Origin of the sequence: Streptomyces armeniacus, assembly GCF_003355155.1 — a bacterium.
Lineage (GTDB): Bacteria > Actinomycetota > Actinomycetes > Streptomycetales > Streptomycetaceae > Streptomyces > Streptomyces armeniacus.
This window is the reverse complement of the sequence record NZ_CP031320.1, coordinates 7,420,967-7,470,253: the sequence shown is the minus strand read 5'-3', so window position 1 is coordinate 7,470,253 and position 49,287 is coordinate 7,420,967. Positions and strand designations below refer to the sequence as shown.

Below are 49,287 nucleotides of genomic sequence, written 5' to 3'. Positions count from 1 at the left end.
AAAAAAAAAAACAAAACCAACCCTAAGCTTTCAAGCCGACAGCGGTCCGCCCGTACCCCGTACGCGCCCGCCCCGCCGCCCACCCAGCCGGTGCAGCTCCGCACCCCGCTCCCCGAGTACGGCCCGGCCGACGACAGCACGCTCATCCGCCGCAATCTGGAGGAGATCGAGCCCGTCGCCGACTCCGCCACCGCGTACTTCTACGCCCTGCTCTTCGTCCAGCACCCGCAGCTGCGCGAGCTGTTCCCCGTCTCGATGGACACCCAGCGCGACCGCATCTTCCGCGCGCTGCTGACCGCCGCGCGGCTGAGCGACGACCCGGACGTGCTGACCGAGTACCTGTCCGGGCTGGGCCGCGGCCACCGCAAGTACGGGACGCAGCCCGAGCACTACCCCGCCGTCGGCGAGTGCCTGATCGCCGCGCTCACCCAGTACTGCACGCTGACCTGGAGCGACGAGTCCGAGGCGGCGTGGGTACGGGTGTACACCACCATCTCGCAGATCATGATCGACGCGGCGGCCGAGGACGAGAAGCGCGCCCCCGCCTGGTGGAACGCCGAGATCGTCGCGCACGAGATGCGCACCCCCGGCATCGCGGTGCTGACCGTGCGCCCGGACCAGCCGTACCCGTTCCGCGCGGGCCAGTACACCAGCATCGAGACGCCGTGGTGGCCGCGCGTGTGGCGGCACTACTCGTTTGCGTCGGCGCCCCGCTCCGACGGGCTGCTCAGCTTCCACGTCAAGGCCGTGCCTGCGGGCTGGGTCTCCAACGCGCTGGTGCACCGCGCCCGCCCCGGCGACACGGTGCGGCTCGGGCCGCCGAGCGGCTCGATGACCGTCGACCACAGCACCGACACCGGGCTGCTCTGCCTCGGCGGCGGCACCGGCATCGCGCCGATCAAGGCGCTCGTCGAGGATGTCGCGGAGCACGGCCGGTCCCGCCCCGTCGAGGTGTTCTACGGCGCCCGCAGCGACCACGACCTGTACGACCTGCACACCATGCTGCGGCTCGGCGACCGGCACCCGTGGCTGTCCGTACGGCCCGTCGTCTCGGACGTCCCGCTGCACGGCCCCGGCTACGGGCCCGGGCAGCCGGGCGGCTCCGCACCACTGGAGGGGCAACTGCCGGATGTGATACGGCAGTACGGGCCATGGAGCGCGTACGACGGCTACCTGTCCGGACCGCCGGGGATGATCCGCAGCGCCGTCGACGCGCTGAGAGGCGCGGGCATCCCGGCCCACCGCATACGGCACGATTCGATCGACGAACTGGTCGCCGCCGCGCAGTAGAGCGGCGGACGAGAGCACGCAGCACCCGTACAACACAACACGCGTACCGCAGCACGCAGTTCGCAGCACGCAGGGCACCGCAGTGGAGCGCACCGCATTACATCGTCGCAATCGAGTGCCGCGAGGATGACCGGACGCGAAGCGCCACGGAGCCGCGCACACGGGCGGCCCCGGCCTGGGGAAGCAGAAGGAGACAGCGCAGGTGGCAGACGCCGAGGCAGCCGAGGCACAGTACGAGCACACCAGGGTGGCCGAGACCGTGGCCCGCCCCGGCAGTGACGGTGAGCACGGGCTGCAGCAGCGGCTCGGCACCACCACGCGTGCCGACCGCTTCTACGACGAGCAGGTCCTGGACCATCTCAACGAGCGGATGCGGGAGTTCACGCACCAGCAGGAGATGTTCTTCCTCTCCACCGCCGACCGGCACGGCGAGTGCGACAGCAGCCTCCGCGCCGGGCCGCCGGGCTTCCTGCGCGTGCTCGACGAACGCACCCTCGTCTACCCCGAGTACCGGGGCAACGGCGTGCACGCCAGCCTCGGAAACATCCAGGAGAACCCCCATCTGGGCATCCTGATGGTCGACTTCATCCGCGCCCGTATCGGCCTGCACGTCAACGGCACCGCCGAACTGGTCGAGGACGAGGAGATGCGCGCGCTCTACCCCGACCTGCCGCACGACCCGATGCCCGGACGGCGCGCGCAGCTGTGGGTACGCGTCGGGGTCGAGGAGGCGTACATCCACTGCGCCAAGCACATACCCCACCTGCAGAAGGCGCCGAAGCGGCCCGCGCGCGAGTGGGGCACCGACGACTACAAGCGGAAGGGCGGCGACTTCTTCGGCGCCGCGCGGGACGCGCGCGAGCGCGGGCCCGTGGAACGGCCGCCGCGCGAGCACGACGCGGCGGCGGTGGCGGCGGAGGCCGCTGCCGCGGGGGCACCGCCCGTTCCTGCGGCACCGGCGGCACCGCCCGTTCCTGCGGTGCCTGCTCAACGTCCCGCCGAGCCCGCCGTGTCGGCCCAGCCGCAGCCGCAGTCGGAGCCGGTGGCGGGCTCGCAGCCGCTCCCGCAAGGGCTGACGGTGCCGCCCGTGCCGCCCCTTCCGCCGCTCCCGCCACTGCCGTCACTCGACGGGTCGGACGCGCCGGGCGTACCGGAGCAGGTGATGTGGCGCGAGGAGGCCGAACGCGCCCTCGCCGAGGCGGAACGGCGCGCCCGCGCGGCCCAGCAGAGCGAGCCGGCGGCCCCGTTCCAGGGGTGGTTCGGCTGACGGTCGGCCGTACGCGGCGCCGCGCGGCGCGTGGGGCCCGTGCCGCGGCGAGCCGGCCGAGGCCGGCCGCGGGTCCGGCCGAGGTCAGCCGAGGTCGGGCGCGAGCAGGGCCAGTACGCCCTCGATGTTCGCGTCCAGATACGCCCGCAGCGACGGCGGCACCACCTCCACCGAGGCGATGCCCGCACGGCTGAACGGGATGCGCACGATCTCGTACTCCCCGCTCGGTTCGTCCACTTCCGGCCCGTGCCGCCGCGAGGTGTCCATCGAGGCGAGCCGGCAGACGAAGAAGTGCTGCACCTTCACGCCGCCCCGTACGTCTCCGCCGTCCCCGTCGTCCCCGTCGTCCCCGCCGTCTCCACCGGCCGGTTCGGGCACGGTGTCGACGAACGCGGGCACGACATCCGTCACCTTCGCCCCCAGCTCCTCGTCCACCTCGCGGTGCAGCGCGTCCACGACGGTCGTGTCCACGTCCGGTTCGACGCCGCCGCCCGGCGTGATCCAGTACGGGTCGAGGCCGGGCTTGGTGCGCTTGATGACGATCATGTCGGGGCCGTCGAGGAGGATGGCGCGGGCGGTGCGCTTGACCACGGGACGCTCAGGAGCCATGGGGGAGATGTGGCCCGCGCCGGGCCCGGCGAAACACGCGGCCGCGTACGCCGCCCCCGCTACCGCCGTTCCCTGCCTGTCGGACTGCCCTGTCGGACTGCCCCGTCGGACTGCCCCGCCCCGCGTGCGTGGCGGCGCGTCACCAGTCCGTCGCGGCGCGCAGCAGGCGTTCGTGCGTGCGCGCGATGTGCGGCAGCGCGAGCGTGCCCGCCCGTACCGACAGGAAGTACGTACGCAGCGGCGGCACCGGCGGGTCCAGCAGGGCGACCAGCCGCCCGTCGACCAGGGCGGCGCACAGGTAGCGCGGCAGCACCGCGATACCGGCGCCCGCGAGCACCGACTCCAGCACGGCCCGCAGGTCGGGCACGACGACGGAGGCCGACTGCGTGACGGGGGTGTCGAAGACGGCGGTCCAGTAGCGGCTCATCAGCGGCATGCTCTCGTGCACGTCCAGAGCCGGTACGCGCGCCAGCGCCGCCGCCCCCCTCGCCCGTAACTGCGCCGCCCCGCCGCCCAGCCGGGCGGCCCAGCGGGGCGCGCCGACGAGGACCAGTTCCTCGTCGCACAGTGGTGTCGCGGCGAGCAGTTCGCCGCGCGGGCGGGCGGTGCTGAGCGCGATGTCGCAGCGGCCGGCGGCCAGGCCCGCGAGGTTCTCCTCGGTGTCCCCGAATACCGTACGCACCCCCAGCCCCTCCGCCACGAGCGGCGCCAGCGCGGGCAGCACCCGCAGCGACAGGAACTCCGGCGGCCCGGCGAGGTGCACCGTACGGCCCTCGGCCTGCTCGTCGATCCCGCTCTCCGTGATCTCCGTCAGGGCGTCGAGATGCGGGGCGACCTTGCGGGCCAGCTCCTCGCCGACGGTCGTGGGCGTGACGCCGCGCGCCTGGCGGAGGAAGAGCGGCCTGGCCAACTGCCGCTCCAGTGTCCGTATCTGCCCGGTGACGGTGGGCTGCGACAGCCCCAGCAGCGCCCCGGCCCGCGTGAACGATCCGGCCCTGTGCACCGCGAGGAACGTACGCAGGAGGTCCAGGTCCACGTCATCTCCAGGTTGCCCGGGGTGGTTCGCGGGTGCATTGCGTGGTGCTTCGCTGGCGCTGCCGAAGCGATAAATATATCGATAGGTACAAGTCGACACAGTGATTGGACACTGACTCAGGGCCAACTAGCCTTGTCACCACGGTTCTTGGCCTACGGAGCCGTGGGCGGTTCGAGGCACGAGGGGGGAGCCTCGAGCCGCCCCTCGCAGCTCAGCCCGTCCGGCGTTTGAGGACGGCCCGGAGCGGTCACCGGCCCGCCGGTGGGCCCACTTCGCGCGGCCCAGCGCAGCGCCATCGTGGCCGAGGGCCGTCCTCAATCGCCGGACGGGCTTGATTTGGCTCGGGTAGGCCGTCCGCAAAACGCCGGACGGCCTTGATGCGCGCGCCCGTTCGCCCGCAGCGGAGTGGTCGTCCGGTGCTGGCCGTGGCCCCGAGGAAGGGGGCACGGTAAAGGCATGGTGGCCATTTCCGTACAGGCGGAGCCGCGGGACGCCGCGTCGTGGAGCGTGCTCGCGCGCCGCTGCGAGGCGGCCGGGTTCGACGGGCTGCTGGTGGCCGACCACCCCGGCACCGCCGCGTCCCCGTACGTCGCGCTGGCCGCGGCCGCCGCCGTCACCGAGCGGCTCCAGCTCGGCGCGTACGTCTCGCACGCCGGCCTCCGCGAGCCGCTGCTGCTCGCGAGCGACGTCGCAACGCTCGACGTCGTATCCGGCGGCCGGGCGCGGCTGGCGCTCGGGGCCGGACACACCCCGGTGGAGTGGGAGATGCTCGGTTCGGTGCGGCCCGATGTCGCGGGCCGCGTACGGCGGTTCACCGCCGTGGCCGAGGCGTGCCGGGCGCTGCTCGCGGGGGAGGAGGTGACCGCCGACGGGCCCGAGGTGTACGCGCGGGCGGCGCGGCTGGAGGCTCCGCGGCCGGTGCGGCAGCCGGTGCCGTTCACCTTCGGCGGCGGCAACTCCGTGCTCCTGGAGTGGGCCGGGCGGCATGCCGACGTGGTGGCGCTGAGCGGCCTCGGCCGTACGCTCGCCGACGGGCACAGCCACGAAGTCCGCTGGCGCGGCGCCGACATCGACCGTCAGACGGAGCTGATCGAGCGCGGCGCGAAGGCCGCCGGCCGCGGCACGCCGCCCGCACGTGAGGCGCTCGTACAGCACGTGGAGATCACCGATGACGCCGAGGCGGCGGCCCGCCGCTTCGCCGAACGGGCGGGCTGCGCGGACGCCGACGTGCTGGCGTCGCCGTACGTCTGGCTCGGTACGGAGCGCGAGATCACCGCGGCCGTGGCGGACGCCGAACGCCGTTGGGGCATCACCGCCTACGTCGTACGCGACCAGGCCCTCGACGCGGCGGAGGCCCTCGTCCCGCTGCTGCGCGCGGAAACTCCGGCGCGTCCGCCCGGCCTCCACGGCTAGCCTGGCCGCCATGACAGCCGTCCAGACGATCCACGACGTCCCCGTCCTGGTCTGCGCCCCCGAGGGCGCGACCCTCAGCCGCGAGCAGGACGCCCTCGACCTGATCGGCGACGCCGGTTACCAGGGCGCCCAGTGGATCGCCGTCCCCGCCGCGCGCTTCGACGAGGCGTTCTTCCGGCTGGACACGCGGGTGGCGGGGGACATGATCCAGAAGTTCGCCCAGTACGGCATGGGGCTCGCCGTCCTCGGGGACATCTCCCGGCACACGGAGGGCAGTTCGGCGCTGCGGGACTTCGTACGGGAGTCCAACCGCGGGCGGCAGACGTGGTTCCTGGCCGACGTGGACGCGCTGGGGGAACGGCTCGGGCAGCACACCGCGTAGCCAGTCAGCCAGTCAGCCAGTCAGCCAGCGGGCCCGCTGGCTAGCGGGCGCCCCGCCCGTACGACTCCCGCAGCACCGCCCGTATTCGCGAGGGCGGTGACGCGACGGCGCGGCGCAGGCGGTCCGTGAAGTGGCCGTGGCTCGCGTACCCGAGGGAGGTGCCCAGCCGCGCCAGGTCGTCGGCGCCGTCGGCGAGTGCGCGCAGGGCGGCGGCCGTACGCAGCCGCTCGCGGTACGCGTGCAGGGTCATGCCGTGCACCGCGCGGAAGGCCCGCGCCAGGTGGTACGGCGAGCAGTCGGCCGCCGCGGCGGCGGCGTCGAGCAGGCGCGGTATCGGCTCGGCGTAGTGCGCGGCGAGGAACGCGGCGGCCGCGTCGGCGACCCGCCGCCGGGACGCGGGCACCGGGCCGGACGCGGGCACCGTGCCGCCGCCCCGCGCGCCGAGCTCCGCGAGATGCAGCACCGCCAACTCCCGTACGGCGTGCGGCTCACCGCGCCGCCCCTCCGCGGCGGCGCGGAACAGCACGGTCCGCCACAGGTCACGCGAGTCGAGCCGCAGCCGCTCCCCGCGCCCGTACGGCCGCAGGCCCGCTGGCACGTTCTCCGCCCACTCCGCCCATTCCGCCCACGCGTCGGCGGACAGGGCGATCACCACGCACTCGTCACCGCCTGCCGCAGGATGGCCGAAGCGGTACGGCTCGTCCGCCTCCAGCACGAGCCCGGAACCCGGCCCCAGCACATACGAGGCCCCGCGGCCGGCGCACGAGAACACCCCGTTCACCGGCAGCACGACCCGCCGCAGCGCGCCGGTCTCGGGCGGCGCGGGCGGGTGGCCGCCGTCGGCCGGGGCGCGGCAGCGCACGGAGGTCACCCGGACACCGTCCACGTCGGCCAGCGTCCGGGTCACGAGGGCTGATGCCGGACACCGGGTCACGTATGCACGCTAACCCCCGCCTCTGACATCGCGGCCCGGCCCGCGCCCCGATCGTTCCGCCCCGGCCCGCGCCCCGGTCACCCGGTCCCGGTCACGCCGCCCCGCCTACTCCTCCGCGATCACCGACTCGTAGTGCACCGACCGCTCGTCGAACCGCGCCAGCAGCGCCCTCGCCGCCTCCGGCACCACCGACCGAGCCGGGTCACCGCCCGTGAACTCGGCCACCGCCTCCATGCCGTCGAACGCCATGACCGTCACGAACTCCACCTCGCCCCCGTCCGTCCGCCGCCGCCAGCACTCCAGGCCGCGCAGCCCGGCGAGGCCGCGCGCCCGGATGCCGGGGAAGATCCGTTCGCGCAGCAGCCGCTCGTACGCGTCGGCCTGCGCCGCCGCCGTCCACCCGTGCCAGACCCGCCGTATCATCGCGCCCTCTCCTCGTAGGTGTCGGCCCGTCGGCCCCGCCTGCCCCGTCGGCCGCGCTCCGTACCGCGATGCTGCGCCCGCCCCGCCGCCCGCGCTTCCACGATCCTGCGCGCGCCGAAATTGCCGCGCACGGCGGCGTACGGGCGCCTACGGTCTGGGGGCGTGGAGATCCGTGCCGTGCCCTACGACCACCCCGACGCCGTGAAGCTGAGCGACCAGGTGCAAGCCGAGTACGTCGCCCGCTACGGCTCCGACGACATGACCCCGCTGCACCCCTCGCACTTCGCGCCGCCACAGGGGCTGTTCCTCGTCGCGTACGAGGACGGCACGCCCGTCGCCTCGGGCGGCTGGCGCGCACAGGAGGCGAACGACGAGGGGTACGAGGACGGCGACGCCGAGATCAAGCGCATGTACGTCGTCCCGGCGGCGCGCGGACGCGGCCTGGCCCGCCGCATCCTGGCGGCGCTGGAAGACAGCGCGCGGGAGGCGGGCCGCGTACGGACGGTCCTGGAGACCGGCACCCCGCTGCCGGAGGCGGTCAGCCTCTACGCCTCCAGCGGCTACGTCCCGGCGCCCAACTTCGGCCTGTACCGCGACACTCCGGAGAGCCGCTGCTTCCAGAAGCGGCTGTGACGCCCGTTCCCCGTGCTTTCAGCGCTACGTACGGAGGATCCCCGCCTGCCGCGCGGCGGTGATCCAGCTCGGGAACTCGGACAGCAGACGGTCGTAAAGCCCCTGGTCGGGAACCGTGCTGATGTCGTCCACGGCGAAGAACCCCACGTTGTCCACGCGTCGGCCCGGCAGGGTGTCGAAGCGCTCGAGCACGCCGTAGTTGGACTGCCCGAGCCCCACGAACTGCCAGAACACCGGCTCCTCCACCGCTTCGCGCAGCTCGCGCTCGATCTCCGCGTTGCGGTAGACGCCGCCGTCGGAGAAGAACAGCACGAGGGTGGGGGCGGCGGCCGGGTTCTCGCGTACGTAGGTACGGACTTCGGCGATCACCTTCTGCTCCTCGTTCTGGATGCCGACGTCCCGCATGTCGACCTGGCCGGGCTCCAGGGACTTCTTCGCCTTCTTGCGGCGGAAGAGGGCCAGCTGCCCGATCCGCACGTGCAGCCGCAGCCACTCGGGGAGTTCGCCCAGCCGCAGGTCAGGCAGGCGCGCCGGGTTCGAGGCGAACGTCCACGCCTGCATCTCCCCGTCGTCGTCCAACTGCGCGGCCACCGCCGCCATCCGCTCCACCACGTCGGCCACGACGCCCTTGGAGTAGAGCATGGACATGGACCCGGAGGCGTCGAGGACGAGGATGACGCGCGCGGTGGTGCCGGCGGCGCCGTGCTTCCGGAGGCTGACGGCCACCTGCTCCTTGCGCAGGGACAGGCGCTTGCGCATGTCCACGGGCAGCCGGTCCTCGCCCGCGGCGGCGGGCTGGGCGGGCGCGGGCGCCGCCGGTACGGGCGCGGGCGGTGCGGGCGCCGCCGGGACGGGCGCGGGCGCGGCAGGCGGTACGGGCGCGGGTGGCGCTACGGGTTCCGGTGCCGGTACGGGCGCCGCTGCCGGCGCGGCAGCCCCCTCCGGCTCCTCGTCCACGCTGATGCCGAAGTCGGTGGCCAGCCCGGCGAGCCCGGACGCGTACCCCTGCCCGACCGCGCGGAACTTCCACCGCCCCTGCCGCAGATACAGCTCACCGCCGACGAACGCGGTCTCCGTCCCGGCCTCCATGTCGAACCGCGCCAGCTCGGCGCCCGTAGCGGCGTCCAGCACCCGGAGGCTCAGACCGGGCACCTGCCCGAACGTTCCGCCGTCCGCCGACGCGCACAGCACGACCCGTTCGACGGCCGGTTCCAGCGAGGCCAGCGCCACCTCGACGGTGTCGGTGACGGCACCGCCGGCGGTCTGCTTGCCCAGGTGCGTCACGGCGTTGGAGACGTGCCGCGGCTGGTTGTAGAACACGAAGTCGCCGTCGTCCCGCACGCGCCCGGCCGCGGTGAGCAGCAGCGCGGAGGCGTCGACGTCGGGCACACCCGGTCCCTGGGACCAGACGAGCTCGACGCGCACCGCGGGCGCGTCGACGGGAAGGTTGGCACCCTTGCTGAGCGATCTGGCCGTCATGCCCACAGTCTGCCGACCCGAACGCGCATTCCCAAAGTTTTCCCCGGATACCGAGTCCGCCAGCCAGGCCCGGACCGGTTGTCAGTGGCGGCTCGTAGCATTCGCGCATGGTCCAGGTATCCGTCACGCCCGACTGCGGGAACGCCCCCAAGAAGCTGGTGCTGCGCGACTACGTGACAGCGCTGATGACCCATGACACGGACGCGGTGCTCTCGGCGGTCTCCGACGACGTCGAATGGGAGCTCGTCGGCCGGCAGACGTTCCGGGGGAGAGCGGACTTCGCCGCCGCGCTGGACACGGCTCTCGGCGACCGGGCCGCGACGCTGCGCCTGGACACGGTTCTCACGCACGGCGACGAGGGATCGGTGAGCAGCACCGTCGAGTTCGCCGACGACCGCCGGCTGCGCTGCTGCGACGTCTTCAAGTTCAGCGGCCACGGCAAGAACGCGAAGATCAGACGCATCACGTCGTACTGGATCGGGACCTGACCCACGCGAACGTCCGCGCCGGGCACAGAGGCTGAGCACGCGCGGCCGAGTGTCCCGGCATCCGCGCCGGGACACTCGGCCGCCGGCGGATCAGTCAGCGACCGGGAGGTACACGCGGCCGCCCGCGTCCGCGAACTCGCGCGACTTGGCCAGCATCCCCTCCCTGACCTCCTCCTCCGTGAGCGTTCCGCCCTCGTCGGAGCCGAACTGCTCGTTGATGTCGTGGCTGATCTTCATCGAGCAGAACTTCGGCCCGCACATCGAGCAGAAGTGCGCCGTCTTCGCGGGCTCCGCGGGCAGCGTCTCGTCGTGGAAGGCGCGGGCCGTGTCCGGGTCGAGGGCCAGGTTGAACTGGTCCTCCCAGCGGAACTCGAAGCGCGCGTCCGACAGCGCGTCGTCCCAGTCCTGTGCGCCCGGGTGGCCCTTGGCGAGGTCCGCCGCGTGGGCCGCGATCTTGTACGTGATGACGCCCGTCTTCACGTCGTCCCGGTCCGGCAGCCCCAGGTGCTCCTTGGGCGTGACGTAGCAGAGCATCGCCGTGCCCCACCAGCCGATCATCGCGGCGCCGATGCCCGAGGTGATGTGGTCGTACGCGGGGGCGATGTCCGTGGTGAGGGGGCCGAGGGTGTAGAACGGCGCCTCCTCGCAGATCTCCTGCTGGAGGTCGACGTTCTCCTTGATCTTGTGCATCGGGACGTGCCCCGGGCCCTCGATCATGGTCTGTACGTCACGGGACTTGGCGATCCGGTTGAGCTCGCCCAGCGTGCGCAGCTCCGCGAACTGCGCCTCGTCGTTGGCGTCCGCGATCGACCCCGGGCGTAGGCCGTCGCCGAGCGAGAACGTGACGTCGTACGCGCGCAGGATGTCGCACAGCTCCTCGAAGTGCGTGTAGAGGAAGCTCTCCTGATGGTGGGCCAGGCACCAGGCCGCCATGATCGAGCCGCCGCGCGAGACGATGCCGGTCTTGCGGCGCGCGGTCAGCGGTACGTAGCGCAGCAGGACGCCGGCGTGCACCGTGACGTAGTCCACGCCCTGTTCGCACTGCTCGATGACGGTGTCCTTGTAGACCTCCCAGCTGAGGTCCTCGGCCTTGCCGTCGACCTTCTCGAGCGCCTGGTACAGCGGCACCGTGCCGATGGGGACGGGGGAGTTGCGCAGCACCCACTCGCGGGTGGTGTGGATGTTGCGGCCGGTGGAGAGGTCCATGACCGTGTCGGTGCCCCAGCGGGTCGCCCAGGTCATCTTCTCGACCTCCTCCTCGATGGAGGAGGTGACGGCGGAGTTGCCGATGTTGGCGTTGACCTTCACCAGGAAGTTCTTGCCGATGATCATCGGCTCGGTCTCCGGGTGGTTGACGTTGGCGGGGAGGACGGCGCGGCCGGCGGCGATCTCGTCGCGTACGAACTCGGGCGTACGGTTCTCGCGGACCGCCACGTACTCCATCTCCGGGGTGATCTCCCCCCGCTTCGCGTACGCGAGTTGCGTGACCGCTGCGCCTTCTCCCTGCGGGCCGGTACGCGCCCGGCGCGGCTGGCGCGGACGGCCGGGGAAGACCGCGTCCAGGTTCTTCAGGCCGCCGCGCGGCGACGTGTGCTTGAGCCCGTCGTCCTCGGGCCGCAGCGCGCGGCCCGCGTACTCCTCGGTGTCGCCCCTGGCGACGATCCAGTTCTCCCGCAGCGGCGCCAGGCCGCGGCGGACGTCGGTGTCGATGTGCGGATCGGTGTACGGGCCGGACGTGTCGTACAGCGTCACGTCCTTGCCGTTGGTGAGGTGCACGCGGCGGACGGGCACCCGGATGTCCGGGCGCGATCCGCTCACGTAGCCTTTGTGCCAGCCCGGCTTGCGCGGTTCTGATCCGTTTTCAGGCGTGCGTGCATCCTGCATGGCCATGAGACCCACTCCCTACGCCGGCATTACCCGGTAACAGGTTCGGCGGTCGACGCAGCAACTTCAGCGCCCTCTCAGCCCCGTGCTCGGAGCTCCCGCGATGTGCAAATCGGGCACCACGGTACGGCACAGGTGTGGTGCTGGCCAGAGGTCCTGGACGGGGTTGGGATGATCCTGTTCCTTATACCCATCTGCACCTCCTTATCCACATCTGGATGTAGGGCGGGGTGGTTGCCGTGTCCTTGTACAAAACATATCCGATGTACTGCTGTGGCCACGACCACGGACCAGGCGTATACAGGCCCGAACCCGCCCCGCCCGTGCGAGGCCGCGTGCGCGAAGCGCAGCAGCGCGTCGGCGTACGGCGTCATCGACCCGCTGACGTCCAGCAGCAGCACCACCCGGCGCGGCTTGTGCGCCGGTGCCCGGCGCCGGAGCCGTACCAACTCGCCGCCGCCCCGCAGCAGTTCGCGCACCGTACGGCGCGGGTCGACGGCGCCGCGCCGGGCGGGCAGGCGGCGCGGCGTACGGCGCTGTTCGCCGGGGAGCGCGAAGGCGTTCAGCAGGCGGTGCAGGGCGGCGCGTTCGGCGGCGGTCAGTTCGGCGATGTCGCGGTGCCGCAGTACCTCGGTGCTGCTCGCCAGCGCGGCCTGCGGCGGGCCCGTTTCGGCGTCCTCCGTGCCGGGTGGCGCCGCCGGTTCGGGTCCGGCGGCGATCCGCAGCGTACGGGGCGCGGGCGCGGGTCGCGGCGTACGGTGCCGGGGCCGCGGCCCGGGGGCGAAGTACGCGTCGAAGACCCGGTCGTAGCGCTCCAGGTCGTCTGCGTCGCCGCACAGGGTGAGCCGCCCCGCCCAGTACAGGTCCTGCCGCCGCGCCGGGTCGAGCACGTCGAGGGCGTCCAGGAAGGTCTGTACGCGGTCCGGGCCCGCGTCCACTCCGGCGGCGCGCAGCGCGCGGGCGAAGCCGACGAGCACGGTCACGGCATCGGCCGGCTCCGCCCGTACGTGGGAGACGGCAGGCACGGCGCTCACGCTCCCCGTACGTCCAGGAGCGCGGACAGGTCCAGCGCCCGTACGCGCTCCGCGTCCTCGCGGTACTTCAGCACCGAGCCGAGCGTCACCGTGGCCAGCTCCGCGTCCAGCGCGGTCGCGCCCAGCGCGTCCAGGGCCTCGGCCCAGTCCAGCGTCTCCGCGACGCCGGGCGGCTTCAGCAGGTCCTCGTCGCGCAGGCGCTGCACGACGGCGGTGACCTGGGTGGCCAGCCGCTCGCTCACCTGCGGCCTGCGGCGCCGTACGATCGCCAGCTCGCGCGCGAAGTCCGGGTGGTCGAACCAGTGGTAGAGGCAGCGGCGCTTCAGCGCGTCGTGCACCTCGCGGGTGCGGTTGGAGGTGAGCACGACCACGGGCGGCGTCTCGGCGCGGAGGGTGCCCAGTTCGGGGATGGTCACCGCGTGCTCGGACAGCAGCTCCAGCAGGAATGCCTCGAACTCGTCGTCCGCCCGGTCCACTTCGTCCACCAGCAGCACGGACGGCTGCGTCTCCAGCGCGCGCAGCAGCGGGCGGGCGATCAGGAAGCGGCGGCCGTACAGCTCGTTCTCCAGCTGCTCCGCGTCGGTGACCCCGGCGGCCTCGGCGGCGCGCAGGTGGAGCAGCTGGCGGGGGAAGTCCCAGTCGTAGAGGGCCTGGGAGGCGTCGATGCCCTCGTAGCACTGGAGCCGGATGAGCGGTGCGTCGAGCACCTCGGCGAGGGCGGCGGCGAGCGCGGTCTTGCCGACGCCCGCGTCGCCCTCGCAGAAGACGGGGCGGTGCAGGGTGAGGGCGAGGTAGCAGGCGGTGGCGAGGCCGTCGTCCACCAGATAGCCGGTCTCCTCCAGGCGTTCGCGCAGCGCCTGCGGGCCGCCGGCCGCCGCGCGCGCGGCGGCGCTCGTACGGTCACCGCCCGCGCCCACCGCCGTACGCGCGCCCGGACCCGCCGCCGTACGCGCGCCCGCGCCCGCTCCCGTACGCGCCCCCGCCTCGCCGTCGCCCGGCATCGCCTCCTCCGGCACCGCCTCGCCTTCGTTCACCGCGGTCAGGGCGTCCCGGCCGCGGCCAGTACGGCCCGGCGGGTGAGCACCCGCGCGAGGTGCGTGCGGTACTCCGCCGACGCCGACACGTCCGACGTGGGCCGCGCACCCTCCGCCGCCGAAGCGGTCGCCCGCCCGACGGCGCCCGGTACGGCCTCCGCACCGGCCAGCGCCGCTTCCGCCGCCTCCGCCCGCAGCGGGGTCGGGCCCATGTTGGTCAGCCCGATACGGGCCTCCGCGATGTGCCCGTCCTCCCTGCGCACGGCGGCGGACACACCGACGACCGCCCACGCCTGCGCGGACAGCTGGAACTTCTCGTAGTGCGTGCCCCAGCCCTCCAGCTTCGGCACCCGCACCTCCACCAGGAGTTCGTCGGGTTCCAGCGCGGTCTGGAGGTAGTCGCTGAAGAAGTCGCGCGCCGGGATCGTACGGCGTCCGCGCGGCCCCGCCGCCGTCAGTTCGCCGTCGAGCGCCAGCACGACGGCGGGCAGGTCGCCCGCCGGGTCGGCGTGTGCCAGGGACCCGCCGAGGGTCCCCCGGTGGCGTACGGCGGGGTCGGCGACCGTACGGGTGGCCTGCGCGAGCAGGGCGGCGTGACGCCGCACGAGCGGGTCGTGCACCACGTCGTGGTGGGTGGTCATGGCGCCGATGACGAGCGCGTTGCCGTCCTCGCGTACGCCGCGCAGTTCGGGCAGTCGGCCCGCGTCCACGACGAGTTCGGGGAAGGCGAGCCGCAGCCGCAGCATCGGGAGCAGGCTCTGGCCCCCGGCCAGCACCTTCGCCTCGTCGCCGGCGTCGGCCAGTGCGCGGACCGCCTCGTCGACGGTGCCGGGTCGTACGTAGTCGAACGCGGCCGGGATCATGCCGCACCGCCCTTCGCCGAGCCTGTCGTCTGTGCCGTGCCAGCCGTGTCAGCCGTGTCTGCTCCGGAACCGGCCGCCTGTGCTGAGCCCGCTGCCTGTGCCTCCCGTACTGCCCGCCACACCCGTTCCGGTGTGCAGGGCATCCGTACCTCCGTGACGCCCAGCGGCCGGAGCGCGTCCACGATCGCGTTGACCACGGCGGGTGTGGAGGCGATGGTGCCCGCCTCCCCGACGCCCTTGACGCCCAGCGGGTTCGAGGTGGCGGGGGTCTCGGTGCGGTCGGTGACGAAGTCCGGCAGGTCGGGCGCGGACGGCACCAGGTAGTCGGCGAGGGTGCCGGAGACGGGGTTGCCGTCGGCGTCGTACACGGCCTCCTCGTACAGCGCCTGCGCGATGCCCTGCGCCAGCCCGCCGTGCACCTGGCCCTCGACGATCACCGGGTTGATGACCTTGCCGACGTCGTCCACGCACACGTACGACCGGATGCTCACCCGCCCCGTCTCGGTGTCGACCTCGACGGCGCACAGGTGGGTGCCGTGCGGGTACGAGAAGTTCTCCGGGTCGATGACGTGCTCGGCGTTGATCGTCGGCTCCATGCCGTCCGGCAGGTCGTGCGACGAGAACGTCTCGAACGCCACCTCCTGGATCGTCTTCCGCGCCTCCGGCGAGCCCCGCACCGTGAACGCGCCGCCCGCGAACTCCAGGTCCTCCTCGCTCGCTTCAAGCAGATGCGCGGCGACCCTGCGGGCCTTCTCCACCACCTTGCCCGCCGCGTGGTGCACCGCGACGCCGCCCACCACGAGCGAACGCGAGCCGTACGTGTCCATGCCCTGCGGCGCGACCTTCGTGTCGCCGTGCAGCACCTCGACGTCCTCGAACGGCACGCCCAGCACGTCCGCCGCGATCTGGCTCCAGGACGTCACGTGGCCCTGGCCGTGCGGGCTGGTGCCGGTGATGACCTCGACCTTGCCGGTCGGCAGCATGCGGATGGTGGCGGCCTCCCAGCCGCCCGCCGCGTACCGCAGGTCGCGCAGCACCCGGCTGGGCGCCAGGCCGCACATCTCGGTGTACGTGGAGACGCCGATGCCGAGCCGTACGGGATCGCCCGACTCGTGCCGGGCCTGCTGCTCGTCGCGCAGGTCGTCGTAGCCGAAGAGGCCGAGCGCCTTCTCGGTGGCCGACTCGTAGTCGCCGCTGTCGTACGTGAGCCCCGCGATGCTCGTGTACGGGAACTCCTCGCGCCGGATCCAGTTCCGGCGGCGCAGCTCCACGGGGTCGATGCGCAGCTCGGCGGCCAGCTCATCCATGACGCGCTCGATGGCGAACGTCGCCTCGGGGCGGCCCGCGCCGCGGTACGCGTCCGTCGGCGTCTTGGTGGTGAACACGCCGGTGCACTCGAAGGAGTAGGCGTCCATCTTGTAGATCGCCGGGAACATGAAGGCCCCCAGGATCGGGATGCCGGGCGTGACGAGCATCAGATACGCGCCCATGTCCGCGAGCAGGTCGACCTTGAGGCCGAGCAGCTTGCCGTCACGGTCGGCCGCGATCTCGATGTCCTGGATCTGCCCGCGGCCGTGGTGGGTGGCCTGCGCGCCCTCGGAGCGGGTCTCGGTCCACTTGACGGGGCGGCCCAGCCGCTTGGCGACGACCAGCGCGAGCGCCTCCTCCCCGTACACCTGGAGCTTGCTGCCGAAGCCGCCGCCCACGTCGGGGGCGACGACGCGCAGCTTCTGCTCGGGGATGCCGGTGATCATGGCGAGCATCGTCTTGAGGATGTGCGGGATCTGCGTCGCCGAGTACACCGTGTACTCGCCGGCCGCCGCCAGCGGCGTGACGACCACCGCGCGCGGCTCCATCGCGGAGGGGATCAGCCGCTGGTGGTGGAAGCGGCGGCGTACGACGACGTCGGCGCGTGCCTTCGCCGCGTCCCAGTCGCCGTTGGCCAGCGGCCAGGTGTAGCAGCGGTTGGTGCCCTTGTCGGAGTGGACGAGGGGGGCGCCGTCGGCGAGCGCGTCCTCCAGGTCGAGTACGGGTGACAGCGGCGTGTAGTCCACGTCCACCGCCTCCAGCGCGTCCGCCGCGGCGTACCGGTCGCGGGCGACGACGACGGCGACCGGGTCGCCCACGTACCGCACCTCGTCCACGGCGAGCGGCGGGTGGTCGGGCAGCACGATGTCCTCGGTGACCGGCCAGGCGCACGGCAGCGAACCCAGCTCGTCGGCGAGGTCGCGACCGCTGAACGCGGCGATCACCCCTGGCCGTTCGAGTGCGGGCGACACGTCGACGCGGTCGATACGGGCGTGCGCCATCGGGCTGCGCAACAGCGCGAGGTGGAGCATGCCGGGCATGGCGATGTTGTCGGTCCAGTTGGTCTGGCCGGTGACCAGGCGGGCGTCCTCGCGGCGCGCGCGGGAGCGGCCGACCTCGTGTGTGTCGCGTGCGTCGCCGGGTGCCATCTCCTCGGTGGTCATACGGACGCCTCCTGCCCGCTCGGCGCGGCGCTGCCGGACGCCGGTGCGCCCGGCGGGCCACCGTCCGGTGAGCCTTCCGGTGAGCCCGCGGCCTTGCCGGGCTCCGGCGCGCCCGCCTGCCGCTCCATCTCGGCGGAGGCGGCGAGCACGGCGCGCACGATGTTCTGGTAGCCGGTGCAGCGGCAGAGGTTGCCCTCCAGCCCCTCCCTGACCTCGTCCGGGGTGGGGTGCGCGTTCTCCCGCAGCAGGTCGCGGGCGGCCATGATCATGCCGGGGGTGCAGTACCCGCACTGGAGCGCGTGCTGCTGGTGGAACGCCTTCTGCAGCGGGTGCCACTCCTCGCCGTCGGCCAGCCCCTGGACGGTGGTGACGTCCCCGCCGTCGGCCTGGACGGTGAGCACGGAGCAGCTCTTGACGCTCTCCCCGTCGACGTCGACCGTGCACGCCCCGCAGTTCCCGGTGTCGCACCCGACGGGCGTACCGGTCACCCCCAGCCGGTCCCGCAGGTAGTGCACGAGGAGCAGCCGCGGCTCCACCTCGTCCTCGTACGTCGTGCCGTCCACCGTGATCGAGACGCGTGTCATGAGCCCTCCCTGGGCCGTACGAGGTGTACGCGGCATGCGAGAGAACGCCGGGGCGCAGGGGTACGCCTCGGATTCATGTGATATCCGCCACTTTAGGTCTCAGGGAGGGGAGACGCGACCGTTCGTACGGCACATGTGCGAACCCGCGGCGGCGGCCCTCGTCAGCGGGTCGCGCGCCGCATCGGCCGACCGCGCGTCCGACAGGTGGGAGCGGACCAGGACGTCCATCCGCTCCTCGCCCTGCCGGACGCCGGTGACAGGCGGCAGCGGCGCTACGGCTTGTAGACGGCGTCGCTGCCGTACAGCTCCTTCGTGAAGCTCGACACGTCGTCCTGCCGGTTCGAGCCGTCCAGGTTGTAGGTGAGGAACACGCCGTAGCCCTCGCTCTTGGTGCGCTGGGCGAGCTCCGTCACCGTGCCCGTGTCCGTGGCGCCGATGTGGACGGCCGCCGGGGACAGCTGCGACTTGGGCAGCGAGATGCCGGGAACGGCCCACGTGCCGTAGTACGGGTTCCAGGAGTAGTCGAACTTCGTGGACAGGTCCACGCCGTCGTACGACAGCCGGTCCGCCGACGGGCCGATGTCGTACAGCGAGATGAGCTCGTCCGGCATGTTGTCGCGCAGCGCGGTGACCAGGTGGACGAACGAGCTGTCGTTGGGCTGGCCGGTGCCGTTCTCCCCGTACGCGGCGTACTCGTCGTCGAAGTCGATGCCGTCCAGGCCGTACCTCTCGACGGCATCGGACAGCTCCTTGGCGAACGCCGAAGCCGCCTCTTTGGAGGGGAAGTTGGCGAAGCCCGCGCCCTGGTGGTTGCCCAGGACCGACAGCATCACCTTGATGCCCTGGTCCTGCAGCGGCCGGATCTGGTTGGCCGCGTCGTCGAGGACCTTCTGCACGTTCTCGTTGAAGTGCAGGTACGCGGACTGCTTCGCGGTGTCGTAGTTGATGTTGGCGGCGAAGATGATCGCGACGTCGAACACGTTGCTGCCGTCACCGGCCAGCGTGTACTTGCCGACGTTCAGCATGCTGTGGTTGTTCACCTCGACGTACGCCACCGTGGTCGGCCCTTCCTTCCTGGGCGCCGCCTCGGGGTCCTCTGCGGGCGTGGCCGCCGGGCTGTCGGCCGCCGCGGCACCCGCCGCGACCGCCGCCGCGGCCGGGACGGCGAGCATGGCCGTCAGGGCTCTGCGTCGGCTGATGGTAAAAGCCATGAACGTGCTCCTGTCGGTGGGGGGTGCGTTGAACGCGCAAGAGACGCTAGCGCTATGCAGTTTGCACGAAGGCCGCCGCCGGCGGGCGCTGTTCGGTGCGGTGCGGTGCGGTGCGGCAGGGCTCCCGTTCTGCCGCCTTCCGTTCGCGTACGCGCCGCACCGGCGGCGGGTGTTGCGGGTACGTGGGTCTGTGCCGGGGCTGTTCACTCACCCCGGGCGAAGAGGCGTGGGGCCTCCTGCATGAACTGGCTGATCTCCTCTTCCGTGAACCGCAGCGCGGGCAGGTCGGGCCGCTTGCTGTCGCGGAGGGCCCAGCCGCCGTTGCTCAGTGCGGCCACCTCCACACAGATCTCCGTCTGGCTGGCACACGGCCTGACCCAGGTTGCTCCGGTCAGGTCCTCGCCGTACAGGTCTCCGTACAGATCCTTCATGGTGGTGCCTTTCCGTGTTGCTTCGCAGAGTCCGGGATCGCGTCCGGCTGGTCATGCCGGTCCCGGTGCCCGTGCGTTGGCACGTGGCTTGTGCCCACTCTGAGAAGATTCGGAGCGGCGGGGTTCCGTTCCGGACACGAAATCCCCTCCGCCGGGGTCGAGTTGTGCGTGAACTCACACGTACTTCACGACCGGAAGGACGCGGAAACCCCCGTCGGTACCTCCATCGTGGCCCCGGGTGGCAGACTCGAAACGATGGGTGACTTCGGGCCGGGGCGCGACCGCTGGGGCGGCGGGGCCGTCGAGCGGCGCTTCATGCGCGCCATCCGCTGGGTGGCGGTCGGCTGGTTCACGTACCCGTGGGTCGCCATCGACCTGAGCGGAGCGGGATGGAGCGACGGCCGCGTGGTCCTCGGCTCGCTGACGGCGGGCGTGGCCGTGGCGACGGCCGTCGAACTGGGGCTGAACGCCCGCGCCAAGCGGAAAGACGTGGCCCGCCACGCGCGCTGAGTGCGTACGGCGGGCCACCACGTACGGCTGTCAGGCAGCCGTCTCCCGTACGAAGGCGGCGAACGCCTCGATGGAGACGGTGAGGTGCGGGCCGCCGGGGTTCTTGGAGTCGCGGATGGCGACGGCGGCGGACAGCTCGGCGATCTCTACGCAGTCCCCGTTGTCATTGGTGCTGTAGCTGGACTTGCGCCAGGCGGCGGCGCCGAGCGTGGCGCACTCGACGCACGCGCCGTTGTCGTTCGTGCTGTAACTCGACTTACGCCAACGGGAATTGGCCTGTCTCGGGATGTGGGTCATAGCGTTCCTCCAGCACGCGGGCGATCAGCCGAGCCGAGTCCTCGATGGAGAGGGCGGCGGCCCGCAGCAGATCGTATCGGAGCGATACGTCTGCAAATTCCTCCGGATTGGCCGTGGGTTGAGCACCGTAGCCATCGCTGTAGAGGATGCCTGGCTGGTCCTTGAAGGAATAGAGACGAAAGCCGCCATCCACTCCCGTGTGCGCTCCCACTTCCCACGGAAGCACCTGGATCTGTACGTGCCGGGTGTCCACATAGCTCAACAGGCGGGTCAGTTGCTCGTGCATGACCTCAGCGCCGCCGATCTCCTGGTGCAGCACCGCCTCGCTGAGCACCAGCCAGTACATCGGGGGCTCTTCACTGGTCAGCACTTGCTGCCGCGCCATCCACGCCTCGATCCGCGTGTCCAGATTCTCGCGGTCCAGAACTCCGAGCACCGCCCGCGCGTACGCCTGCGTCTGGAGCAGCCCGTGCACCAGTTGCGGCTGGAACGCGTAGATCCCCGTCGCGGACGACTCCAGCTCGGCGATCTGCCGGTGCTTGTACGGCAACCGGCTCCGTTTCAGCAGGGGCCACATGCGCATCAGCGCGCCCTCCGCCCCCAGGGCATCGTCGGCGCGGCGGATGAAGTCCTCGGTCGGGTGCCTGACAGCCGTCTCGATCTGGCTGATGAGGGCCCCTGTGCAGTAGAGCTGCGCGCCGAGCTGATCGCACGTGAGCGATGCCGCGTTGCGCCTGAGCCGCAGCTCGGCGCCGAAGTAGTGGAGGGGCGAGGCCCCGGAGTCGAGTCGCTTGATGTTGGCCACGGGGCCCCCTGAGAAACGGGTAACGGGCAACGCGCGGCACAGCGCCCGCAGTTGCCTCTGACGACATCACCCAGGGTATGCGAACCGTTACAGTTCCGGGAGGGAATCCTGGTCAGATCCCATCAGTCGAAGTACGACTCCAGCGTGCCGCGCCGCCGCAGGTCGACGGTCGCGCAGTGGAACGAGCCGCCGAACGGCGCGTAGTGCAGGAGATCGCACGGGATCGGCTCGAAGCCCCAGCGTTCGAGGGCGCGCAGCATCCCCGTGTGGTGCCGCTCCGCGATCACGCGCTTCTCGTCGAGCATGAGGACGTTCATGCTCAGCCATTTCCCGCACATGGAAGTGAGCTTGAGCAGGCGCTCGTCGATCGGATTCGGCTCGGGGGCGGTCAGGATGTCCCACGAGCGGAGTACGTCGGGCAGCCGGTCGGGGTCGACGTACTCGGGATTGATCAGCACCTTGCCCGGCGCGAGCAGGACGAACGTCGTGTCGATGTGCATGGGGCGGCGGCAACTGCTCTCGATCTCGTGGATGCGGTAGCCGGGGCCGAGGTGGCGGCGCAGCCAGTCGATGCCCATGCCGTTGGTGACGTTGCTGCGCGTGACGAACAGGTCCCGGCCCGCGCGCGTGAAGTCGGCCGCGTCGAATACGGGCTCGAACTCGGTGAGGATGTGGCGCATCGACTCGCCGGGCTCGGGGACACGGAATTCCTCGTCGAAGAGTTCGTCGGTGAGCTGCGGTTTCGGGGCAGCGGTCCAGCGGGCTCCGCGCCGGAAGCAGTCCTTGAGGATCTCGCGGTAGGAGTGCGTCTCGAAGTAGCGGCAGGGCCACGCCATGGGCGTCTCGATGATCTCGTCGCCGACGACGAGGAGGCTGTCGCGCGGGCAGGTGTTGCAGAAGCCGCGGGAGGACCAGTCGGGGGTGGCGTAGCGGCGGCTGTGGTCGACCGCGTCCGGGCGCCGTACGGTGACGCCGAGGGACTCCAGGAGGGCGATGAACCCGTCCAGCTCCTCCTGCGCCCGCTCGATCATCACCCGCGGGTACTGGAAGCCGCCCGCCAGCCCTTGCAGGCGCGCCGCCCAGGGCGGGATGTTGCAGGCGACGACGGGGTGGTCGGAGGGGATCGTGGCGCCTTCTAGGCGCCCGACGATGATCTCCTCCAGCGGGTCCCACTCGTTGTGTGAACTGACCGGCGAAACAGGGAGCTCTGCTGCCACCATGCGCACCGCTCTCGCTCGCAGACGTACCGGATCGATAGGCGATCAATTCCGGCCATTTTACCCGGGAAGGCCGTGACGGCATCGCGTTGAACCAGCCGGGGAGCTCAGATCATGCGCCGCAGGGCGGTCTCCACGGCGTCGATCAGCGGATCGCCTTCGCTCCGCGGGTGGCGCGCGAGAGCGAACTCGACGTCCGGCAGTGCGGGGAGCGCGTCCGGGTCGTGGCAGGCCATGGCCGGTTCGATGTTCGTGGGGAGGAGCGCCGCGACGCCGAGTCCGGCCCGTACGGCGGCGAGGACACCGACCAGGCTGTTGCTTTCGAAGGCCACCCGCCAGGGCCGCCCGGCCCGTTCCATCGCCTCCAGCACCGACGTACGCCACGCGCACGCGTCCGAGAACAGCACCACCGGGAGCGGATCGGCGGTCACGTCGACGCCTTTGCCGAGCGCCCAGACCAGCGGGCGGCGTACGGTCCAGCGCGGCGTACCGGGGACGTACGGCGCCTCGTCGAGCACGAGCTGGACGCGGCCCGCGTCGTACGCCTCCCGCATCTCGGCGTTGGAGCAGCTGAGCACCTCCAGGGTCGCGCCGGGATGCAGCAGGGCGAGATCGGCGAGGGCCTGCGGCAGCTGGGACGCGGCGAGGTCTTCGAGCAGGCCGACGCCGCAGCGGCCGGTGAGCACGCGACCGGTCGCGGAGAGGGCCTGTGCGGAGAGGGAGAGGATGCGTTCGGCGTACGGCAGCAGCTCCTCCCCCGCACGGGTGAGCGAGACGCCGGCCGGCGACCGGTACAGCAGCGGACGGCCGACGGCGCTCTCCAGCTTGCGCACCTGCTGGCTCAGCGCGGGCTGGGTCTGTCCGAGCGTGGCCGCGGCACGGCTGATGCTGCCCGCCCGTACGACGGTGACGAAGGACCGCAGGAGCGCGGTCTCGAGATCCCTGGCCATAACAGTCGATTATGCCAGCCCCAGCAAATTAACCACTACCTATGGGTGCGCGGGCTGCTCTAGCGTCACGCGGGTGACCAGCTACCTGACCGGATACCGACAGGTCCTCGCCCTGCCGGGGATGGCATCGCTGCTGGGCGTCTCGATGCTCGCCCGTACCGCGATCACGGCCGACGTGATGGCGCTGACGATGTACGTCGTCCTGGGCCTGGACATGAGCTACGCGGCGGCCGGAGGCGTCGCGGCGGCGCTGACCGCCGGACTGGCCCTGGGCGGGCCGCTGCTGGGCCGTCTGATCGACCGGCGGGGCCTCCGTACGGTGCTGCTGGGGACCGTCGCCGTACAGGTCGTGTTCTGGCTGAGCGTGCCGGTCCTGCCGTACGGGACGCTGCTGGGCGCCGCCTTCGCGGCGGGCCTGCTGATGGTGCCCGCCCAGCCGGTGACCCGGCAGGCGATCGCCGCGATGACGACGGCGGGGCAGCGGCGTGCCGCGTTCGCGCTGGAGTCGGTGCAGGGCGAACTGTCGTACATGGTGGGCCCGGCGGTGGTGATCCTGGGCGCCGCGAAGATGTCCCCGGACGTGGTGGCGTGGGGCGTGGGCGCCGCAATCGTGGTCGGCGGGGTCGGGATCGCCGTGCTCAACCCGCCGCTGCGGGGCGAGGACGAGGCGGCCGCGGGGGCCACCGTACGGCCGCCGCGCCGGAGTTGGCTGGGCCACCGCATGATCGCCGTACTGGCGATGGGGTTCGGTACGACGACGCTGCTCAGCGGCGTGGACCTCGCGATCGTCGCCACGCTGGAAGAGGCGGGTCAGGTGTCCTGGGCGGCCGTCGTCGTCGCCGTGTTCGGCGTGACCTCCGTGGCGGGCGGGCTGATGTACGGGGTGCTGCCGCGGCCGTTCCCCACGTGGCTGCTGCTCGGCCTGCTCGGGCTGGTGACCGTGCCGGCGGGACTGGCCCACGACTGGCCCTGGCTGTGCGTGGCCGTCATCGGCACGGGGCTGCTCACCGCGCCGACGCTGTCGGCGGTGGCCGACGCGGTGAGCAGGCTGGCACCGGCGAGCGTGCGGGGCGAGGCCACCGGGCTCCAGTCCTCGGCGCAGAGCGCGGGGTTCGCGCTCGGGTCGCCGATGGTGGGGGTGGCGATCGACGCGTCCGTACCCTGGCCCTTATACACATTTGACGGCGCCGGCGAAGGCTGAGGTTGAAGACTCGGGTGTCGCCGCACGATTACGAAAAGAAACGAGCTGTAGAGGACCCGCCACCCGTCCCGAACGCCCGCCCGGAGGGCACATGCGCGTCGCGCTCTTCATCACCTGCTTCAACGACACGCTCTTCCCCGGCACCGGCCGGGCCGTGGTGACGCTGCTCGAACGGCTCGGCTGCCAGGTCGAGTTCCCGCCCGACCAGACCTGCTGCGGGCAGATGCACTTCAACACCGGCTACCAGCGCGAGTGCGTGCCCCTCGTCCGCCGCTTCACCGACGTCTTCGCCGGCTACGACGCCGTGGTGAGCCCCTCCGGCTCGTGCTCGGCGATGGTCCGCGACCACCACGCCCGGGTCGCCGAGGTCGCCGGGGACGACGGGCTGGCGGCGGCCGTACGGGAGCTGCCGCGGGTGTACGAGCTGTCCGAGTTCCTCGTGGACGTGCTCCGGGTGACCGATGTCGGGGCGTACTTCCCGCACCGCGTCACGTACCACCCGACCTGCCACTCGCTGCGCATGCTGCGCGTCGGCGACAAGCCGCTGAGCCTCCTGCGCGCGGTGCGCGGCCTCGAACTGGCCGAACTGCCCGCCGCCGACCAGTGCTGCGGCTTCGGCGGCACGTTCGCGCTCAAGAACGCGGACACCTCGATGGCGATGTGCGCCGACAAGGTGCGGCACGTGCGGGACACCGGCGCCGAAGTGCTGTGCGCGGGCGACAACTCCTGTCTGATGCACATCGGCGGCATGCTGTCCCGGCTGCGTACGGGCGTCCGTACGCTCCACCTGGCCGAGATCCTCGCCGCGACCGAGGAGGCACCACTGAAACTCCAGCCGGGTCCGCAGCCGGGTCTGCAGCCGGGTCCGCAGCCGGGTCCGCATCCGCGACCGCATCCGCGGGCGCCCGAGCGCCGGGAGGCGAAGCCCGCATGAGCGCCCGCACACGCGGTACGGGGAGCACCACCGACCTCGGCATGCCCGCCTTCCCCGCCGCCGCCCGCACCGCCCTCGGCGACAGCCAGCTGCGCCGCAACCTCGCCCACGCCACCGGCACCATCCGCGGCAAACGGGCCGCGGTGGTCGGCGAGGTGGACGACTGGGAGGAGCTGCGCGAGGCCGGCCGCGCCCTCAAGGCACGCACGCTGCGCCACCTCGACCACTACCTCACGCTCGTGGAGGAGCGCGTCACCGCCGCCGGCGGCCAGGTGCACTGGGCGCGGGACGGCGTGGAGGCGGGCCGTATCGTCACCGGGCTCGTACGGGGCACCGGCGCGCGGGAGGTCGTCAAGGTCAAGTCGATGGCCACGCAGGAGATCGGGCTGAACGAGACCCTCGCCGAGGCGGGCATCGCCGCGTACGAGACCGACCTCGCCGAGCTCATCGTGCAGCTCGGCGACGACCAGCCCTCGCACATCCTCGTCCCCGCCATCCACCGCAACCGCGCCGAGATCCGGGAGATCTTCGCGCGCGAGATGGGCGCGTACGGCACCCCCGCCCCCGACGATCTGACCGACGACCCGCGCCGGCTGGCGGAGGCGGCCAGGCTGCACCTGCGGGAGAAGTTCCTGCGCCCGAAGGTCGGCATCTCGGGCGCCAACTTCCTGGTGGCGGAGACGGGTACGGCCGTCGTCGTCGAGTCGGAGGGCAACGGGCGGATGTGCCTGAGCCTGCCCGAGACGCTGATCTCCGTCGTCGGCATCGAGAAGGTGGTGCCCAGCTGGCAGGACCTCGAGGTGTTCCTGCAGCTGCTGCCGCGCTCGTCGACCGGCGAGCGCATGAACCCGTACACCTCCACCTGGACCGGCACCGCCAGCGGCGACGGCCCTTCCGCCTTCCACCTGGTGCTGCTCGACGGCGGACGCACCGACACGCTCGCCGACACGGTCGGGCGGCAGGCGCTCAACTGCATCCGCTGCTCCGCCTGCCTCAACGTCTGCCCGGTGTACGAGCGCGTCGGCGGGCACGCGTACGGCTCCGTCTACCCCGGCCCGATCGGCGCCATCCTGAGCCCGCAACTGCGCGGCACGGGCTCGGAAGTGGACCGTTCGCTGCCATTCGCCTCGACGCTGTGCGGGGCGTGTTACGAGGTGTGCCCCGTCAAGATCGACATTCCGGAGGTGCTGGTGCATCTGCGTGCCCGAGTGGTGGACGAGTCCCGCGGCGGCGGCGCGGGGCGGGGCGGCGGGCGGCGCCGCGTACCGAAACCGGAACAGGTCGCGATGGCCGCCGCCCGCTGGGTGCTCTCCGACCCGGCGCGGCTCGCCGCCGCCCAGCGCACCGGCTCGGCCGCCGGACGGCTGCTGGCGCGCAACGGGCGCATCGGCCGGCTGCCGGGCCCGCTCAGCGCGTGGAGCGACGCGCGGGACGCGCCGGCTCCGGCGGCGGAGAGCTTCCGCTCCTGGTGGCGGAGGACACGCAGGTGAGCGGGCAGGAAGCGGCGGGTACGCCGGCGGGCGACGCTTCCGGGGGGCCGTCCGGAGGCGGTCCGGGTGGTTCAGGCGGTCCAGGCGGTCCAGGCGGCCCGGGGGGTGCTTCCGGTGGTGCGCGCGCCGAGATCCTGCGCCGTGTCCGCCGGGCGCTCGCCGACGTACCGGCCGCCGAACGGCCCGAGGACGTCACCGTCCCCCGCACCTACGCGCGCGCCGGCGGACCGGCGCCCGGAGCGCCGGAGACCGTACGGCTCTTCGCGGAGCGCGTCGCCGACTACCGCGCCGCGGTCCGCGTCATCCCGGTCGCCGACGCCGCGTCTGCCGTCGCGGCGGCCCTCACGGCGCGCGGCGCCGAACGCGTCGTAGTGCCCGACGGGTTCCCCGCCGACTGGCTCGCCGCGCTCGCCCCCGAACAGACCGTGCTCCGCGACGACCCCCCGCTGCCGCTCGCCGCACTCGACGGCGCGGACGGCGTCCTCACCACCGTCGCCGCCGCCATCGCCGAGACCGGCACCTTCGTCCTGGACGCCGGAACGGGGCAGGGACGGCGTGCGCTCACCCTCGTACCCGACTACCACCTGTGCGTCGTACGCGCCGCGCAGGTCGTCCTCTCCGTACCCGAGGCGCTGGCGCTGCTGGACCCGGGGCGGCCGCTGACGTTCGTCTCCGGGCCGTCGGCGACGAGCGACATCGAACTCGACCGGATCGAGGGCGTACACGGGCCGCGCACCCTGGAGGTGCTGGTGGTGACGTGACGCTGGTGGTGACGTGACAGCGCGGGCTCCGGCGCCCCGTCAGGCGTGCGGCCCGACCGTCACCGGTCCCACCGTGAGCCGTACGGTGCCCTCCATGAGGGCGCCCAGCCGCTGCGCCTGCGCGTCGAGTCCGGCGCGCTGCGCCGTGGTGAGGGACGCCAGCGGCTCGACGGTCAGGTGGATCGTCCGCCCGGAACGCCGCTGGTGCCACACCCCGGCGGCCGTACCGTCCACGAGCAGCACCGGGAAGTTGCCCGCCTGGCCCCCGGCGAGGGCCCGTTCGGCGGCGCGCCCCGGGAACACGCGGTCGCGCGGATGGCAGCCCACGGAGTACGCGTCGAAGTACGGCAGCAGGCGTACGCCCCGCGGCGGCTCCGCGGGCAGCGCCGTGTCACCGGCCACGACCCACGCGGGCGTGCCCGCCAGGTCGACGGGCTGGATCTCGCCCCGTTCGGCGAGCCCCCGGAACAGCCCGGCGGCCCAGCCGCGCGGTGCCCCCGTCCACCGCGCGAAGTGCTGCGGGGACGCGGGACCGTACGCGTGGAGGTAGCGGCGTACGAGTTCGGCGAGGGCCACGTCGCCCTCGTACGGCGTGAAACCGGGCAGCCAACGGTGCGGGTTGGTGTACGTGATCCGGCGGCCCTTGTTGGGGCCGAAGCACAGGGCGCCGCGGTGCGCGGCGACGGCCGTGGCGCTGCGCCACCGCGGCCACTTGTCCTGGAACGCGTCCATGACGCGTTCCCCGGCCCAGGCGCCGGTGCGTTCGACGATGGCCTCGGTCAGCTCGTCCACGGTCAGTTCGGTGTCGGCGAGCGCGTCGCCGATGGCCGCCACGACCTCGTCGGTCCGGCCCGCGTCGAGGTAATCGGTCGCCGCGGCGCCCCCGTTGGCCGAGGCCGCCTGCTGCGCGGTGAGCGCGCCCGTCCACAGCGGCAGGTCGCGGCTGGGCAGCAGATGGACGGTGCCGCGCGGGCCGTACGTCTTCACCAGCGTGCGGTCGGTCCACAGGGCGCGCTGGATGTCCGTACGGGTGGCGGCGGTGCCGGGCAGCCGCATGGCGAGGGAGAGTTCGGCGGCGGAGAGAACCTGGGCGTGGGCGCCGCAGAGGGTGGCGGCGACGCGGGCGGCGGCTTCGGCCGCTCCTTCGGTTGCCGCTTCGGCCGGTGCTTCGGCCGGTGCGTCGGCGGGCGGCTCGGCGAGCGCGTGCCGTTCCAGGCGCCGGGCGACGGCGGCGGACCACGGGATGTGCGCGACGGGGGCGTCGGGGATCTCGGGGCTCACGGGGTTCTCGGGGGCGTCGCTCATGGGCGGGACTCCTTCGGGAGAGCCGGAGGGGCAGAGAGCCGGAGGGCTGGAGCGGTGGGGCGCGTGCGGACAACCGGAGCCTAGGCGGCAATTAGGTCGGCTTCTGTCCCAATGGCCCGGCATCATGGCCGTATGACGGACACCTCGGCACGGCTGCTGCGCCTGCTGTCCCTGCTCCAGACCCCGCGCGAGTGGCCCGGCGTCGAGCTCGCGGACCGGCTCGCCGTCACCCCGCGCACCGTACGGCGCGACATCGAGCGGCTGCGCGACCTGGGCTATCCCGTCCACGCCACGCGCGGCGCCGCCGGCGGCTACCGGCTGGTCGCGGGCCGTGCCATGCCGCCGCTGCTGCTGGACGACGAGGAGGCGGTCGCCATCGCGGTCGGCCTCCGTACGGCGGCGGGGCACGCGGTCGACGGCATCGAGGAGGCGTCCGTACGCGCCCTCGCCAAACTCGAGCAGGTGCTGCCCTCCCGGCTCCGGCACCGGGTCCGGACGCTGGGCGGCTCGACCGTTCCGCTCTTCGTCGGAGGCGGCCCGCGGATCGACCCGGAGGTCCTGGCCACGCTGGCGGCTACGGCCGCGTCCGGGGAACGCCTCCGGTTCCGGTACGCCCCCGCGGCGCGGCCCGCGGTGGCGGAGGCCGCGGTGGCGGAGGCCACAGCGGCGGGGGCCACCTCGGCGGGGGAGCCGGACAGCGCGCGCCTGGTGGAGCCGTACGGCCTGGTGTCGGCGGGGCGCCGCTGGTACTTCGTCGCGTACGACGTGCGGCGCGACGACTGGCGGACGTTCCGCGTCGACCGGGTGACGGAACCGCACCCCACCGGCGTACGGACCACGCCGCGCCAGCTCCCCGACGGCGCCGAGGACGCGGCGGCCTTCGTCCGCAACGCGCTCTGGTCGCTGGCCCCCACCCACCAGGCGGTCGCCACCCTGCACGCCCCGGCGGCGCAGATCCGCGCGCGGCTGGGCGACCGCACGGTCGAACTGACCGCGCTCGACGCCGGCACGTGCCGACTGCGCACCCAGACGGACACGCTGGACTGGCTGGCCTTCCAACTGGTCCAGCTGGGCTGCGAGTTCGAGGTCCACGAACCCCCGGAACTGATCACGCACCTGCGCGACCTGGGAGCCCGCGTCACGAGGGCTGTGGACAACTCGGGAAACTGACCTCCTGGAAGGAGGTTGGCTCCGCCCGGAAACCGCCCCTTTACGCAGGCGCGCCGCTGGGTAGACTGCCCGGGCCCGAAGCCGCGACCACGTATCGCGGCTTCGGGACCAACCCCCTCCGGCGCGCCGCCCACCGCACAGCGGACTACCGCAACGCGTGCAGCGCGGCCCCACCACTCCACGCCTCCAGCAACCGCCGGTGCACGGCGGTGACCCCGTGCCGCACGGCCAGGTCGACCGCGGCGGGCGTGAACGTGGCCGTCGTCACGAACAGCGCGATGTCCGCCTCGTACTCAGCTTTCGCCATGCCGATGAACTTCTGCATGTCACCGCTCTCCACCCTGCGGTACGGAGCGAAGTGCTTGCACTGCACGACCAGGGTGCGGCCGTCCGCGGTGCGGCCCACCAGATCGGCGCTCAGGTCGCTGTTGCTGCTGGTGTTGGCGACGCTGATGCAGCCGTCCCGGCGGCAGAGACCGGCGACGTGATCCTCGTGCGTCGTACTGCGCCAGTTGGTGCGCGACGGAACGCTCGAGGCGGTCGTCGAGCCACTCCACGAGGTTGTGGATAACCGAGTTTTCCACAGGCCGCACACCCTGTGGACAACGCTGCTGCGCTTCGGCGTCGAGCAGGTACCGGCGCACGTGACGTGCGACGACGCTGTCGCGGAGCAGCATGGCGACGTTGAGCACGGTGCGCCTGGTGAAGACCGCGAGGTGGCGGCCTGTGTGTTTCGGGAGACAACCAGGCTCCTTAAAGGAGCTTAGTTCTGCACCTGTCAAAACACGGTAGCCGTTGCTCTCCAGCTCGGCCCTGTGGTCGTGGATCAGCGACTTGATCGCTTTGAGCCCGACCTCGAAGTAGTTCGCCACCATCCGCGTCGTCACGTGCGTGCCGTCCGGCAGCAGTGACAGCGCCTTCACCTTGTCGAGCGCTTCCGTGCGTTCCGCGACGCTCGCCCGCAGCGTCTGCGAGTCCAGCAGCACGCCTTCGTGCACCATGTGGCCCCGCTCCTCCCCGGGCTCTGCCCGGACCCCGGGATGACGCCCACATGGCCCACCCCCTTATCGGGGGATAACGAGCGAGATTGTGTGAAGAAAGACAGCGACGTACGAGCACTTTTCCGACTTCCGGCCCGGACTTCCCGCTGTCGTCAGAGCGTCATCTTGAAGCCGAGGTGTGAGGCCTCGAAGCCGAGCCGTTCGTAGAAGCGGTGCGCGTCGACGCGGGTCGCGTCGGAGGTGAGCTGGACGAGGGCGCAGCCCTGGCGGCGGGACTCCGCGATGGCCCACTCGATGAGCTGCGTGCCGAGGCCCGTGCCCCGCGCGTCCGTGTGGACGCGGACCGCCTCGATCAGCGAGCGGGTCGCGCCGCGCCGCGAGAGGCCGGGAATGATCGTGAGGTGGAGCGTGCCGACGGGGCGGGGCGGGCCGCCGGGGGTGTCGGCGGCGTGCTCCGCGATCATGAGGTGCTGGTTCGGGTCTCCGTCGATACGCGCGAAGGCGTGCTCGTACGGGGCCAGTTCGCCGGGGGTCTCGCGCTGTGCGCCCAGGGCGTCGTCCGCGAGCATGGCAACGATGTCCGGGACGTCCTCGGCGGTCGCGTGCCGCAGTACGAGGTCGCGGTGCGGTGGTGCGGGGCCCGTGCCCCGTGCTGACGCGGTGCTCATGTCCGCAGGCTACGCCGCGTACTTGGCGGCCTGAACCCCGGCTCGACTGCCGTCCGGCCCCGGCTCGCGGGCCGTCCGGCCGGTCCGACGGCTACGACGCGGGCTCGAGTGCCCGTACGGCGGCGACGAGCGGTGCCAGTTCGGGCCGTTGCTCCGCCGCGTCGAGGGCTTCGCGCAGGGCGGCCTCGTTCGTCGGGCGGGCCTTCTCCAGCAGGGTGAGCCCCGATTGGGTGACGTCGGTGTAGATGCCGCGCCGGTCGTCGGGGCAGAGGTAGCGGGCCAGCAGGCCGCGGTCCTCGAGGCGGCTGACCAGCCGGGTGGTGGCGCTCTGGCTGAGGACGACGGCGTCGGCCAGCTGGTTCATGCGGAAGTGGCCACCGGGGCCGTCGTGTTGGGCGCTGAGCACGTCGATCACCGAGTACTCGCGGACGCTCAGCTCGTGCTCCGACTGCAGGGCGCGTTCGAGGTAGGCCTCGATGCGGCTGTGCAGGGTGGAGAGTGCGCACCAGCCCTGAGCGGGTACGGGGTCCGGTCTGCTCATGAGTCGTGCCCTCCTTCGCGTCCACGGCCTGCGGCTCCACGGCTCCGCGCCCGCTTCCGGGGCTCCGTGCCGACACGGCTGCGTGCCTCTACGGCTGCATGCCTCTGCAGCTCTGCGTCCTTCGCCTCCAGGGTATGCCACGCGTGCAATAGTCCGCGCTTGCATATAAGTGCGTGTGCAATTAATGTCGACGCCTGTTAGTCACGCACGCAAGTACCGACCCGAAGGGTTCCCCCATGCCGCTCGCACTCCTCGCGCTCGCCATCGGCGCGTTCGGGATCGGCACCACCGAATTCGTGATCATGGGTCTGCTGCCCGATGTGGCGGCGGACTTCGGGGTCTCCATCCCCACCGCCGGCCATCTGACGACCGGCTACGCACTGGGTGTCGTCGTCGGGGCCCCGCTGCTTGCCATCCTGGGCGCGCGGGCCGGCCGGAAGCGCATGCTGATGCTGCTCATGGGCCTGTTCATCGTCGGCAACGCGGTGTCCGCAGCCGCACCCGTCTTCGGCGTGATGCTGGCGGGGCGTGTGATCGCCTCGCTCGCGCACGGCGCGTTCTTCGGCATCGGCGCGATCGTCGCCGCCGGGCTGGTCGCTCCGCGGAAGAAGGCCGGCGCGATCGCGATGATGTTCACCGGGCTGACCATGGCCAACGTGCTGGGCGTCCCGCTGGGCACCCTGCTGGGGCAGGAGTACGGCTGGCGCTCCACGTTCGTCGCAGTCACGGGCCTGGGTGTGCTCGGGCTGGCCGGGGTGGCGGGCCTGGTGCCGCGCGACGCCGGAGGCGCCGCGGAGCACGGCGCCCGTACGGGCGGGCGCACCGGCGGCAGTACGGGCGGCGGCCGTGCCGGTGGCGGCATACGCGGCGAGCTCGCCGCCTTCCGCAACGTGCAGGTGCTGCTCGCCATGGCGATGACCGTGCTCGGCTTCGGCGGGGTCTTCGCCGCGATCACGTACATCGCCCCGATGATGACCGAGTCGGCGGGGTTCGCCGACAGCTCCGTGACCTGGCTGCTCGTGCTCTTCGGGCTGGGCATGGTGGTGGGGAACCTGGTCGGCGGGCGCTTCGCGGACCGTGCGCTGATGCCCCTCCTCTATGTGGCGCTGAGCGCTCTCGCGGTCGTGCTCGCGCTGTTCACGCTCACCGCGCACGACAAGGTGGCCGCGGCCGTCACGCTGCCGCTGATAGGCGCGTTCGGCTTCGCGACGGTGCCGCCGTTGCAGAAGCGCGTCCTCGATCAGACGGCGGACGCTCCCACGCTCGCCTCCGCCGTCAACATCGGTGCCTTCAACCTCGGCAACGCCCTGGCCGCCTGGCTCGGCGGGCTGGTGCTGGGCGCCGGGTTCGGGCACACCGCGCCGAACTGGGTCGGCGCCGCACTCGCCGCCTCCGCGCTCGGACTGGCCGTCCTGGCGTCCGCCCTGGAGCGGCGGGACGCGGCGGCCCCGTCCGGCATACGTCCCGCGTTGGCGCGGGCCGCCGGGGCCGTCGCGCGGGGTGGTGCCGGTGTGCAGGGCGCGCCCGTCGCGCGGGGCGAGTCCGGTGCGCCGGCGGGACCGGCTGACGGGGCCGTGGGGGTGGACGGGGCTGTCGGAGCCGACATGGGCGGGGCGGCTATACCGCCCACGGGAGCGGCCGCGTCTCCTGACCGGCGGCGGTGACCAGCCCGCCCGCGGGCATGGCGACCAGCGCTTCGGCGCCTTCGCCGGCGCCGGCCCTGATGCGCCGGAGCACGCCCGCGGGCAGCACGACCGTACGGCCGGCGGGCACGGTCTCGGTGTCCTCTCCGGCGGTGACGGTGAGGGTGCCGGCGGTCACCGTCCAGACCTGCTCCTGGTCGACGGAGTGCTCCGGGCCCGCGGCGCCGGGCTCCATCCGCACCGTCCAGGTACTCAGGGCGGTGCTGCCGCGGCTGGGGGCGGCGAGGCCGGCCATGACGGCGTTGGGGGTGGTCACGGTGTGCTCGGGCGAGGGTGCGATCACGTGCAGGGGCATGCGGACTCCTTGTCTGCGGGGAGGGGGCGGAACGGCTCACCGGAAGGCGAATGAGTCAAGCTCCTTTACTCACTCGCCAGAGTAAAGCATCTTGACCCGCCTGTGTCACCATGGGCGCCGTGCACAGCGACCCCTCCCACAAGCCCGCCCAACACGGGCCCGCCGAACACGAGCACGCAGAGCAGGACCACTCCGAGCAGGACCACGCCGACCCCCTTCAGGGCACCGAGCTGACCTTCCTGCTGGGGCTGGCCTTCCAGTTGCTGCTGGGGGAGTTCAACGGCCGTGTCGCCGAGGCCGGTTACTCCGACCTGCGGCCCGTCCACGGGCTGGCGTTCCAGGCCCTCGGGCCGTCCGGCGCCACGAGCAGCGAACTGGCGGCGCGGCTCGGGGTGACCAAGCAGGCGGCGGGGCAGATCGTCGACGACCTCGAACGCCGCGGCTATCTGCGCCGCGAGCAGCACCCGGCGGGCGGGCGGCGGAAGCTGGTCGTCCTGACGGATGCCGCCCGTGCGCATCTGGCCGTCGCGGGTCGCGTGCTGCACGGGCTGGAGGCCGAGTTGGCCGACCGCATGGCCGGCCGTACGGATGCGGGCGGGTGCGCGGTCGCCGGCGGGAGCACGGGCGGGGGTGACGAAGGGGACGAACTGGCGCGGCTGCGTACGGATCTGGCGCGCGTGATCCGTTCCCTGGCGGGCGACGAACTGCCGCCGCTACGCCCCGTGTGGTGACCGCGGCGCGGTCGTTCGGAGGACGCACGGGAGGAAGAGGAGAAGAGAAGAGGAAGGAAGAGGGGGTCAGCCCAGGGCCACCGAGTACGGGGCGAAGCGGCGGCTGATGTCGCCGGGGATGTCGGGGGCCGTGTGCACCATCAGGGTGCAGCGGTAGTCGCCGCTCAGGCCGTGTGCGCGGAGCCAGCGTTCGAGTTCGGGGTGGCGGCTGTCGACGTCGAACCGTACGCGTTCGCCGGCGTCCGCCCCCAGGTCCGCGATCAGGGCCTGCGCGGTCGCGAGGTCCGCGGCGACGACCGGGCCGAAGACGTCGGTCGGCCCGTTGGGCCAGCGGGCGGCGAAGCCGGTGATGCCGCCCGCGGCGTCGTCCGCGACGACGAAGCGGTCGGCGAACGCCGGGAGGCGGGCGAGGAGTTCGGTCCGGTCGGTGCCGAAGACCTCGGCGTCGAGCGCGAGTACGGCACGCATGTCGGCGGCCGAGGCGCGGCGTACGGACACCCGGTCCGTCCCGTCCGTGCCGCCCGTGCCGTCCGGGGCGAAGGTGCCGGTCAGCATCGTCGTCGCGCCGACCGCGCGGAAGCCCAACTGCTCGTACAGCGGCCGCCCGTTGTCGGTCGCCTGGAGGAACGGTGCCGCGTCGCCGGACGCTTCGATCGCGTGCCGCATGAGGCGGCGGCCGAGCCCTCTGCGCGCGTACCGTTCGGCGACGAGCACCATGCTGACGCAGGCGTACTCACCGGTGTAGTCGGTGAGTACGTACGCGCCGATCAGGCCGCCGTTGCCGTCCGGGGCGTCGATCCCGTAGCCCTGTCCGGCGGTCAGCAGCAGCCGCCACTTGTGCTCCTCACGCGACCAGCCGCGGTCCTCGGCGAGGTCGAGGCACGCGGTCAGGTCGTCGGGAGTGAGCGTGCGGATCGGGAGGGTGGACAGTTCGGGCAGGGAACGAGTCGTCACAACCGGTCAGGCTGCCTGATCGACGACGTTCGCGGCCACCGCTTTTCCGCCTGCGCCGCCGCTCGCGCGATTGCTCGCGCCGCTGCGTGCGCCGTCGCCCGTACGGTTCGCGCCGCTGCCCGCACCCTCCGGGGTGCGACTCGCGCCGCCCCTGCGGGCCTCCTGTTCCGCCGCCCTGTGCCGCTTGCCGCGCCGCGTCAGGCCCCACGGCTTGAGCACGGAGATGGTGGTGATGAAGACGTACGCGGTCAGGGACACCGAGGGCCCGTAGAGGAGCTGTACGCCGTCCACCTGCTCGCCCGCGGCGACCTGGGCGGCGGCGTGGTCGAGGTCGGTGCGCAGCCCGAACAGCGTCGCCGTCGCGAGACCCATCGTCATCAGGAACTTGATCCACACCCAGCGGTGCCGCGCCAGCCCCCAGTGCGTGCCGAGCGAGAGCACCAGCCCGCTCACGATCGTGAGCAGCGCGACCGGCGCGAGCAGCCAGTCGCCGAAGGTCTTCATGGCGCGGTATGCCATCGCGTCGGTGGCGGCGTCGCCGCCGGACGCCCCGGCGATGGCGAGGGTCAGCAGGCACAGGGTGAGCCCGAGCCAGCCGACGGAGACGATGACGTGGACGACCAGTACGGCTCTGCGGGTGGGTCGGGACAGGGCGAAACGCTGGTTCCGGCGTTGTCCCCGAGGTGAGTTCGTCATGGCTCCACCGTCGCGGGAGGCGGCCCGGTGGGGCGTCTGACGTGGGGAGTATCCACGGGTACTCGGGGCCGAGTACGGCGGCGGCCGGCACGTACGCCGCCCCCCCCCCGTACGGCCGCCGCACGGCCTGGCCCTTATCACCCTCTGGCCCTGCCCGCGCAGGGTCAGGGGGACAGAGGGCGGGGGCGGCGGGGCCGGTCACGGTGATCGCGAGGCGGATGGACTGCTGGCACTCGCGGCTGAGCGCGTCGCTGATCATGGGTGCGAGCCGGCCCTCGAGCACGCCCTTCGCGTACTCGTTGGGCACGCCGAGCAGGGCGGTGCCGGAGACCAGCACGAGCGGCTGGCAGTCCTTGAGCCACCGCTGGTCCTTCGCCTCGATTCCCTGTCCCTCGGCGAGGAGCTGCTCCAGCACGCGTGGCCATACCGCGGCGAGGTCGGCAGGAAGGTCGGCCACGGGCACGCTCTCTCACTCGCTGGGGGCGGGGCTCACTCTGGGAACTCTGAGGGTTCTGGGAAGGCGACGAGTCCCGCGAATGTGTGATTCTCGGGACGCTCGGGAAGGAACGGAAGTTGAGCCACGGTAAACAGGCCCGGGTGCACCGTACAAGTCGTTGTCCACAGGCTGTGCACGACTGGGCCGGATGGGGGCTCCAGGGCTCTGTTTGACCGGATGGTGCGGCCGCGCGTACCGTATCGAGGTCGAGTTGTCGACGGCTGCTGCCGCCTGCCTCCGATGGGCAAGTTGAAGCGGTGCACACTCGGGCGTTGCGAGCTTCTCGTGGGCGCACGGTGACAGCCAGTAGACGCTCTCCACATCCCGTCTCTTCTGAGACTCAAGCTTTTCTGGAGCCCCCGAGTGAGCAAGCGCACCTTCCAGCCGAACAACCGTCGTCGCGCGAAGACCCACGGCTTCCGGCTGCGCATGCGGACGCGCGCCGGTCGTGCGATCGTCGCGAACCGGCGCAGCAAGGGCCGTTCCAAGCTGTCGGCCTGAGCAGCCTGACCACAGGTCCATGACGTGCTGCCTACCGAGCACCGGCTGAGGCGGCGCGAGGACTTCGCGACCGCGGTACGACGAGGCCGCAAGGCCGGCCGTCCGCTGCTCGTGGTCCATCTGTTCCGTCGTCCGGACCCGCACGAGGCGGGGGAAGTCCCTTCCCCCGCGCGTGCGGGTTTCGTCGTGAGCAAGGCCGTCGGTGGCGCGGTCGTGCGCAATCTGGTGAAGCGCCGCCTGCGGCATCTCATACGCGATCGGCTCGCTTCACTTCCTGCGGGTAGCCTGGTGGTCGTACGGGCGCTGCCCGGTGCGGGCACGGCGGGTCACGAGGAGCTGGCCCGCGACCTGGACACCGCGTTGCAGCGGTTGCTGGGGAGGGCACCGTGAAATACCCGCTGCTCTGGTTGATCAAGCTCTATCAGTGGACCATCAGTCCGATGCTCGGACCGGTCTGCAGGTACTACCCGTCGTGTTCGCACTACGGGTACGGGGCGATCGACCGGCACGGCGCGGTGAAGGGCACGGTGCTCACCGCCTGGCGCATCCTGCGCTGCAATCCGTGGTCGCCCGGTGGTGTCGACCACGTCCCCGCCCGGAAGCGTCCGGTGTGGCATCAGTGGCTTCGTGGCCGCTGGCAGCAGCACCGGACCCAGTCCCACGCCCAAGGAGTCTGATTCGTGGACACGATCCTCGGTCCTCTCTATACCGCCGTTTCCTGGATCATCGTCCAGTTCCACACGCTGTACAGCCTTGTGTTCGACGAGGACAGCGGCTGGGCCTGGGGTCTGTCCATCGTTTCGCTGGTGATCCTGATCCGCATCTGCCTGATCCCGCTGTTCGTGAAGCAGATCAAGTCGACGCGGAACATGCAGGCGCTCCAGCCCCGGATGAAGGCGATCCAGGAGCGCTACAAGAGCGACAAGCAGCGCCAGTCCGAAGAGATGATGAAGCTGTACAAGGAGACGGGCACCAACCCGCTCTCCAGCTGTCTGCCGATTCTGGCGCAGTCGCCGTTCTTCATCGCGCTCTACCAGGTGCTGAACAAGATCGCCGGCAACCACCCGGTGGGTGTCCTCGACGCGGAGCAGGTGGACAGCGCCCGTAACGCGCACGTCTTCGGGGCGCCGATCGCGGCGAAGTTCATGGACGGCGCCGAGAAGGTGGAGTCGCTGGCGGCCTCGTTGACGGACGTACGCGTCGTCACGGTCGTCATGATCCTTCTGATGTCGGCTTCGCAGTTCTACACGCAGCGTCAGCTGATGACGAAGAACGTCGACCTCACGGTCAAGACGCCGTTCATGCAGCAGCAGAAGATGCTGATGTACATCTTCCCGGTCATGTTCGCCGTCTTCGGCATCAACTTCCCCGTCGGTGTCCTCGTCTACTGGCTGACCACCAACGTGTGGACGCTCGGGCAGCAGATGTTCGTCATCAAGCGGAACCCGACTCCGGGCAGCGTCGCCTTCCAGCAGCGGCAGGAGAAGCTGCGCGCGAAGGGCAAGCTCAAGGAGGACCCGGAGGAGCTCGAGACGAAGAAGGCGGTCGAGGAGGCGCGCGCCAAGCGGACCCAGCCGAAGCGGCAGCCCAAGGCGAAGCGGCAGGCCGCGACCGGCACTCAGCCCGGTGAGAAGCCGGACCTGCAGAAGCAGCCGCAGAAGTCCGGCGCCGCCAAGAAGACCGCGGCGTCGCAGAAGACCGCGGCCGCCCGTAAGCCGGCCACCGCGCAGAAGGCCGGCGGTACGGCGAAGAAGTCCGGCGGCCAGGGCGGCCAGGCGAAGTCCGGCTCCGCGCAGAAGAAGTCGCAGGGGCAGCAGGGTAAGAAGAAGCCGCAGTCCGCCAAGTCCAAGAAGTAAGAAGGAGTCCATCAGTGACGGAGACGACCTCCGCAGAGGGCACCGACACCCTGTCCCGGCTGGAGCAGGAGGGTGAGATCGCGGCCGACTACCTCGAGGGGCTCCTCGACATCGCCGATCTCGACGGTGACATCGACATGGATGTCGAGGCGGACCGGGCCGCGGTGTCGATCATCAGTGACGGCTCTGGTCGTGATCTGCAGAAGCTGGTAGGCCGGGAAGGCGAGGTCCTGGAGGCGCTTCAGGAGCTGACGCGGCTGGCGGTCCACCGGGAGACCGGTGAGCGGAGCCGTCTGATGCTGGACGTCGCGGGCTTCCGTGCGCGCAAGCGCGAGGAGCTGACGGAGCTGGGCACCAAGGCGGCCGAGGAGGCGAAGGGCAACGGCGAGCCGGTGAAGCTGCGCCCGATGACGCCGTTCGAGCGCAAGGTCGTGCACGACGCCGTCGCTGAGGCCGGGCTGCGCAGCGAGTCCGAGGGCGAGGAGCCGGAGCGCTGCGTGGTCGTGCTGCCGTGAGCGACCAGCAGGGGGATCCCGAAGAGCTGCCGCCGGCCCCGGAGGTCGCGCGGAAGTTCTTCGGCGAGTCCTTTCCGGAGGCGCTGCGGTACGGCGAGCTGCTTGCCGATACGGGTGTGCGGCGCGGGCTGATCGGGCCGCGCGAGGTGCCGCGGCTGTGGGAGCGGCACCTGCTGAACTGCGGTGTCCTCGACGAGCTGGTTCCGGAGGGCGTGACGGTCTGCGACGTGGGGTCGGGTGCCGGGCTGCCGGGCATCCCGCTGGCGCTCGTACGGCCTGATCTGCGGATCACGCTGCTGGAGCCGCTGCTGCGGCGCACGACGTTCCTGCAGGAGGTCGTGGAGGCGCTCGGGCTGGACCATGTGACGGTCGTGCGCGGGCGCGCCGAGGAGGTGCTGGGCACGCTGCCGCCGGTGCAGGTGGTGACGGCGCGTGCGGTGGCACCGCTGGACCGGCTGGCCGGCTGGGGCGTGCCGCTGCTGCGGCCGTACGGCGAGATGCTGGCCATCAAGGGCGACACGGCGGTCGAGGAGCTGAAGGGCGCCCGTGCGGCGCTGCACAAGCTGGGTGTAGTGAAGACCTCGGTGGTGCAGGTTGGCGCGGGCGTCGTGGACCCGCTGGCGACGATCGTGCGTGCCGAGGTCGGGGAGAGCCCGGGCGGTGTGCGGTTCGCCGCGAAGCGAGCGAAGGCGGCCAAGACGGCGCGGGTCAGGCGGCGGCGCCAGCGCTGAGCCGCCACTGACGCGGTGTGGGCCCCGGTTCTCGGGGCTCAACGAGCTGTGAGACGTGGAGTACGGGTGGTTTGCCCCGTTGGCTCCGTTGACTCCGTTACTCCATAAAAGCGCTTAGCGTACGCATGGGCGGAGTGTCGCCGCAGTGCGCGGCTGCCGCGGCTGCATGGTGTTTCACGTGAAACGACGCTCTCTCCTGCATGGAATCATCAGCCGCGGACGTGCGGCTGCCGCTCCGCGCGACCGTACTCACCGAGAATCGCCTTCTGAGGTGGATTCATCCACAGGGAAGAGGGGCTCGCTGGTTCGCGACCCCGAAAGCATGGCAGGCTTTGAACCTCGAGAAGGTCTTGCCGAGGAGAGTGAACCGTTGCGGTCCGACGCCAACTTCGCGGGGCCGATGGCCGATCCGGTCCCCGGTCCCCGTACCGAGTCCACGGACGTTTCACGTGAAACGCCATCTCCGATGGACGCTGCCCCCAGCTTTGCCGGGGAGGCGCCGACGCCTGCCGGTCAGACGCCGCAACCCGTCGGCAGAGCCGCTCAGCAGGTCGTGGAGGCGATGCATCAGGCCGGCGAAGGGCTTCCCAGGCCCGAGCGGACCCGTGTGATGGTCGTCGCCAACCAGAAGGGCGGCGTGGGCAAGACCACCACCACCGTCAACCTTGCGGCGTCGCTGGCGCTGCACGGCGCCCGTGTCCTCGTGGTCGACCTCGACCCGCAGGGCAACGCGTCCACGGCGCTGGGCATCGACCACCACTCCGAGGTCCCGTCGATCTACGACGTGCTGGTGGAGAGCAAGCCGCTGGCGGAGGTCGTCCAGCCGGTGCCGGATGTGGAAGGGCTGTTCTGTGCCCCCGCCACGATCGATCTCGCCGGTGCGGAGATCGAGCTGGTGTCGCTGGTCGCCAGAGAGAGCCGACTGCAGCGGGCGATCGAGGCGTACGAGCAGCCGCTGGACTACATCCTGATCGACTGCCCGCCCTCCCTCGGCCTTCTCACCGTCAACGCCCTTGTCGCGGGCGCGGAGGTGCTGATCCCGATCCAGTGCGAGTACTACGCGCTGGAGGGTCTGGGTCAGCTGCTGCGGAACGTCGATCTGGTCCGCGGCCATCTCAACCGCGAGCTCCGTGTCTCGACGATCATCCTCACCATGTACGACGGCCGTACGCGGCTGGCGTCGCAGGTGGCGGAGGAGGTCCGCAGCCACTTCGGCGGCGAGGTGCTGCGGACGAACATCCCGCGTTCGGTCCGCATCTCGGAGGCCCCTAGTTACGGCCAGACGGTGCTGACTTACGATCCTGGTTCCAGCGGCTCGCTCTCCTATCTGGAGGCGGCCCGTGAGATCGCGCTGCGCGACCCGAACGCACAGCCGGAACAGCAACAGCAGCAGAGCCTGGCGGAGGGGAATCAGTGAGCGATCGACGTAGGGGGCTGGGCCGAGGGCTCGGTGCACTGATCCCTGCCGCACCGAAGTCGTCGGACGACGCCGACGCCGGCGCCGCGAATGGGCGGGCCTCCACCTCGCCGTCGTCGGTGCCGGTGCTGACACCGGAGCGGGGCGTGGCGGCGGCCAAGGTCACCACGCTGCCGGACAGCGGTGCCTCGAACGGCGTTTCACGTGAAACCGCGGCGGCGCAGCCGGGCCGCGAGCCGGACGCGCCGTCGTCCGACGGGGCGCGACCGGATCCCGAGGTGCTCGCGGAGAGCGAGCCGGGCGCGCACTTCGCGGAGCTGCCGCTCGACTCGATCACGCCCAACCCGCGGCAGCCGCGCGAGGTGTTCGACGAGGACGCGCTCGCCGAGCTGGTCGCCTCCATCAAGGAGGTCGGGCTCCTCCAGCCGGTCGTGGTACGGCAGTTGGCGCCGGGCCGCTACGAGCTGATCATGGGCGAGCGGCGCTGGCGCGCCTGCCGTGAGGCCGGACTGGACGCGATCCCGGCGATCGTACGGGCCACGGACGACGAGAAGCTCCTCCTGGATGCGCTGCTGGAGAACCTGCACCGGGCGCAGCTGAACCCGTTGGAGGAGGCGGCGGCGTACGACCAGCTGCTGAAGGACTTCAACTGCACGCACGACCAGCTGGCCGACCGCATTGGACGGTCCCGTCCGCAGGTGTCCAACACGCTGCGGCTGCTGCGCCTCTCTCCCTCGGTGCAGCGGCGGGTCGCCGCCGGAGTGCTGTCGGCCGGGCACGCGCGGGCGCTGCTGTCGGTGGAGGACGGCGAGGAGCAGGACCGCCTCGCGCACCGCATCGTCGCGGAGGGGCTGTCCGTACGGGCGGTCGAGGAGATCGTGACACTCCTGAACTCCGGCCCGAAGAGCACGCCGAAGCCGAAGGGGCCGCGGGCGGGCAAGCGCGTGTCCCCGGCACTCGATCAGCTGGCGGGCCGGCTGTCGGACCGCTTCGAGACGCGGGTGAAGGTCGATCTGGGCCAGAAGAAGGGGAAGCTCGTCGTCGAGTTCGCCTCGATAGAGGATCTGGACCGGATCCTGGGCCAGCTGGCGCCGGGCGAGGGCCGCGTCTTCGAGCAGCAGCTGTCGGCTGAGGCGGCCGAGGCGGAACAGGGCGCGGAGCAGGACGGGGCCGGAGACGACGACGGGGACGGCGCCGAGGAATAGCGCGAGGACCGGACGCCCCATGGATACGATGTGTCCATGGGGCGTCAGCTTGTTCCGCTCACTCTGGACAACCTCCCGGATCTGCCCAAGCGTTGCCGGGGGTGCGTCTTCTGGGAGCTGGACCCGGTCAACGGCGAGGCCGCCGTCAAGACGGGCCGTCCGGATCTGGAGAAGGAAGCCTGGATCTCGGCGGTGCTGCTGGAGTGGGGCTCGTGCGGACGGGTCGTCTACGTCGACGAGGTGCCGGTCGGCTTCGTGCTGTACGCGCCGCCCGCCTATGTGCCGCGCTCCGTGAACTTCCCCACCAGCCCCGTGTCCCCGGACGCGGTGCAGCTGATGACCGCCTGGCTGATGCCGGGCTTCCAGGGCCAAGGGCTGGGGCGCGTGATCGTACAGACCGTCGCCAAGGACGTGCTGCGACGCGGCTTCAAGGCCATCGAGGCGTTCGGAGACGCGCGGTGGAAGGAGCCGGCGTGCGTGCTCCCGGCCGAGCACCTGCTGGCGGTGGGCTTCAAGACCGTACGGCCGCACCACGCGTATCCGAGACTGCGGCTGGACCTGCGCTCGACGGTCTCCTGGAAGGAAGACGTCGAGCGGGCGCTGGACCAGCTGCTCGGCGCGGTGCAGAAGGAGCCGGCGCTCCGGCCGCTGTGACACCCAGGGGCGGGCGCTTCCGTACGGGCACCACGTACGGCCTGCGCTCGGGCGCCACGTACGGGCAGCCGATGTGCTGCCGACGGACCGCGCCCGGAGCACGGGAAACGGGACCCACCCCCGAGGGCGGGTCCCGTTTCACGTGAAACAGTCAGCCGATGAAGTCCGACAGGTCGCGCTCGATGGCGGCCTTCGGCTTCGCGCCGACGATGGTCTTGACGACCTCGCCGCCCTTGTAGACGTTCATCGTCGGGATGGACATGATCCCGTACTTGGCGGCCACGGCGGGGTTCTCGTCGATGTTGAGCTTGACGACCGTCAGCGCGTCGCTGTGCTCCTCGGCGATGGCCTCGAGCGACGGCGCGATCTGACGGCAAGGGCCGCACCAGGCCGCCCAGAAGTCGACCAGCACGGGCTTGTCGCTCTTCAGGACGACCTCGTCGAAGGTGGCGTCGGTCGCGGTCACGGTGGCACCGGCCATGATTGATCTCCTCTTTCTGTGTGGATGAAGCGGCGGCGGCCGGGTCAGACGGCCGCGGCCTTCTCGGGCTCGGGCAGCGCCTCGGGCGAAGACGTACCGTCGGTCAGGGCGGCGAGATAGCGCTCGGCGTCCAGCGCGGCGGCACAGCCGGTGCCTGCGGCGGTGATGGCCTGCCGGTAGGTGTGGTCGACGACGTCGCCGGCCGCGAAGACGCCGGGGATCTTCGTACGGGTCGAGGGGGAGTCGACGGTGAGGTACCCCTCCTCGTCGAACTCGAGGACGCCCTCGAAGAGTTCGGTGCGCGGGTCGTGCCCGATCGCCACGAACAGGCCGGTGACCGCCAGCTCGGAGGTCTCTCCCGTCTGCGTGTCGCGCAGCGTCAGAGCGGACAGCTTCCCGTCCTTGTCGTGGATCTCAGCGACCTCGCTGTTCCACGCGAAACCGATCTTCGGGTCGGCGAAGGCACGCTCCTGCATCGCCTTCGAGGCGCGCAGAGCGTCCCGGCGGTGGACGATCGTGACGGACTTGGCGAACCGGGAGAGGAAGGTCGCCTCCTCCATCGCGGTGTCGCCACCGCCGACCACGGCGATGTCCTGGTCGCGGAAGAAGAAGCCGTCGCACGTGGCGCAGTACGACACCCCGCGGCCGGACAGCTCGTCCTCACGCGGCAGATTCAGCTTGCGGTGCTGGGAGCCGGTGGAGACGATCACCGTACGGGCGCGGTGCACGGTCCCGACGGAGTCGGTGACGGTCTTGATCTCCCCGGAGAGGTCGACGGCGGTGACATCGTCGGCGACGAGCTCCGCTCCGAAGCGCTCTGCCTGGGCGCGCATCTGGTCCATCAGGTCAGGGCCGAGGATGCCGTCGCGGAAACCGGGGTAGTTCTCCACCTCGGTGGTGTTCATGAGCGCGCCACCCGCGGTGACCGAGCCCTCGAAGACCAGGGGCTTCAGCGACGCGCGGGCGGTGTAAAGCGCGGCGGTGTAGCCCGCGGGCCCCGAACCGATGATGATCACGTTACGGACGTCGCTCACAGGAGCCTTCCTTGTCTGCCGGCTGCGTGTCTGGTTCTGGCGAGGCTTTCACCCCACCCAACGGATCCTACGGGGCAGACATTCCCGCCCCGCGACAGCGCACCCGGACGAGCGCCAGGGGGATGCGTGGCGCTGCCCGTCCGCCGCCGTGAGGGGCCGTGTACGGGGAGCGCACCGTCCGTACGTTCAGCCGCGCCGTCAGTCGCGCGCGTACGTGCGCTTCGTCAGCACCTCGCCCGGCCGCCCCTCCGCGGAGGCGGCCACACAGTCGGGGTCGACGACGTACGCGTCCACGAAGCGGGAGTCGCCGACGTGCGGCAGGACCACCAGATACGCCGTGCTGCCCCGGTACTGCGCGGCGGGATCGACGGCGAGGGGCGCCTCGGCGCGCCCGATGCCCTCCCGTACGCAGCTGGGCACGGAGGTGGCTCCGTCGCCCTGGAGGGGCGAGTCCTCGTCGCCGGGGCTCTGGTTCGTCTCGACCTTCGGCGCGGTGGGCTCCTTGCCGGCCCCGTCGCCCTGGCCGAGGAGGGCCCGTACGCGCTTGCCGAGCGCGTCGGTGGCACGGTCACCGCCGTCGCCGCTGTCCTGGCCACTCTCCGGCGCCTCCCGGGAGGTGCTGCGGTCGGCGGTGCCTGCGGTGTTGGAGGACGGGTCGGAGATCCCCTGGACGATGACCGCACCGAGGCCGAGCGCGGCCATCGCGCCGGCGGTGGCGAGCAGCGCCGTACGCCAGCGGCGCGGCGTACGCCGCCGCCCGGGACCGGTGGCCGCGTGCGACCGCCCCGGGGGCCGCTCACCCCCACCTCCCCGCCGCCCGGCGCCGGTTTCACGTGAAACCTCGGGCACGGCGGGGGTTGCCCGGCCGGGGGTTCGGGGGTTGTCCTCCAAGGGCTCGGTTCCACGTGAAACATCGGCCGGAGTTCCCCGGTCGGCGTCCCCGCTCTCCGAGGGCTCGGTTCCACGTGAAACATCGTCCGTGTGGCGCCGGTCCCCCGCGTCCGCGTCCGCCGCGTCCTCGTCCGGTGCCGTCGCGTTCAGCAGCGCCTCCGCCGCCAGCGCGGCGTCGATGCGACTCGCCACGTCCTCCGGCATACGGGGCGGCCCCGGCAGGGTGCCCAGCAGACCGCGGATGTCGTCCAGCGAGGCCCGTACGTCGGTGCACAGCGCGCAGTCCGCGAGGTGGGCGCGTACGGCCGCGCCCCGTTCCGGGGTCAGCTGGCCCTCGGCGAGCGCGGAGATCTCGGCGACCTCCGGGTGCTCGTCCGTGCCCGACGGAAAAGGAGGGGATGTCATGTGCCGGTGCCACCTCCGCCCTTCACTGCGTCTGACCCACGGATACCCTTCCGGATGTTTCTCGACGATGGGACGGATGCCCCCGGGCTCGGGTTCCCTCCGTCGTCCGCCTGCGGAGTCTCCCGTACGGAACCGTCCGGCCGCAGGTGCGAGATCAGCGGGAGCAGTCTGGCGCGCCCGCGGGCGCAGCGGCTCTTGACCGTGCCGACCGCGGTGTCGAGGACCGCGGCTGCCTCGGCGACCGGATAGCCCTGCATGTCGACGAGGACGAGGGCCGCGCGCTGCTCCGCCGGCAGCTGCGCGAGCGCGGCGAGGAGCTGCCGGTTGAGGTCCTGCCGTTCGGCGGGTGCGGAGGCGGACTCCTGCGGATCGAGGAGCTGCTCCAGGCGCTCCGTGTCGTCCGTGGGCGAGGTGCGCCGGGAGGCGGCCTTGCGGACGCGGTCGAGGCAGGCGTTCACGGTGATGCGGTGCAGCCAGGTCGTGACGGCGGACTGGCCGCGGAAGGTGTGCGCGGCGCGGTACGCCGAGATGAGCGCGTCCTGTACGGCGTCGGCGGCCTCTTCGCGGTCCCCGAGCGTGCGGAGGGCCACTGCCCACAGCCGGTCGCGGTGGCGCCGTACGATCTCGCCGAACGCGTCGGGGTCCCCCGCGACGTGGCGTGCCAGCAGCTCCCTGTCGTCCGGTGCGGGGGCGTCCGGGGCAGGGGCGCGTGCAGCGTCGTCGGTCACCGTGGCACCACCCCCTTCCCTTGCTCCGCCGGCCGGTCAACGCACGGCGGTCCCTGCACGGCGGTCAGCCGGAGACGCTGACCTCCGTGATCCGGCCACGGTAGTTCCCGTCGGTCGCCAGCGGGAGCTCTGTGAGCCACACCAGAACGTACCGCGTGGTGACCGGCTTCTCGGCCTCGTACCCGAGGCTCTGGCCGGTGTGCTCGGTGAGCTTACGGAACCCGCTGTACGCGGTCGGCATGGTGGTCGTGCCCTGCGGTGCGGCGAGCAGTTCGGCGGACGTCTGGCCCTGGAAGCGGACTTTCACGCTCTCGACGGGCTGGGCTTTGCCGAGGTCCAGGACCAGGCCGACGCCGGGCTTGAGATTGCCGAAGTCGGGCTGGCCGTAGTAGTTCCGCGTGTACCAGAACGAGTCGGGGTCGCCGTCGAAGGCGTCCTGGACGGTCTCCGGGTTCTCCGAGCCGTCGCCCGCCGGGTCGAAGTCCTTGGCGTCGACGATCTTGATGGGGGTGTTGCCCACCGGCTCCTGATCGGACTCCTGGCCCGAGTTCCCGGGGCCGTTGTCGGCGGGTGTGTCGCCGTTCATCAGGGTGTCGGCGACCTGCCAGCTGCCCAGCCCGAGCGCGGCGATGAGCAGCGCGGAGACGCCCCACTTCAGGATCTTGCCGGTGCGTCCGGGCAGCGTGGGCGGCTTCTCCGCCGGGGGCATCGCCCCAGGCCCGCCCGGAACGCCGGGAACACCGGGAACACCGCCCCCGGCGCCCTGCCCGGGCGCGTACACACCGTGCTGCTGCGTGGTGCGCTGGTACGGGCGGGGCGCGACGAAGCTGGACTCCGGCGGGCGGATACGGGGCAGGGCGGCGACGGCCGTACGGAGCTCGTCGGGGGTGGCGCAGGGCTGCTCCTGGCGGGAGGCCGTGGCGCCGTCGTTGACGAGGGCGCGCATCGCCAGCTCCGACAGCCCGCGGTGGACGCCGGCGCGCACCTGCTCGGGGGCGACGAGCGGGCCTTTGGCGAGGCTGCCGACGCCGGGGAGGCCGTACGCGTCCTGCTCGTACGGCCAGCGCTGGGTGAGCGCGGCGTACAGCAGGGCGCCGATCGCCTCCGTGTCGGCGCGCTGCGGGTGCTCGCTGGTGGTGCCGCGCAGCGCGGCGCTCACGGCGAGGCCGCGGATGCGGTACTGGCCGGAGCCGGTGCGCAGGACGGACGCGGGCGTGAGCCGCAGATGGGCCAGGCCCTCGCGGTGCGCGGCGGTCAGCGCCTGGGCGAGCTGGGAGACGAGCTGGTACGCCTCGTGGGCGGGCAGCGGGGCGGCGGCGAGCACTTCGGTGAGCGGGGTGGCGTCGGGGAGCCACTCGTGGACGACGTAGACGAGGTCGCTGTCCTCGACGGCGTCCAGGACCTGTACGAAACGGGGGTCGCCGAGCAGCGCCGCCGAGCGCGCGGCGGCGAGGACGGGGCGGGCGCGCGGATGGTCGGAGGGGAGCACGTGGACGCCGACCGCGCGGCGCAGCTTCTCGTCGACGGCACGCCAGCTGCTGAAGCCGTCCAGCCGGGTGACGCACTCCTCCAGGCGGTACCGCTTGGCGAGCTTGTGGCCGCTGTGCAGTTCGAGTGGCGCGGCGGGTGCCGCGCCACTCGAACTGCACCTGTCCCTTATACACATTTCCGAGCCCAC

At 72.0% G+C, this 49,287-nt stretch carries 52 protein-coding genes and 2 pseudogenes; 23 read left to right on the top strand and 31 right to left on the bottom strand.

Translation table 11 applies throughout. From position 1 onward, the window contains the following. On the top strand, nucleotides 1–1,290 hold a 1,290-nt coding region (locus DVA86_RS32440), incomplete at its 5' end, for a globin domain-containing protein (RefSeq protein ID WP_245997430.1). A 202-nt stretch (nucleotides 1,291–1,492) separates the two neighbouring features. Beyond that, nucleotides 1,493–2,557 carry a pyridoxamine 5'-phosphate oxidase family protein gene (locus tag DVA86_RS32435; RefSeq protein WP_425470951.1) on the top strand — a complete coding sequence of 355 codons (1,065 nt, stop codon included), beginning with the start codon at nucleotides 1,493–1,495 and terminating at the stop codon, nucleotides 2,555–2,557. An 84-nt stretch (nucleotides 2,558–2,641) separates the two neighbouring features. Here the strand turns inward: DVA86_RS32435 and DVA86_RS32430 are convergent, their stop codons facing one another. After that, complete coding sequence (locus DVA86_RS32430) at nucleotides 2,642–3,166, bottom strand: NUDIX domain-containing protein (protein WP_208883659.1); 525 nt, start codon at nucleotides 3,164–3,166, stop codon at nucleotides 2,642–2,644. Between the two features lie 139 nt (nucleotides 3,167–3,305). After that, on the bottom strand, nucleotides 3,306–4,202 hold the full coding sequence (locus DVA86_RS32425; RefSeq protein WP_208883657.1) for a LysR family transcriptional regulator: 897 nt from the start codon (nucleotides 4,200–4,202) through the stop codon (nucleotides 3,306–3,308). Between the two features lie 456 nt (nucleotides 4,203–4,658). Here DVA86_RS32425 and DVA86_RS32420 point away from each other — a divergent pair, with 456 nt between their 5' ends. Beyond that, nucleotides 4,659–5,615: an LLM class flavin-dependent oxidoreductase gene (locus tag DVA86_RS32420; RefSeq protein WP_208883656.1), complete on the top strand. Its 957-nt coding sequence runs from the start codon at nucleotides 4,659–4,661 to the stop codon at nucleotides 5,613–5,615. A gap of 10 nt (nucleotides 5,616–5,625) precedes the next feature. Further along, a complete protein-coding gene (locus DVA86_RS32415) occupies nucleotides 5,626–5,997 on the top strand; it encodes a DUF4180 domain-containing protein (RefSeq protein WP_208883654.1) in 372 nt (123 codons plus the stop codon). 40 nt (nucleotides 5,998–6,037) lie between these two features. Here the strand turns inward: DVA86_RS32415 and DVA86_RS32410 are convergent, their stop codons facing one another. Together DVA86_RS32410 and DVA86_RS32405 are read right to left on the bottom strand one after the other, a co-directional pair. Beyond that, nucleotides 6,038–6,931 (bottom strand): helix-turn-helix domain-containing protein, encoded by an 894-nt coding sequence (locus tag DVA86_RS32410; protein WP_222623391.1) that lies wholly within the window; start codon nucleotides 6,929–6,931, stop codon nucleotides 6,038–6,040. A 105-nt stretch (nucleotides 6,932–7,036) separates the two neighbouring features. Then, nucleotides 7,037–7,354 (bottom strand): antibiotic biosynthesis monooxygenase, encoded by a 318-nt coding sequence (locus DVA86_RS32405; RefSeq protein WP_208883651.1) that lies wholly within the window; start codon nucleotides 7,352–7,354, stop codon nucleotides 7,037–7,039. A 162-nt stretch (nucleotides 7,355–7,516) separates the two neighbouring features. Between DVA86_RS32405 and DVA86_RS32400 the strand changes: the two genes are divergently transcribed. Next, a complete protein-coding gene (locus tag DVA86_RS32400; protein ID WP_208883649.1) occupies nucleotides 7,517–7,987 on the top strand; it encodes a GNAT family N-acetyltransferase in 471 nt (156 codons plus the stop codon). Nucleotides 7,988–8,011: 24 nt separating this feature from the next. Here the strand turns inward: DVA86_RS32400 and DVA86_RS32395 are convergent, their stop codons facing one another. Further along, on the bottom strand, nucleotides 8,012–9,466 hold the full coding sequence (locus DVA86_RS32395) for a VWA domain-containing protein (protein WP_208883648.1): 1,455 nt from the start codon (nucleotides 9,464–9,466) through the stop codon (nucleotides 8,012–8,014). A gap of 107 nt (nucleotides 9,467–9,573) precedes the next feature. Between DVA86_RS32395 and DVA86_RS32390 the strand changes: the two genes are divergently transcribed. Next, nucleotides 9,574–9,954 carry a nuclear transport factor 2 family protein gene (locus tag DVA86_RS32390; protein ID WP_208883646.1) on the top strand — a complete coding sequence of 127 codons (381 nt, stop codon included), beginning with the start codon at nucleotides 9,574–9,576 and terminating at the stop codon, nucleotides 9,952–9,954. Between the two features lie 90 nt (nucleotides 9,955–10,044). Here the strand turns inward: DVA86_RS32390 and thiC are convergent, their stop codons facing one another. The 8 genes from thiC to DVA86_RS32350 form a co-directional block, all read right to left on the bottom strand. Continuing rightward, nucleotides 10,045–11,844 (bottom strand): phosphomethylpyrimidine synthase ThiC, encoded by a 1,800-nt coding sequence (gene thiC / locus DVA86_RS32385; protein WP_208883644.1) that lies wholly within the window; start codon nucleotides 11,842–11,844, stop codon nucleotides 10,045–10,047. Between the two features lie 71 nt (nucleotides 11,845–11,915). Then, nucleotides 11,916–12,863 (bottom strand): VWA domain-containing protein, encoded by a 948-nt coding sequence (locus tag DVA86_RS32380; RefSeq protein WP_208883642.1) that lies wholly within the window; start codon nucleotides 12,861–12,863, stop codon nucleotides 11,916–11,918. A 5-nt stretch (nucleotides 12,864–12,868) separates the two neighbouring features. Continuing rightward, nucleotides 12,869–13,906 carry an AAA family ATPase gene (locus tag DVA86_RS32375; RefSeq protein WP_425470950.1) on the bottom strand — a complete coding sequence of 346 codons (1,038 nt, stop codon included), beginning with the start codon at nucleotides 13,904–13,906 and terminating at the stop codon, nucleotides 12,869–12,871. Nucleotides 13,907–13,911: 5 nt separating this feature from the next. Further along, nucleotides 13,912–14,769: an FAD binding domain-containing protein gene (locus DVA86_RS32370; protein WP_208883640.1), complete on the bottom strand. Its 858-nt coding sequence runs from the start codon at nucleotides 14,767–14,769 to the stop codon at nucleotides 13,912–13,914. Next, entirely contained in the window at nucleotides 14,766–17,240 is a 2,475-nt protein-coding gene (locus DVA86_RS32365; RefSeq protein ID WP_208883638.1) for a xanthine dehydrogenase family protein molybdopterin-binding subunit, read from the bottom strand. Before DVA86_RS32365 ends, DVA86_RS32370 begins: the two co-directional genes overlap by 4 nt. Continuing rightward, nucleotides 17,237–17,824 (bottom strand): (2Fe-2S)-binding protein, encoded by a 588-nt coding sequence (locus DVA86_RS32360; protein ID WP_208883636.1) that lies wholly within the window; start codon nucleotides 17,822–17,824, stop codon nucleotides 17,237–17,239. Before DVA86_RS32360 ends, DVA86_RS32365 begins: the two co-directional genes overlap by 4 nt. A 272-nt stretch (nucleotides 17,825–18,096) precedes the next feature. Next, the gene (locus DVA86_RS32355; RefSeq protein ID WP_208883634.1) at nucleotides 18,097–19,035 is read right to left on the bottom strand and encodes an endo-beta-N-acetylglucosaminidase H; all 939 of its coding nucleotides are present in this window, start codon (nucleotides 19,033–19,035) and stop codon (nucleotides 18,097–18,099) included. A gap of 203 nt (nucleotides 19,036–19,238) precedes the next feature. Next, nucleotides 19,239–19,466: a DUF397 domain-containing protein gene (locus tag DVA86_RS32350; protein WP_208883632.1), complete on the bottom strand. Its 228-nt coding sequence runs from the start codon at nucleotides 19,464–19,466 to the stop codon at nucleotides 19,239–19,241. Nucleotides 19,467–19,721: 255 nt separating this feature from the next. Between DVA86_RS32350 and DVA86_RS32345 the strand changes: the two genes are divergently transcribed. Further along, nucleotides 19,722–19,976 (top strand): hypothetical protein, encoded by a 255-nt coding sequence (locus DVA86_RS32345; RefSeq protein WP_208883630.1) that lies wholly within the window; start codon nucleotides 19,722–19,724, stop codon nucleotides 19,974–19,976. 30 nt (nucleotides 19,977–20,006) lie between these two features. Here the strand turns inward: DVA86_RS32345 and DVA86_RS32340 are convergent, their stop codons facing one another. The 4 genes from DVA86_RS32340 to DVA86_RS32325 form a co-directional block, all read right to left on the bottom strand. Then, on the bottom strand, nucleotides 20,007–20,273 hold the full coding sequence (locus DVA86_RS32340) for a DUF397 domain-containing protein (protein WP_208883628.1): 267 nt from the start codon (nucleotides 20,271–20,273) through the stop codon (nucleotides 20,007–20,009). Next, complete coding sequence (locus DVA86_RS32335; RefSeq protein WP_208883626.1) at nucleotides 20,233–21,078, bottom strand: helix-turn-helix domain-containing protein; 846 nt, start codon at nucleotides 21,076–21,078, stop codon at nucleotides 20,233–20,235. The genes DVA86_RS32340 and DVA86_RS32335 overlap by 41 nt, the downstream gene beginning before the upstream one ends. A gap of 122 nt (nucleotides 21,079–21,200) precedes the next feature. Next, on the bottom strand, nucleotides 21,201–22,298 hold the full coding sequence (locus tag DVA86_RS32330; protein ID WP_208883625.1) for an amidinotransferase: 1,098 nt from the start codon (nucleotides 22,296–22,298) through the stop codon (nucleotides 21,201–21,203). Between the two features lie 104 nt (nucleotides 22,299–22,402). Continuing rightward, a complete protein-coding gene (locus DVA86_RS32325) occupies nucleotides 22,403–23,245 on the bottom strand; it encodes a LysR family transcriptional regulator (RefSeq protein ID WP_208883623.1) in 843 nt (280 codons plus the stop codon). A gap of 73 nt (nucleotides 23,246–23,318) precedes the next feature. On the opposite strand from DVA86_RS32325, the gene DVA86_RS32320 reads away from it, so the two are divergent. From DVA86_RS32320 to DVA86_RS32305, 4 genes are all read left to right on the top strand, one after another. Further along, nucleotides 23,319–24,446, top strand: coding sequence for an MFS transporter (locus DVA86_RS32320; RefSeq protein ID WP_222623390.1), 1,128 nt, complete (start codon nucleotides 23,319–23,321; stop codon nucleotides 24,444–24,446). 91 nt (nucleotides 24,447–24,537) lie between these two features. Then, nucleotides 24,538–25,380, top strand: a complete 843-nt coding sequence (locus DVA86_RS32315; protein ID WP_208883621.1) for a (Fe-S)-binding protein — start codon at nucleotides 24,538–24,540, stop codon at nucleotides 25,378–25,380. After that, entirely contained in the window at nucleotides 25,377–26,870 is a 1,494-nt protein-coding gene (locus DVA86_RS32310; RefSeq protein ID WP_208883619.1) for a lactate utilization protein B, read from the top strand. Before DVA86_RS32315 ends, DVA86_RS32310 begins: the two co-directional genes overlap by 4 nt. Nucleotides 26,871–27,001: 131 nt before the next feature. Next, nucleotides 27,002–27,631, top strand: a complete 630-nt coding sequence (locus DVA86_RS32305; protein WP_208885462.1) for a LutC/YkgG family protein — start codon at nucleotides 27,002–27,004, stop codon at nucleotides 27,629–27,631. 39 nt (nucleotides 27,632–27,670) lie between these two features. Here the strand turns inward: DVA86_RS32305 and DVA86_RS32300 are convergent, their stop codons facing one another. Further along, entirely contained in the window at nucleotides 27,671–28,936 is a 1,266-nt protein-coding gene (locus DVA86_RS32300; protein WP_208883617.1) for a winged helix DNA-binding domain-containing protein, read from the bottom strand. 132 nt (nucleotides 28,937–29,068) lie between these two features. Between DVA86_RS32300 and DVA86_RS32295 the strand changes: the two genes are divergently transcribed. Further along, nucleotides 29,069–30,106, top strand: a complete 1,038-nt coding sequence (locus tag DVA86_RS32295; RefSeq protein WP_208883615.1) for a helix-turn-helix transcriptional regulator — start codon at nucleotides 29,069–29,071, stop codon at nucleotides 30,104–30,106. Nucleotides 30,107–30,251: 145 nt separating this feature from the next. Here the strand turns inward: DVA86_RS32295 and DVA86_RS35730 are convergent. From DVA86_RS35730 to DVA86_RS32280, 4 genes and pseudogenes are all read right to left on the bottom strand, one after another. After that, nucleotides 30,252–30,548, bottom strand: a pseudogene (locus DVA86_RS35730) (restriction endonuclease); the annotation flags it as partial. Beyond that, complete coding sequence (locus DVA86_RS36185; protein WP_342776392.1) at nucleotides 30,433–31,107, bottom strand: restriction endonuclease; 675 nt, start codon at nucleotides 31,105–31,107, stop codon at nucleotides 30,433–30,435. The gene DVA86_RS36185 and the pseudogene DVA86_RS35730, both read right to left, overlap by 116 nt. Before the next feature lie 152 nt (nucleotides 31,108–31,259). Continuing rightward, on the bottom strand, nucleotides 31,260–31,775 hold the full coding sequence (locus tag DVA86_RS32285; protein WP_208883613.1) for a GNAT family N-acetyltransferase: 516 nt from the start codon (nucleotides 31,773–31,775) through the stop codon (nucleotides 31,260–31,262). Between the two features lie 91 nt (nucleotides 31,776–31,866). After that, nucleotides 31,867–32,316 (bottom strand): MarR family winged helix-turn-helix transcriptional regulator, encoded by a 450-nt coding sequence (locus tag DVA86_RS32280; protein WP_208883611.1) that lies wholly within the window; start codon nucleotides 32,314–32,316, stop codon nucleotides 31,867–31,869. A 236-nt stretch (nucleotides 32,317–32,552) separates the two neighbouring features. On the opposite strand from DVA86_RS32280, the gene DVA86_RS32275 reads away from it, so the two are divergent. Beyond that, nucleotides 32,553–33,980 carry an MFS transporter gene (locus DVA86_RS32275; RefSeq protein WP_208883610.1) on the top strand — a complete coding sequence of 476 codons (1,428 nt, stop codon included), beginning with the start codon at nucleotides 32,553–32,555 and terminating at the stop codon, nucleotides 33,978–33,980. Here DVA86_RS32275 and DVA86_RS32270 read toward each other — a convergent pair. Next, entirely contained in the window at nucleotides 33,934–34,314 is a 381-nt protein-coding gene (locus DVA86_RS32270; protein WP_245997428.1) for a cupin domain-containing protein, read from the bottom strand. The two genes, DVA86_RS32275 and DVA86_RS32270, sit on opposite strands and share 47 nt — an antisense overlap. 230 nt (nucleotides 34,315–34,544) lie before the next feature. Between DVA86_RS32270 and DVA86_RS32265 the strand changes: the two genes are divergently transcribed. Beyond that, a complete protein-coding gene (locus DVA86_RS32265; RefSeq protein ID WP_245997808.1) occupies nucleotides 34,545–35,045 on the top strand; it encodes a MarR family winged helix-turn-helix transcriptional regulator in 501 nt (166 codons plus the stop codon). A gap of 66 nt (nucleotides 35,046–35,111) precedes the next feature. Here DVA86_RS32265 and DVA86_RS32260 read toward each other — a convergent pair whose 3' ends face one another. From DVA86_RS32260 to DVA86_RS35725, 3 genes and pseudogenes are all read right to left on the bottom strand, one after another. After that, nucleotides 35,112–35,999 (bottom strand): GNAT family N-acetyltransferase, encoded by an 888-nt coding sequence (locus DVA86_RS32260; RefSeq protein ID WP_245997427.1) that lies wholly within the window; start codon nucleotides 35,997–35,999, stop codon nucleotides 35,112–35,114. A gap of 6 nt (nucleotides 36,000–36,005) precedes the next feature. After that, nucleotides 36,006–36,695: a DUF2269 domain-containing protein gene (locus DVA86_RS32255; protein ID WP_245997426.1), complete on the bottom strand. Its 690-nt coding sequence runs from the start codon at nucleotides 36,693–36,695 to the stop codon at nucleotides 36,006–36,008. 127 nt (nucleotides 36,696–36,822) lie between these two features. Beyond that, nucleotides 36,823–37,152, bottom strand: a pseudogene (locus DVA86_RS35725) (chromosomal replication initiator protein DnaA); the annotation flags it as partial. Between the two features lie 402 nt (nucleotides 37,153–37,554). Between DVA86_RS35725 and rpmH the strand changes: the two are divergent. The 9 genes from rpmH to DVA86_RS32210 all read left to right on the top strand — a co-directional run bounded on the left by rpmH (nucleotide 37,555) and on the right by DVA86_RS32210 (nucleotide 44,070). Next, nucleotides 37,555–37,692: a 50S ribosomal protein L34 gene (gene rpmH / locus DVA86_RS32250; RefSeq protein ID WP_208883606.1), complete on the top strand. Its 138-nt coding sequence runs from the start codon at nucleotides 37,555–37,557 to the stop codon at nucleotides 37,690–37,692. Nucleotides 37,693–37,716: 24 nt separating this feature from the next. Then, complete coding sequence (gene rnpA, locus DVA86_RS32245) at nucleotides 37,717–38,082, top strand: ribonuclease P protein component (RefSeq protein ID WP_208883604.1); 366 nt, start codon at nucleotides 37,717–37,719, stop codon at nucleotides 38,080–38,082. Continuing rightward, nucleotides 38,079–38,369 (top strand): membrane protein insertion efficiency factor YidD, encoded by a 291-nt coding sequence (gene yidD, locus DVA86_RS32240; protein ID WP_208883602.1) that lies wholly within the window; start codon nucleotides 38,079–38,081, stop codon nucleotides 38,367–38,369. Before rnpA ends, yidD begins: the two co-directional genes overlap by 4 nt. A gap of 3 nt (nucleotides 38,370–38,372) precedes the next feature. After that, nucleotides 38,373–39,548 carry a membrane protein insertase YidC gene (gene yidC / locus DVA86_RS32235; protein WP_208883600.1) on the top strand — a complete coding sequence of 392 codons (1,176 nt, stop codon included), beginning with the start codon at nucleotides 38,373–38,375 and terminating at the stop codon, nucleotides 39,546–39,548. A gap of 14 nt (nucleotides 39,549–39,562) precedes the next feature. Next, a complete protein-coding gene (locus DVA86_RS32230) occupies nucleotides 39,563–40,063 on the top strand; it encodes a Jag family protein (protein WP_121517876.1) in 501 nt (166 codons plus the stop codon). Continuing rightward, on the top strand, nucleotides 40,060–40,794 hold the full coding sequence (gene rsmG / locus DVA86_RS32225; RefSeq protein WP_208883598.1) for a 16S rRNA (guanine(527)-N(7))-methyltransferase RsmG: 735 nt from the start codon (nucleotides 40,060–40,062) through the stop codon (nucleotides 40,792–40,794). The genes DVA86_RS32230 and rsmG overlap by 4 nt, the downstream gene beginning before the upstream one ends. Nucleotides 40,795–41,116: 322 nt before the next feature. Continuing rightward, nucleotides 41,117–42,211, top strand: a complete 1,095-nt coding sequence (locus DVA86_RS32220; RefSeq protein WP_208883596.1) for a ParA family protein — start codon at nucleotides 41,117–41,119, stop codon at nucleotides 42,209–42,211. After that, nucleotides 42,208–43,416, top strand: coding sequence for a ParB/RepB/Spo0J family partition protein (locus DVA86_RS32215; protein ID WP_208883594.1), 1,209 nt, complete (start codon nucleotides 42,208–42,210; stop codon nucleotides 43,414–43,416). The genes DVA86_RS32220 and DVA86_RS32215 overlap by 4 nt, the downstream gene beginning before the upstream one ends. A gap of 36 nt (nucleotides 43,417–43,452) precedes the next feature. Then, nucleotides 43,453–44,070, top strand: a complete 618-nt coding sequence (locus DVA86_RS32210; protein ID WP_208883592.1) for a GNAT family N-acetyltransferase — start codon at nucleotides 43,453–43,455, stop codon at nucleotides 44,068–44,070. A 151-nt stretch (nucleotides 44,071–44,221) separates the two neighbouring features. Here DVA86_RS32210 and trxA read toward each other — a convergent pair whose 3' ends face one another. The 5 genes from trxA to DVA86_RS32185 form a co-directional block, all read right to left on the bottom strand. Next, nucleotides 44,222–44,551: a thioredoxin gene (gene trxA / locus DVA86_RS32205; RefSeq protein WP_208883590.1), complete on the bottom strand. Its 330-nt coding sequence runs from the start codon at nucleotides 44,549–44,551 to the stop codon at nucleotides 44,222–44,224. Nucleotides 44,552–44,595: 44 nt separating this feature from the next. Then, nucleotides 44,596–45,585: a thioredoxin-disulfide reductase gene (trxB, locus tag DVA86_RS32200; RefSeq protein ID WP_208883588.1), complete on the bottom strand. Its 990-nt coding sequence runs from the start codon at nucleotides 45,583–45,585 to the stop codon at nucleotides 44,596–44,598. A 198-nt stretch (nucleotides 45,586–45,783) separates the two neighbouring features. Then, nucleotides 45,784–46,881 (bottom strand): anti-sigma factor family protein, encoded by a 1,098-nt coding sequence (locus DVA86_RS32195; RefSeq protein ID WP_208883586.1) that lies wholly within the window; start codon nucleotides 46,879–46,881, stop codon nucleotides 45,784–45,786. After that, nucleotides 46,878–47,609 (bottom strand): RNA polymerase sigma factor SigM, encoded by a 732-nt coding sequence (sigM, locus tag DVA86_RS32190; protein ID WP_208883584.1) that lies wholly within the window; start codon nucleotides 47,607–47,609, stop codon nucleotides 46,878–46,880. The genes DVA86_RS32195 and sigM overlap by 4 nt, the downstream gene beginning before the upstream one ends. Before the next feature lie 64 nt (nucleotides 47,610–47,673). Next, nucleotides 47,674–49,275, bottom strand: coding sequence for a protein kinase family protein (locus DVA86_RS32185; protein WP_245997807.1), 1,602 nt, complete (start codon nucleotides 49,273–49,275; stop codon nucleotides 47,674–47,676). Between the last annotated feature and the right edge of the window lie 12 nt (nucleotides 49,276–49,287).

Coding starts and splice junctions, on each gene's coding strand:
- DVA86_RS32285 (WP_208883613.1), bottom strand. CDS start 31,775: ATGAGCACCGCGTCAGCACGGGGCACGGGCCCCGCACCACCGCACCGC.
- DVA86_RS32210 (WP_208883592.1), top strand. CDS start 43,453: ATGGGGCGTCAGCTTGTTCCGCTCACTCTGGACAACCTCCCGGATCTG.
- DVA86_RS32310 (WP_208883619.1), top strand. CDS start 25,377: ATGAGCGCCCGCACACGCGGTACGGGGAGCACCACCGACCTCGGCATG.
- DVA86_RS32270 (WP_245997428.1), bottom strand. CDS start 34,314: ATGCCCCTGCACGTGATCGCACCCTCGCCCGAGCACACCGTGACCACC.
- DVA86_RS32430 (WP_208883659.1), bottom strand. CDS start 3,166: ATGGCTCCTGAGCGTCCCGTGGTCAAGCGCACCGCCCGCGCCATCCTC.
- DVA86_RS32255 (WP_245997426.1), bottom strand. CDS start 36,695: ATGACGAACTCACCTCGGGGACAACGCCGGAACCAGCGTTTCGCCCTG.
- DVA86_RS32360 (WP_208883636.1), bottom strand. CDS start 17,824: ATGACACGCGTCTCGATCACGGTGGACGGCACGACGTACGAGGACGAG.
- DVA86_RS32195 (WP_208883586.1), bottom strand. CDS start 46,881: ATGACATCCCCTCCTTTTCCGTCGGGCACGGACGAGCACCCGGAGGTC.
- DVA86_RS32405 (WP_208883651.1), bottom strand. CDS start 7,354: ATGATACGGCGGGTCTGGCACGGGTGGACGGCGGCGGCGCAGGCCGAC.
- DVA86_RS32365 (WP_208883638.1), bottom strand. CDS start 17,240: ATGACCACCGAGGAGATGGCACCCGGCGACGCACGCGACACACACGAG.
- DVA86_RS32355 (WP_208883634.1), bottom strand. CDS start 19,035: ATGGCTTTTACCATCAGCCGACGCAGAGCCCTGACGGCCATGCTCGCC.
- DVA86_RS32390 (WP_208883646.1), top strand. CDS start 9,574: ATGGTCCAGGTATCCGTCACGCCCGACTGCGGGAACGCCCCCAAGAAG.
- DVA86_RS32220 (WP_208883596.1), top strand. CDS start 41,117: ATGGCAGGCTTTGAACCTCGAGAAGGTCTTGCCGAGGAGAGTGAACCG.
- DVA86_RS32280 (WP_208883611.1), bottom strand. CDS start 32,316: ATGAGCAGACCGGACCCCGTACCCGCTCAGGGCTGGTGCGCACTCTCC.
- DVA86_RS32185 (WP_245997807.1), bottom strand. CDS start 49,275: ATGTGTATAAGGGACAGGTGCAGTTCGAGTGGCGCGGCACCCGCCGCG.
- trxA (WP_208883590.1), bottom strand. CDS start 44,551: ATGGCCGGTGCCACCGTGACCGCGACCGACGCCACCTTCGACGAGGTC.
- DVA86_RS32340 (WP_208883628.1), bottom strand. CDS start 20,273: ATGACCCACATCCCGAGACAGGCCAATTCCCGTTGGCGTAAGTCGAGT.
- DVA86_RS32415 (WP_208883654.1), top strand. CDS start 5,626: ATGACAGCCGTCCAGACGATCCACGACGTCCCCGTCCTGGTCTGCGCC.
- DVA86_RS32420 (WP_208883656.1), top strand. CDS start 4,659: ATGGTGGCCATTTCCGTACAGGCGGAGCCGCGGGACGCCGCGTCGTGG.
- thiC (WP_208883644.1), bottom strand. CDS start 11,844: ATGGCCATGCAGGATGCACGCACGCCTGAAAACGGATCAGAACCGCGC.
- DVA86_RS32295 (WP_208883615.1), top strand. CDS start 29,069: ATGACGGACACCTCGGCACGGCTGCTGCGCCTGCTGTCCCTGCTCCAG.
- DVA86_RS32330 (WP_208883625.1), bottom strand. CDS start 22,298: ATGGTGGCAGCAGAGCTCCCTGTTTCGCCGGTCAGTTCACACAACGAG.
- DVA86_RS32345 (WP_208883630.1), top strand. CDS start 19,722: ATGGGTGACTTCGGGCCGGGGCGCGACCGCTGGGGCGGCGGGGCCGTC.
- DVA86_RS32300 (WP_208883617.1), bottom strand. CDS start 28,936: ATGAGCGACGCCCCCGAGAACCCCGTGAGCCCCGAGATCCCCGACGCC.
- DVA86_RS32370 (WP_208883640.1), bottom strand. CDS start 14,769: ATGATCCCGGCCGCGTTCGACTACGTACGACCCGGCACCGTCGACGAG.
- DVA86_RS32275 (WP_208883610.1), top strand. CDS start 32,553: ATGCCGCTCGCACTCCTCGCGCTCGCCATCGGCGCGTTCGGGATCGGC.
- DVA86_RS32395 (WP_208883648.1), bottom strand. CDS start 9,466: ATGACGGCCAGATCGCTCAGCAAGGGTGCCAACCTTCCCGTCGACGCG.
- DVA86_RS32350 (WP_208883632.1), bottom strand. CDS start 19,466: ATGAAGGATCTGTACGGAGACCTGTACGGCGAGGACCTGACCGGAGCA.
- DVA86_RS32325 (WP_208883623.1), bottom strand. CDS start 23,245: ATGGCCAGGGATCTCGAGACCGCGCTCCTGCGGTCCTTCGTCACCGTC.
- DVA86_RS36185 (WP_342776392.1), bottom strand. CDS start 31,107: ATGGTGCACGAAGGCGTGCTGCTGGACTCGCAGACGCTGCGGGCGAGC.
- DVA86_RS32315 (WP_208883621.1), top strand. CDS start 24,538: ATGCGCGTCGCGCTCTTCATCACCTGCTTCAACGACACGCTCTTCCCC.